The sequence below is a fragment of the Azohydromonas aeria genome (assembly GCF_009760915.1).
GTDB lineage: Bacteria > Pseudomonadota > Gammaproteobacteria > Burkholderiales > Burkholderiaceae_C > Azohydromonas > Azohydromonas aeria.
In genome coordinates, this window is sequence record NZ_VIDQ01000064.1 from 1 (window position 1) to 44,202 (window position 44,202).

Genomic DNA, 44,202 nt, shown 5'->3' on the forward strand with positions numbered 1-44,202 from the left:
CCAGGAAGGTCAGCCACACGAACAGCCAGCGCGAGACCTCCTCGGACACCGTGATGCCGGAGTTGAAGGCGTAGCGCAGCACCACGTTGCCGAACACCAGCACCACCATGACGGCCAGCGCCAGGGCGATGAGGGCGTCAAGCACCCGGCAATAACCGTCTATCAGTCGCTTCATGGACCGTCTCCATTCATGGGCCCGGGCCGACGGCGGCGATGCGCGCCGGCCGGGCGGGCTTTCTCGTGATCGAGCCGCGCAAGGATGCGGCTTACTTCCTGGCGCGGATCTGGTCCAGCGCGGTGGACATCTCCTTGGCGGTGGCCTCGCCGAATTCCTTGCTGAACTTGGCCACCACCGGCTGCAGCTTCTCCTTCATGCGCGCCTGCTCGGCGGCCGGCAGCTCCGTCACCTGCATGCCCTGCTTCTTCAGCTCGGCCAGGGCGTTCTCGCTGAAGGCGCGGATGGTCTTGCGCTCGAAGACGGTGGCCTCGCGTGCGGCCTCCTGTACGGCCTTCTTCTCTTCAGCGCTGAAGCCGTCCCAGGTCTTCTTGGACAGCAGCAGCACCCAGGCGCTGTAGATGTGGCGCGACAGCACCGTGTGCTTCTGCACCTCGTAGAATTTGCTGGCCAGGATGGTGGCCAGCGGGTTCTCCTGGCCGTCCACGGCCTTCTGCTCCATGGCCGAGTACAGCTCGGTGAAGGGCATCGGCGTGGCGTTGGCGCCCAGGGTGTTGAAGGTGTCGATGAACAGCGGGTTCTGGATCACGCGCAGCTTCAGCCCGGCGAAGTCGTCGGCCTTGGTGATGGGCTTGCGGCTGTTGGTGACGTGGCGGAAGCCGTTCTCCCAGAACGCCAGGCCGATCAGGCCCTTCTCGGGCAGCTTGTCCAGCAGCTTCTGGCCGAAGGGGCCGTCGAGCAGCGCGTCGGCTTCCTGCTCGTTCTGGATCACCAGCGGCAGGTTGATGACGCCGAAGTCCTTGACCAGGCTCACCAGCGTGGAGCTGTCAGGCACCACCATCTCCTGCGTGCCACCGCGCAGCGCGGAGATCATGGTCACGTCGTTGCCCAGGGAGCCGCCGGCAAACAGCTTGGCGGTGATCTTGCCGCCGGTCTTCTGCGACAGCAGCTCGCCGAACTTCTTGACCGCCACGCCTTGCGGGTGGTCGTCGCTCAGGCCGATGCCGACCTTGAGAACTTTCTGCGCCAGGGCCGGGCCGGCCAGCGCGGACATCAGGGCGGCGGCGACGAGGAGGGAACGGGTCTTCATGGTGGATTCCTGCGAAGGGTGAAAGGAGGAGGGCGGGTCCCGTGGGTCCTGCGGGTTCTTGAAGGCGGGCAATGGGCGGGCTCAGGCCGCCGCGTCGCCGTGCAGCCATTGGCTGATGTGCCGCTGCGACTGCGACAGCGGCCATTGCGCGTCCACGCGCAGCACACCCGGCTCGCCCACCGGGGATTCGAGGGTGGCGAACTGGCTGTCCACCAGGTTGGCCGGGAAGAAGTGGCCGGTGCCGCGGCCGGCCACGCGGGCCAGGGCGTCGTCGCGGCCGATGTCGATGAAGACGAAGCGCAAGCCCGGCACGGCTGCGCGCAGCCGCTCGCGGTAGCGGCGCTTCAGCGCCGAGCAGGTCAGCACCGCGCCGGCAGGGCGCGCCTGCAGCTGGCGGCCGAGCTCGGTGAGCCAGCCGTCGCGGTCCTCGTCGGTGAGCGCGATGCCCTGGGCCATCTTCTGGCGGCTCGTGTCGCTGTGGAAGTCGTCGCCCTCGATCAACGGCAGGCCCTCGGCCTCGGCCACGGCCGCGCCCAGGCTTGACTTGCCGCAGCCGGCCACACCCATCACGACGATTGTTGCGGTCATTGGATAGCGCTGTCCGAGTGATCCAAAAAATTGAAGCGCCGAAGCGCTTCGCGGGATTGTCCAGAGATGCCGACCCCACTGCAAAAGTGCCGACCGGCTCTCGGATAGCGCTATCCTACGGGAAACGAAGCCTCTTTCCTGATCCGTACTAACCCGTAGCGATGGTGCAACCTCCTTCCCGCAAGAGAGCCACCGGCCGCGTGACGCTGGCCGATGTGGCGCGCCTGGCCGGTGTCAGTCCGATCACGGTGTCGCGGGCCCTGAGGGGCGAGCGGGCGGTGGACCCGGCGCTGGCGGCGCGTGCGCAGGACGCGGCGCGCGAGCTGGGCTACGTGCCCGACCTGGCGGCGCGCACGCTGGCCTCGCGCCACGGCACGCACGTGGCGGTGCTGATCCCGATGCTGTCCAACGCGCTGTTCGTGGACATGCTCGAAGCGCTGCAGGCCGTGCTGCGGCGCGCCGGCTACCAGACGCTGATAGGCATCACGCACTACGACGCCGAGGAGGAGGAGCAGCTGTTGCGCGAGCAACTGGCGCACCGGCCGGCGGGGCTGATGGTGACGGGGCTGGACCACAGCGCGGCCACGCTGGAGATGATGGCCCACAGCGGCGTGCCCTGCGTGCACCTGATGGAGACCAGCGACGGCGCGGGCGTGTACAGCGTGGGGCTGTCGCAGGCCGAGGCCGGCGCGGCGATGACGCGCCACCTGCTGGAGCGCGGGCGCCGGCGCATTGCCTTCGCCGCGGCGCAGCTCGACCCGCGCACGCTGCAGCGGCTCGACGGCTGGCGGCGCGAGCTGCGCGCCGCGGGGCTGCACGACGCGGCGCTGGAGTGGTGCGATCCGGCGCCGTCGTCGCTGGCACTGGGCGGGCGCATGTTCGAGGACATCCTGCGCCGCGACCCGGCGGTGGACGCCGTGTTCTTCTGCAACGACGACCTGGCGCAGGGCGCGCTGCTGGCGGCGCAACGCCTGGGCGTGGCGGTGCCGGGCCGCATCGCGGTGGCCGGCTTCAACGACCTGGTCGGCAGCGAGCTGATGGTGCCGGCGCTCACGACGGTGCGCACGCCGCGGCGCGAGATCGGCGAAGTCGGGGCCAGGCTGCTGCTGCAGCTCATCCGGCAAGAGCCGCCGGCGCAGGCCTCGATCGACCTGGGTTTCACGTTGGTGGTGCGGGAGAGCACCTGAGGTGCGATCCGCCTGGCGAAGACTCCGCGTGATTCAGGACTGTGTCAGCCGGGTCCGCAAAACTGTATGGGAGTGCAAGCGGCCCTCGCGCCAACGGCGCCAACGGCGCCAACGGCGTCCCGGGCGAAAGGGCACGGCAGTGGGTGTCCTGAGCCCGGCCTGCACATCTGCGTTGCGCTGCCTGCGCTGCAGCCCCGGCATGGGGCCGTGACCAGTCCTGTGAAGATGTGGGCCGACCTGGTTGATGACCGCGCTGCTTGAGGGCGGTGGAGCAGCGGCGAGGTTGGACGAGATGACGTGCGGATGTTCTTGCCCTCATGAGAACCATTGCCCCGCGCCGCCTGGCGCCCTGGCTGCTGTGGCCGTTTTCAGGTCTGGCGGCGGGTCTGGCCCTGGCCGGACTCCTGGCTTCGCACCAGCACCGTGCCAACGAGACCCTGGCCCAGGAGCGGCTGCAGGCACTGGCCGTGCGGGCCGGAGACCGGGTGCTGCGCCGCCTGCGCGTGTACGAGTACGGTCTGCTGGGTGCCCGCAGCGCCGTCGTCGCGGCCGGCAGCCAGGCCGACGAGATCTCGGTCGAGCAATTCCGGCGCTTCGGTGCGGCGCAGGACTTCCCGCGCCAGTACCCTGGCTTGACGGGCTTCTCGTTCGTGCGGCGTGTGCCCCCAGGTCAGGAGAACGCCTTTCTGGCCCAGATGCAACGGGACGGCTGGCCGCAGGTGCAGATCCACAGTACCGAGCCCCATGCCGGCGACCGCTTCGTGGTCCAGTACATCGAGCCCATCGAGGGCAATGCCAAGGCGCTCGGGTATGACGTCATGTCCGAGCCCAAGCGGCGCGAGGCGGCCCGGGCGGCCATTCGCGACGGCACGCTGACCGTTTCCGCCCCGATCCAGCTGGTGCAGAGCCCGACGCAGACCAACCGCTCCGTGGTGCTGTACCTGCCGGTCTACCGCGGGATCAGGACGCCGGAGCCGCCGCTGCGCGACGCCCAGGCTTTCGGGCTGGTGACGGCACCGCTGGCACTGCAGGACGTGCTCTTCGATTTCGACGACGAGGACGACGCGTACGCCCTGGCCTTGACGGACGTTACGCGGGCCCAGGCGCCGGAGCGCATCTATGTCGCGACACAGTGGCAACGCGACCCTTCGGCGCGGGTCGAGCAGGTCGTGCTGCCCGTCTACGGCCGCCGCTGGCAGCTGGAGGTGCAGGCCAGCCCGGCGTTCGTGCAGCGCCTGAACCTGCGCAGCCCGCTGGCCGTTGCCTTGCCCGCCACCGCCGCGTGCGTGCTGCTGGCCTCGCTGCTGGGTGCCGGGCTGCGTGCCCGGCAGCGCGAGCGCTTGATCGTTCAGGAGCGGGCCCAGACCGCCGCCGTGGTGGACGGCTCGCACGACGCGATCATCCGGCACACCCCGGCGGGCGAGATCCTGGCGTGGAACGCCGCGGCCGAGCGGCTGCTGGGCTGGCCGGCCGCCGAAGCGCTGGGCCGCGGGCTGTTGGCACTGATCGTGCCGGCCGATCAGCAGGACCACGCCCGCCAGGTGCTGGCGCGGGTACAGCGGGGCGAGGACGTGCCGCCGTTCGACACCGAGTGCGTGGGCCGTGACGGGCAGCTCGTGCCGGTGTCGCTGTCGGTGTCGCCGATCCGCAGCGAGGAGGGCGGCGTCATCGGCGTGGCCACCACGATTCGCGACATGCGCCTGCAGCGCGCGGCACAGGCGCAGTTGCGCCGCAGCGAGATGCAGGCCCGGCACACCGCCGAGCTGTTCGAGCAGCTCATCGAAAGCTCACCCGACCCGATCTGGACCATGGACCGGGAAGGCCGCTGGGCCATCGTGAACTCCGCCATGGCAGCCCTGCTGGGCCGTCCCCGTGAGTCCCTGGTGGGCCTGCGCAGCAGCGACGTGCTGCCCGCTGCGTTTGCCGCGCAGGCGGACCCGGAGGACCGGCGTGTCCTGCGGGACGGCCTCACCCTCAGGGTGGAGCAGACGCTGTTCGATCTCAGCCGGGGCGAGCCGCGATTCTTCCTCACGATCAAGGCCCCGCTGCGCGCGCCGGACGGGCGGATCACGGGCCTCGTGGGCCTGGCGCGGGACATCACCGAGCGCAGGGCCGCCGAGGAGCGCCTGGCCGAGTTCAACGCCACGCTGGAGCGGCGGGTGCGCGAGCGCACCACGGAGCTGGCGGCCGCGCGCGATGCCGCGGATGCGGCCAGCCGGGCCAAGAGCGCCTTCCTCGCCCACATGAGCCACGAGTTCCGCACGCCGCTCAATGCCGTCATCGGGTTGAGCCAGCTGTTGCTGCAGCGCCAGCTGCCCGAGGACGTGGTGCGCTTCGTGGGCCCCATCCACCAAGCCGGCGAGCAGCTGCTGGCGCTGACCAACGACGTGCTGGACCTCTCGCGCATCGAAGCGGGCGAGATGGCTCTGGAGTCCGTCGCCTTCGATCTGCCGGCCCTGCTCGACGCGGCGTGTGCCCTGGTGCGGCCGCAAGCCAACCAGAAGCGGCTGGCCTTGACGCTCGATGCCGCGGCGGGGCTGCCGGCCCGGCTGGTCGGCGACCCGCTGCGGCTCAAGCAAATCCTCATCAACCTGCTGAGCAACGCCGTGAAGTTCACGCCCGCGGGCAGCGTCACGCTGAGCGCCCGACCCCTGGCGAGCCAGGGAGCCCGGGTGCTGCTGCGCCTGGACGTGGCCGACACCGGCATCGGCATCGCACCCGAGGCGCAGGAGCGCATCTTCGAGGCCTTCGCGCAGGCCGACGCCTCGATCACACGGCGCTTCGGCGGCTCGGGGCTGGGCCTGTCCATCGTGCAGCGGCTGGTGGGCATGATGGATGGGGAGCTGACGCTGCAGAGCATGCCCGGCAAGGGCAGCATTTTCAGTGTCACGGTTGCGCTGGAACTGCCCGTGGCCGCCGAGCAGCACTGATACGGCCCAGCGAGCACCAAAGCAAAAGGGCCTGGAGCTGATGCCCGAGGCCCTGGGTGCTTGTTTTCCTGCGGTTCGATTCCCTTGAGGGAATTGGCGGAGGGAGCGGGATTCGAACCCGCGGTGGGCTATTAACCCACACACGCTTTCCAGGCGTGCGACTTAAACCACTCATCCATCCCTCCGCAGAAGATGGTTCGGTGCGTCGAACACCGAAGCCTCGGATTCTAGCCCATGAATCAGGGCCTTCCCGCCAACGGGGGACGACAACCGCAAAAAAAGTTGCGCGTGCGCCTCGGGTCGGATTCAGGGCGGCGGTTCAGCGCGGAGGCGGCACCTTGGCCGTCTGCGTCAGCGCCATGGCGCTGGCGATGAGGCCGCCGACCTCGCCCAGGCTGGCCGGCACGATCATGGTGTTGTTCTTCTGCGCCAGCTGCGCGAAGGCCTCCACACCCTTTTCGGCCACGCGCAGCTGCACGGCCTGCTCGCCGCCGGGCTGGCGGATGGCCTCGGCCACGCGCCGGATGGCGTCGGCGGTAGCCTCGGCCACGGCCAGGATCGCCGCGGCTTCGCCCTGCGCCTGGTTGATGTCGGCCTGCTTCTGGCCTTCGGAGCGGGCGATGAAGGCCTCGCGCTCGCCGGTGGCGATGTTGATCTGCTCCTGGCGCCGCCCTTCGGAGGCGGCGATGAGCGCGCGCTTCTCGCGCTCGGCGGTGATCTGCGCCTGCATCGCGCGCAGGATCTCCGCCGGCGGCGTGAGGTCCTTGATCTCGTAGCGCAGCACCTTCACGCCCCAGTTGAGCGCGGCCTCGTCGAGCGCGGCCACGACCTGCGCGTTGATCGCGTCGCGCTCCTCGAAGGTGCGGTCGAGCTCCATGCGGCCGATGATGCTGCGCAGCGTGGTCTGCGCCAGCTGCGTCACGGCCAGGATGTAGTTGGAGGAGCCGTAGCTCGCGCGCATCGGGTCCGTGACCTGGAAGTACAGGATGCCGTCCACGGTGAGCTGCGTGTTGTCGCGGGTGATGCAGACCTGGCTGGGCACGTCCAGCGGGATCTCTTTCAGCGAGTGCTTGTAGGCGACGCGGTCCACGAAGGGCACCAGCAGGCTCAGGCCCGGCGTGAGCGTCGTCTGGTACTTGCCCAGCCGCTCCACGACCCAGGCGTTCTGCTGCGGCACGACCTTGACCGAGCGCGCGATGAAGACGGCTGCGGCGGCCAGCAGCAGCAGGGCCAGGATGTCCATGGGTCAGCTTTCCTTGTCGTGAAGTTGAAATGCGGTGAGCTGTTCGCAGCGTCAGGCGGCGATGCGTTCGAGCAGCAGCCGGTTGCCCTCGACGGCGCGGATCAGGTGTTCGCCCGGCGTGGGCACGCCCGGGCCGACGTGGCGCGCCTGCCAGGACGCGCCCCGGTAGCGCACCAGCGCCTGGCCGTCGGCGTCCCAGTGCTCGACGCGCACGCGCTCGCCCACGTCCAGGTGCAGGTTGCGGTCGCGCGAAAGCGCCGTGCCGCGGCGGCGGCGCTGGTGCCACAGCGCCACCGTGGCCGCGCTGCCCAGCAGCGCGGCCACCACGAGCTGTGCCGTGAAGCCCAGCCCGGCATGAGCGGCCAGGGCGCCGGCCATCGTTCCCAGCGCCAGCATCAGCAAATAGAAGGTGCCGCTGGCCAGCTCAGCCAGCACCAGCGCGGCGGTGGCCAGCCACCACAGGGTTGCATCGTCCAGGTCCATGAGTTGCTCCCGTTGGCGGCAGGGGATCTCGCAAGGCCGCACTGTCGTCATATCCAGCGCCTACACTTCGCGGTTTTCCAGAAGGACCACTGCCTGCAAGGGCTGCCCGCAATGCTGCGTTACCGTTTCCCCATTTTCATCATCGACGAGGACTTCCGCTCGGAGAACACGTCGGGCCTCGGCATCCGGGCGCTGGCGCAGGCCATCGAGAAGGAAGGCTTCGAGGTGCTGGGCGTCACCAGCTATGGTGACCTGAGCCAGTTCGCGCAGCAGCAAAGCCGCGCCAGCGCGTTCATCCTGTCCATCGACGACGAGGAGTTCACCGCCGCCGAGGACGAGGAAGACACCGCGGTGCGCAACCTGCGCAAGTTCATCACCGAGATCCGCTTCCGCAACAGCGACATCCCGATCTACCTGTACGGCGAGACGCGCACCTCGCAGCACATTCCCAACGACATCCTGCGCGAGCTGCACGGCTTCATCCACATGTTCGAGGACACGCCGGAGTTCGTGGCGCGCCACATCATCCGCGAGGCCAAGAGCTACCTCGACGGGCTGGCGCCGCCCTTCTTCCGCGCGCTGGTGGACTACGCGCAGGATGGCTCCTACTCCTGGCACTGCCCCGGGCACTCCGGCGGCGTGGCCTTCCTGAAGAGCCCGGTGGGGCAGATGTTCCACCAGTTCTTCGGCGAGAACATGCTGCGCGCGGACGTGTGCAACGCGGTGGACGAGCTCGGCCAGCTGCTCGACCACACCGGCCCGGTGGCCGCGAGCGAGCGCAACGCGGCGCGCATCTTCAACGCCGACCACTGCTTCTTCGTCACCAACGGCACCAGCACCTCGAACAAGATGGTGTGGCACCACACGGTGGCGCCGGGCGACGTGGTGGTGGTGGACCGCAACTGCCACAAGAGCATCCTGCACTCGATCATCATGACCGGGGCGGTGCCGGTGTTCCTCACGCCCACGCGCAACCACTACGGCATCATCGGCCCGATCCCGCAAAGCGAGTTCAGCCGCGAGTCGATCCAGAAGAAGATCGCCGCCAACCCGCTGCTCGAAGGCGTCGATCCGGCCACGGTGCGCCCGCGCATCCTGACGCTGACGCAGAGCACCTACGACGGCGTGCTCTACAACACCGAGACCATCAAGGGCATGCTCGACGGCTGGATCGACACGATCCACTTCGACGAGGCCTGGCTGCCGCACGCCGCGTTCCACGGCTTCTACGGCTCCTACCACGCCATGGGCAAGAAGCGCGCTCGGCCCAAGCAGTCGATGGTCTACGCCACGCAAAGCACGCACAAGCTGCTCGCCGGCCTGTCGCAGGCCTCGCAGGTGCTGGTGCAGGACTCGCAGACGCAACAGCTCAACCGGCACCTCTTCAACGAGGCGTACCTGATGCACACGTCCACGTCGCCGCAGTACGCGATCATCGCGTCGTGCGACGTGGCCGCGGCCATGATGGAGCCGCCCGGCGGCACCGCGCTGGTGGAGGAAAGCCTGCGCGAGGCGCTGGACTTCCGCCGCGCCATGCTCAAGGTGGACAAGGACTTCGGCCACGACTGGTGGTTCAAGGTCTGGGGGCCGGAGCGGCCGCTCGCGGCCGAGGGCGTGGGGCAGGCCGACGACTGGATGCTGGGTGCCAACGAGGCCTGGCATGGCTTCGGCAACCTGGCGCCGGGTTTCAACATGCTCGACCCGATCAAGAGCACGATCATCACGCCGGGCCTGGACGTGGGCGGCGAGTTCGGCGAGACCGGCATCCCGGCCTCGATCGTCACCAAGTTCCTGGCCGAGCACGGCGTGGTGGTGGAGAAGACGGGGCTGTACTCGTTCTTCATCATGTTCACCATCGGCATCACCAAGGGCCGCTGGAACACGCTGCTGACGGCGCTGCAGCAGTTCAAGGACGATTACGACCGCAACCAGCCGATGTGGCGGATCCTGCCCGAGTTCTGCGCCGCGCATCCGCGCTACGAGCGCATGGGGCTGCGCGACCTGTGCCAGGCGATCCACAAGGAGTACAAGGCGTACGACGTGGCGCGGCTGACCACGGAGATGTACCTCTCCGACCTGCAGCCGGCCATGAAGCCCGCCGACGCCTTTGCCCGCATCGCGCACCGCGACACCGAGCGCGTGGAAGTCGACGAGCTCGAAGGGCGCATCACCACCTCGCTGGTGACGCCGTACCCGCCGGGCATCCCGCTGCTGATCCCGGGCGAGCGCTTCAACCGCAAGATCGTGGACTACCTGCGCTTCGTGCGCGCCTTCAACGAGAAATTCCCCGGCTTCGCCACCGACGTGCACGGCCTGGTGGAAGAAGAGGTGGATGGCGTGCGGCGCTATTACGTGGACTGCGTGCGCGCCTGAAGAGGCGTGCATGGCCCCTGGGCGGCGCACGCCGCCTCGGGGTCATCCGGAAATGAAAAACAGCGCCCGCGGGCGCTGTTTTTCATGGGGGGGAGGGCCGGCGGGGGTCAGCCGCGGTCGCCGCCCATGACCTGGCTGAAGCCGCCGTCGACGTAGGTGATCTCGGCGCTGATGCCCGAGGCCAGGTCCGACATCAGGAACGCGGCGGCGTTGCCGACGTCGTCGATGGTGACGTTGCGGCGCAGCGGGGCGTTGGTCTCGACGATGTCGAGGATCTTGCCGAAGCCCTTGATGCCCGAGGCGGCGAGCGTCTTGATCGGGCCGGCGGAGATGCCGTTGACGCGGATGCCGCGCGGGCCCAGGCTGGCGGCGAGGTAGCGCACGCTGGCTTCGAGCGCGGCCTTGGCCAGGCCCATGGTGTTGTAGGACGGCACGTAGCGCACGGCGCCCAGGTAGCTCAGTGTCAGCAGCGCGGCGTTGTCGCGCAGCATCGGCGCGGCGGCCTTGGCCATGGCGGGGAAGCTGTAGGCGGAGATGTCCTGCGCGATGCGAAAGCCCTCGCGTGAGAAGCCCTCCAGGAAGTCCCCGGCGATGGCCTCGCGCGGCGCGAAGCCGATGGAGTGCACGAAGCCGTCAAACTGCGGCCAGTGCTGCGACAGGTCCGCGAACAGCTTGGCGATTTGCGCGTCGTCGGCCACGTCGCAATCGAAGATCAGCTCCGAGTCGAACTCGTGCGCGAATTCGGTGATCCGCTCCTTGAAACGCTCGCCGACGTAGCTGAAGGCGAGCTCCGCGCCTTCGCGCTTGCAGGCGCGGGCGATGCCGTAGGCAATCGAGCGGTTGGACAGCAATCCCGTGATCAACAGCCGCTTGCCGGCAAGAAATCCCATGGTGGCTCCGAGAGGTCAAAATTAGCGGGCGGGATTCTCGCACGCGGCTTGCTGCTCATTGGCGGGGGCGAGTCGGTCACTTGCCGGTACAGCTCTTGCATAGTACAATCCGCATCTCGCTGAATAACCTGAATGGGCGGATCTTCCAGCCCTTTTTTTTTGCTTGATCGAATTTCGCATTTCACACCACTGCAACCGGAGACCGCGGGCGGCGCAAGCCGCGGGCGGGCAGGCATGAACTGGCAGGCAGCCATCGAGCGCACCGTCACGGGGCTGGGCTACGAGCTCGTCGAGGTCGAGCGGGCCGTGCGCGGCCTGCTGCGCGTGACCATCGACCGCATTCCTGGCCAGGCGTACCCGGGCGAGCCGTCCGACATGGTGACGGTGGACGACTGCGAAGCCGTGACGCGGCAGTTGCAGTACGTGCTGGAAGTCGAGAACGCCGACTACGCGCGGCTGGAAGTGTCCTCGCCGGGGCTGGATCGTCCGCTCAAGCGCGAGGCCGACTACGCGCGCTTTGCCGGCGAGTTGGTCGAGATCACGCTGAAGTTGCCGTTCCAGGGTCGCAAGAAGTACCGCGGCGTACTGCAGCCGCGCCCGGCGCAGGCGTCGGGCGATGTCGGCGCCGCGGGCGGCGAGGCGGCGGGCACGCTGGTGGCTGGCGGCGATCAGGCTCAGGTCGGCGGTTGGCGCCTGGTGCTGCAGGACGAGGCGGCAGCGGCGCGCAAGGGTGGCGGCAAGGGCGGACGCTCCAATGCCAAGGCGCGCGCCAAGCCCAGCGACGAGGAGGCGCCGGTGCAGGTGCTGGACTTCGCTTTCGATGAAGTGCGCGAGGCCCGGCTTGTACCGGTGGTGGATTTCAAGGGCCGGCGGGCCCGCGCTGCGCAGCCGCAAGAGCCGCAGCAGGACGGAGGAAGCACGGAATGAACCGCGAAATGTTGATGCTGGTGGATGCCATCTCGCGCGAGAAGAGCGTCGAGCGCGACGTGGTGTTTGGCGCCGTGGAGGCCGCGCTGGCCTCGGCGACCAAGAAGCTGCACGGCGGCGAGGTCGACATTCGCGTGCACATGGACCGCGACACCGGCGAATACGAGACCTTCCGCCGCTGGCTGGTGGTGCCTGACAGCGCCGGGCTGCAGAACCCCGACGCCGAGGAGCTGCTCTCCGACGCCAGGGACCGCATCGCCGACATCGAGGAAGGCGACTACATCGAGGAGCCGATCGAGTCCGTGACCATCGGGCGCATCGGCGCGCAGGCCGCCAAGCAGGTGATCCTGCAGAAGATCCGCGACGCCGAGCGCGAGCAGTTGCTCAACGACTTCCTCGCCCGCGGCGAGAAGATCATGGTCGGTACCGTCAAGCGCCTCGACAAGGGCGACCTGATCGTCGAGAGCGGGCGCGTCGAGGGCCGGCTCAAGCGTGGCGAGATGATCCCGAAGGAAAACCTGCGCACGGGCGACCGTGTGCGCGCCTTCATCGCCGGCATCGACCCGACCGTGCGCGGGCCGCAGATCATGCTCTCGCGCGCGGCGCCGGGCTTCATGATCGAGCTGTTCGCGCAGGAAGTGCCCGAGATCGAGCAGGGCCTGCTGGAGATCAAGAGCTGCGCCCGCGACCCGGGCAGCCGCGCCAAGATCGCCGTGCTGTCGCACGACAAGCGCGTGGACCCGATCGGCACCTGCGTGGGCGTGCGCGGCTCGCGCGTGAACGCGGTGACGAACGAGCTCGCCGGCGAGCGCGTGGACATCGTCTTGTGGTCCGAGGATCCGGCCCAATTTGTGATCGGTGCGCTGGCCCCGGCCAACGTGCAGTCGATCGTGGTGGACGAGGAGCGCCACGCCATGGACGTGGTGGTGGACGAGGAAAACCTAGCCATCGCCATCGGCCGCGGCGGCCAGAACGTGCGCCTGGCCTCCGACCTCACCGGCTGGCGCATCAACATCATGACGGCCGAGGAATCGCAGGCCAAGCAGGCTACCGAGACCGAGAAGCTGCGCCGTCTGTTCGTGGAGAAGCTCGACGTGGACGAGGAGGTCGCCGACATCCTCATCGCCGAGGGCTTTGCCAGCCTCGAAGAGGTGGCCTACGTTCCCATGCAGGAAATGCTGGAGATCGAGGCCTTCGACGAGGACACCGTGGGCGAGCTGCGCAAGCGCGCCAAGGATGCGCTGCTGACCCTGGAGATTGCGCGTGAGGAAGCCGTGGAAGAGGTGTCGCAGGACCTGCGCGACCTCGACGGCCTCACGCCCGAAGTGATTGCCAAGCTGGCCGATGGCGGGGTGCATACCCGCGACGACCTGGCCGACCTGGCCGTCGATGAACTGACTGAAATGACCGGCCTGGACGACGTGGCGGCCAAGGCTCTGATCATGAAGGCGCGTGAACATTGGTTCACCACCTGAGCATCATCCTGAGACCACGCCCGCAAGACCGCATCGCCCAGCAAGCAAGGATTCCCACAATGGCCGTGACCACCGTCGCACAGTTTGCCGCCCAGCTCAATCGCCCGGCGACGACTTTGCTCGAGCAACTGCAGTCTGCCGGTGTGAGCAAGCGCTCCACCGACGACGCGCTCACCGACGCCGACAAGGAGCGGCTGCTGGCGCACCTGCGCAGCAGCCATGGCACCGGCGCGGGCGCTGATCGCAAGAAGATCACGCTCACCAGCCGCAGCACCAGCGAGATCAAGCAGGCCGATGCCTCGGGCAAGGCGCGCACGATCCAGGTTGAAGTGCGCAAGAAGCGCACCTTCGTCAAGCCCGACGAATCACCGGCCGCGCCGGAGATCTCCGCCGAGGAACTGCAGCGCCGCGAGGAAGAAGCGCGGGCGCAGGCCGAGGCCCTGCGTCGCCAGGAAGAGGAACTGGCCGAGCGCCAGCGCCAGCGCGAGGCCGAGGAAAAGCGCCAGCGCGAGGAGGCCGAGGCCGCCCGCCGCGCCCGCGAAGCCGAGGAAGCGGCCGCCCGCGAGCGCGAGGCCGCTGCCGCGGCGCAAGCAGCGCAGGCCCAGCAGGCGGCTTCCGCCGCCACTGCCGCCACTGCAGCCAAGACTGCCCGCGAGCCGGCCGCCGCGCGCGCCGCCGCCGACGCCGCCGCGCTGCAGGCCGCCTCGCGCCGCCAGCAGGCCGCGCGCCACGCGCCGCGCAATGCCCCGCGCAATGCCGCCGCCGCGCCTGCGCCGGCTGCTGCCGCTCCGGCGCCCGTGGCCGCGCCGGCTCCCGCCGCTCCCGCCCCCGTGGCCGCCGCGCCGGCGCCCGCGCCGGCTCCCGAAGTGCCGGCCAAGCCCGCGCTGCGCGTGGTGAAGGCCGCCGAGGTGGCCGACGCCGAGAAGCAGCGCCTGGCCGACCTGGAGCGCCGCCGCAAGGCCGCCGAGGCCGAGGCCGCCGCCATCCGCGCCATGATGAATGCGCCCAAGAAGGTGCTCGTGGCCAAGAAGGAGGAGCCCAAGCCGGCGCCCGCGCCGATCAAGGGCACCATCCACAAGCCCGCCGTGGCCGCCAAGCCGGGCGGCGCGGGCGCGACCACCCAGGCCACCGCCGCGCCCGGCGCGGCCAAGCCGGGCGACAAGAAGTCCGTCAAGTCCGAGAAGCTGTCTTCGAGCTGGGCCGACGACGCCGCCAAGAAGCGCGCCGCGCTCAAGGGCCGCGGCGGCGACGCCGGGGCCGCGGGCGGCGCCCGCGCCGGCTGGCGCTCGCCGCGCGGCGGCCGCCGTGGCGGCGACCGTGACGAGCGCGCAGGCTCCGGCTTCGTGGCGCCCAACGAGCCGCAAGTGCAGGAAGTGCACGTGCCCGAGACCATCAGCGTGGCCGACCTGGCGCACAAGATGAGCGTCAAGGCCTCCGAGGTCATCAAGCAGCTGATGAAGCTGGGCCAGATGGTCACCATCAACCAGCAGCTCGACCAGGAGACCGCGATGATCGTGGTCGAGGAAATGGGCCACAAGGCGCTGGCCGCCAAGCTCGACGATCCGGAAGCCTTCCTGGAGGAAGACGCCGCCACCAGCAGCGCGGAGCAGAAGCCGCGCGCCCCGGTGGTCACGGTCATGGGCCACGTCGACCACGGCAAGACCTCGCTGCTGGACTACATCCGCCGTGCCCGCGTGGCCGCCGGTGAAGCGGGCGGCATCACGCAGCACATCGGCGCCTACCACGTCGAGACGCCGCGCGGCATCATCACCTTCCTCGACACCCCGGGCCACGAGGCGTTCACCGCCATGCGTGCCCGCGGCGCCAAGGCCACCGACATCGTGATCCTGGTGGTGGCCGCCGACGACGGCGTGATGCCCCAGACCAAGGAAGCCATCCACCACGCCAAGGCGGCCGGCGTGCCGCTGGTGGTGGCGATCAACAAGATCGACAAGCCCGACTCCAACCTGGAGCGCGTGCGCAGCGAACTGGTGGCCGAGCAGGTCGTGCCGGAAGAGTTCGGCGGCGACTCGCCCTTCGTGCCCGTGTCCGCGCGCACCGGCCAGGGCATCGACGACCTGCTGGAGCAGGTGCTGCTGCAGGCCGAGGTGCTGGAGCTCAAGGCGGCCGAAGACGCGCTGGCCAAGGGCCTGGTGATCGAAGCGCGCCTGGACAAGGGCCGCGGTCCCGTGGCCACGGTGCTGGTGCAAAGCGGCACCCTCAAGAAGGGCGACGTGGTGCTGGCGGGTTCGAGCTACGGCCGCGTGCGCGCCATGCTCGACGAGGACGGCAAGGCCACCGAGGCCGCCGGTCCGTCGATCCCCGTGGAGATCCAGGGCCTGACCGAGGTGCCGCAGGCCGGCGACGAGTTCATGGTGCTGGCCGACGAGCGCCGCGCCCGCGAGATCGCCACCTTCCGCCAGGGCAAGTACCGCGACGTCAAGCTGGCCAAGCAGCAGGCCGCCAAGCTGGAGAACATGTTCGACCAGATGGGCGCCGGCGACGTGCAGACGCTGCCGCTGATCATCAAGGCCGACGTGCAGGGCTCGCAGGAAGCGCTGGCGTCCTCGCTGCTCAAGCTCTCGACCGAAGAGGTCAAGGTGCAGATCGTGCACGCGGCCGTGGGCGGCATCAGCGAGAGCGACGTCAACCTGGCCATCGCCTCCAAGGCGGTGATCGTGGGCTTCAACGTGCGTGCCGATGCCGGCGCGCGCAAGCTCGCCGAGAACAACGGCGTGGACCTGCGCTACTACAACATCATCTACGACGCCGTCGACGAGATCCGCTCGGCGATGTCGGGGATGCTGGCGCCGGAGCAGAAGGAAGAGGCCCTGGGCACGGCGGAGATCCGCACCGTGTTCGTCGCCTCCAAGATCGGCACCGTGGCGGGCTGCATGGTCACCTCGGGCCTGGTGCGCCGCAACGCGCGCTTCCGCCTGCTGCGCGAGAACGTGGTCATCTACACCGGCGAGATCGAGTCGGTGCGCCGCTTGAAGGACGACGTGCGCGAGGTCAAGGAAGGCTTCGAGTGCGGCATCAAGCTCAAGAACTACAACGACATCGCCGAAGGCGACCAGATCGAGGTGTTCGAGATCAAGGAGGTGGCGCGCACGCTGTAATCCGCAGCCTGTACGCCCCTTCCTGACGCAGCCCCGCCCACCAGGGCGGGGTTTGTACTTCAGGAGCGCCGCATGCGACACAAGAGAAGCATTCCCAACCGCAGTTTCCGCATCGCCGACCAGATCCAGCGCGACGTGGCCGAGCTCGTGCGCGAGCTCAAGGACCCGCGCGTCGGCATGGTCACGATCAATGCCGTCGAGGTCACCCCCGACTACGCCCACGCCAAGGTGTTCTTCTCGCTGCTGGTGGGCGACCCGCAGGAGACGCAGCAGGCCCTGAACGAGGCCGCCGGTTTCCTGCGCAACGGCCTGTTCAAGCGCCTGCAGATCCACACCGTGCCGACGCTGCACTTCCAGTTCGACCGCACCACCGAGCGCGCGGCCGAGCTCGGCGCCCTCATCTCGCAGGCCAACGCCACGCGGGCCAAGGACGACTGAGACCATGAGCCGCGCCGCGCGCCCCGCGCGCCCCCGCACCATCCGCCGCGCGCTGCACGGCGTGCTGCTGCTGGACAAGCCGCTGGGCTGGTCCAGCAACGACGCGCTGCAGAAGGTCAAGTGGCTGCTGCGCGCCGAGAAGGCCGGCCACACCGGCACGCTCGACCCGCTGGCCACGGGCCTGCTGCCGCTGTGCTTCGGCGCGGCGACCAAGTTCTCCCAGGTCAGCCTGGAGGCCGACAAGCGCTACACCGCCACCCTCAAGCTCGGCCAGGTCACGTCCACCGGCGATGCCGAGGGCGAGGTGCTGAGCGAGCGGCCGGTGGCCGTGGACCGTGCCGCGATCGAGGCCGCCTGCGCGCGGCTGACCGGCGAGATCGAGCAGCTGCCGCCGATGCACTCCGCGCTCAAGAAGGACGGCAAGGCGCTGTACGAGTACGCGCGCGCCGGAATCGAGGTGGAACGCACGCCGCGCCGCATCACGATTCACGCCATTGACATCCTGCAATGGCACGATGACGCGCTGGTGCTGGACGTGCGCTGCAGCAAGGGCACCTACGTGCGCACGCTGGCGCAGGACTTGGGCGAGCTGCTGGGCTGCGGCGCGCACCTGTCGGCGCTGCGCCGCACCGGCAGCGGGGCGCTGACGGTGTCGCGAGCCATCACGCTCGAAGCGCTGGAGGCGCTCGACGAGGCCGCGCGCGTGGCACTGCTGCAGCCGCCCGACGCGCTGGTGCTGGACTGGCCGGAAATCCGGCTGCCGGCCGAGGAGGCCGGCCGCTTCCTGTCGGGCCTGCGCCGGCGCGTGCCGCTGGCCGACATGCCGGCCGTGCGCGTCTACGGCCCGGAGCCGCTGGCCTTCCTGGGCACGGCCCAGGTGCGCGGCGGCGACCTCATTGCGCAGCGCCTGCTCAGCCCACCCGAGGTGCAGGCGCTGCTCCAACCTGTTGTCAACGTTTCACAAGGCGCCGCGGCGCAGCCGGCCATCGCAGCCGCACTGAATCCCTGAAAGACCCGTTCCCATGAGCAAGCAGATTCGCAACATCGCCATCATCGCGCACGTCGACCATGGCAAGACCACGATGGTGGACCAGCTCCTGCGCCAGTCCGGCACCTTCGCCGAGCACGAGAAGGTCGTCGATACCGTGATGGACTCCAACGCCATCGAGCGCGAGCGTGGCATCACCATCCTGGCCAAGAACTGCGCCGTGAGCTGGCAGGGCACGCACATCAACATCGTGGACACCCCGGGCCACGCCGACTTCGGCGGCGAGGTCGAGCGCGCGCTGTCGATGGTGGACGGCGTGGTGCTGCTCATCGACGCGCAGGAAGGCCCGATGCCGCAGACGCGCTTCGTGACCAAGAAGGCGCTGGCGCTGGGCCTCAAGCCCATCGTCGTCGTCAACAAGGTCGACAAGCCCGGCGCCAACTGCGACAAGGTCATCAACGCCGCCTTCGACCTCTTCGACAAGCTCGGCGCCAACGACGAGCAGCTCGACTTCCCCGTGGTCTACGCCTCGGGCATCAACGGCTGGACCTCGCTGGAAGAGGGCGCCCCGGGCGAGCAGTGGGGCCCCGACATGTCGGCCCTGTTCGACACCATCCTCAAGCACGTGCCGGCGCATCAGGGCGACCCGGAAGCGCCGCTGCAGCTGCAGATCTCGGCGCTGGACTACAACAACTTCGTCGGCCGCATCGGCGTGGGCCGCGTCAACGCCGGCAAGATCAAGCCGGCCATGAACGTGCTGGTGATGGAAGGCCCGGACGGCAAGTCCTTCACCGGCCGCGTCAACCAGGTGCTGACCTTCCAGGGCCTGGACCGCATCCAGGTCACCGAGGCCGGCCCGGGCGACATCGTGCTGATCAACGGCATCGAGGACATCGGCATCGGCGTCACCGTGACCGACCCGGCCGACCCGCAGCCGCTGCCGATGCTCAAGATCGACGAGCCGACGCTGACCATGAACTTCTGCGTCAACAACTCGCCGCTGGCCGGCCGCGAGGGCAAGTTCGTCACCAGCCGCCAGATCTGGGACCGGCTGCAGAAGGAGCTGCAGAGCAACGTCGCGCTGCGTGTGAAGGAAACCGACGAGGACGGCATCTTTGAAGTCGCCGGCCGCGGCGAGCTGCACCTGACCATCCTGCTGGAGAACATGCGCCGCGAGGGCTACGAGCTGGCCGTCTCCAAGCCGCGCGTGGTGTTCCGCGAGATCGACGGCGTGAAGATGGAGCCGATCGAGCTGGTCACGGCCGACATCGAGGAAGGCCACCAGGGCGGCGTGATGCAGGCGCTGGGCGAGCGCAAGGGCGAGCTGGTCAACATGGAGCCGGACGGCCGCGGCCGTGTGCGCCTGGAGTACCGCATCCCGGCGCGCGGCCTGATCGGCTTCTCCAACGAGTTCCTGAACCTCACCCGCGGCTCGGGCCTGATCTCCAGCCTCTTCGACGGCTACGAGCCCTTCAAGGGCGACGTGGGCGGCCGCAAGAACGGCGTGCTGATCTCCATGGACGACGGCGAGATCTTCACCTACGCCCTGGGCAAGCTCGACGACCGCGGCCGCATGTTCGTCAAGGCCGGCGACCCGGTGTACGAGGGCATGATCGTCGGCGTGCACAACCGCGACAACGACCTGGTCGTCAACGCCACGCGCACCAAGCAGCTCACGAACTTCCGCGTCAGCGGCAAGGAAGACGCCATCAAGATCACGCCGCCGATCGAGTGCACGCTGGAATACGGCGTGGAGTTCATCGAGGACGACGAGCTGGTCGAGATCACGCCGAAGTCGGTGCGGCTGCGCAAGCGCTTCCTGAAGGAACACGAGCGCAAGCGTGCTTCGCGTGAGGGTGCATAAGCACCCTCACGCTGCGCACGCGGCGCGCAGGATGGGGCACCCCCCAGCCCCCCGCCGAGCGGGGGTTCCAGCTTGACTGACGCCCGGGCCGCATTCGCGGCCCTCTTTCATTGGGGCGGCCGATCTGCTGCGGCGAGGTGCCTGCTCTCTGTCGTGCTTCTGCCTGAATACCTTTCATCGCCTCGTACCCTGGAGTTGCCATTGCCATGACCCACCGCCAAGGCATTGCCGCCATGCTGCTCGTGACCCTGCTGTGGAGCATCGCGGGGGTGGTGACGCGGCACCTGGACAGCGCGGCCAGCTTCGAGGTGACGTTCTGGCGCAGTGCCTTCAACGCGCTGGCGCTGGGCGCCTTGCTGGCCTTCATCCGCGGGCCGCGCGCGGTGTGGGCCACGCTGCGCACGGGCGGGCGCACGCTGTGGCTGTCGGGCCTGTGCTGGAGCGTGATGTTCACCGCCTTCATGGTGGCGCTCACGCTCACGACCGTGGCCAACGTGCTGGTGACGATGGCGCTGGGCCCGCTGTTCACGGCGCTGCTGTCGCGCTTCGTGCTCAAGCACCGGCTGGCAGCGCGCACCTGGTTCGCCATCGTGCTGGCGGGCGTGGGCATCGGCTGGATGTACGGGAATGAACTGCTGCACAGCGACGCGCGGGCGCTGGTGGGCATCGGCGTGGCGCTGGCCGTGCCGCTGGCCGCGGCCACCAACTGGACGGTGCTGCAGTACAGCCGCCGCCGCGGCGCCGCGCAGGGCGACGGCGGCGGCGACATGCTGCCGGCGGTGCTGATCGGCGCGCTGCTGTCGGCCGCCGCGACGCTGCCGCTGGCCGCTCCGTTCCGCGCCACGGCCATGGACCTCGGCCTGCTGGCGATGCTCGGCGCGCTGCAGCTGGCCGTGCCCTGCCTGCTGTGCGTGGCGGTGTCGCGCGTGCTGCACGCGCCGGAGATGGCGCTGCTGGGGCTGCTGGAAGTGCTGTTCGGCGTGCTGTGGGCCTGGCTGGGGGCCGGGGAGACGCCGTCGTCCTCCGTGCTGGCCGGCGGCACGCTGGTGCTGGGAGCGCTGGCGCTGGATGCGGCGTTGGGGTTGAGGCAGGGCGGGGCTGCCGCAGCAGCCTCGAAAACGTCACAACCCCAGGCCGGCGGCCGGCAGCGCGCCTGAGGACAATCCCGCCCGTGATGAATCCCGCCACCCCCGCTTCCCCCGCCGTGTCCCCCTGGCGCCTGTCCGTCGCGCCGATGCTCGACTGGACCGACCGCCACTGCCGCTACTTCCACCGCCTCATCACGCGCCACGCCCGGCTCTACACCGAGATGGTGACCACCGGCGCGCTGCTGCACGGCGACAGGCCCCGCCACCTCGACTTCAACCCCGAGGAGCACCCGCTGGCGCTGCAGCTCGGCGGCAGCGAGCCGGCCGACCTGGCCGCTTGCGCCAGGCTGGCGCAGGACTGGGGCTACGACGAGGTCAACCTCAACTGCGGCTGCCCCAGCGAGCGCGTGCAGCGCGGCGCCTTCGGCGCCTGCCTCATGGCCGAATCCGCGCTGGTGGCCGAGGGCGTCAAGGCCATGCGCGACGCGGTCAGCATCGACGTGACGGTGAAGCACCGCATCGGCATCGACGGCATCGAGTCCTACGACTTCGTGCGCGACTTCGTCGGCACCGTGGCCGAGGCCGGCTGCGAGGTCTTCATCGTCCACGCCCGCAATGCCTGGCTCCAGGGCCTGAGCCCCAAGGAGAACCGCGAGGTGCCGCCGCTGCGCTACGGCTTCGTGCATCAGCTCAAGCGCGACTTCCCGCACCTCACCATTGTGCTCAACGGCGGCGTCAAGGGCGACGACGAGATCGCCGAGCACCTGCGTCACGTGGACGGCGTGATGGTGGGCCGGCAGGCCTACCACGAGCCCTGGAGCATGGCGGCGTGGGACGAGCGCTTCTTCGGCGACGCGCCCCAGCCGCACGACCGCGCCCAGGTCGAGGCGCTGATGGTCGAGTACATGGCGCGCCAGGCGGGCCGCGGCGTGGCCTGGTCGCACGTCGCGCGCCACATGCTCGGCCTGTGGAACGGCATGCCCGGCGCGCGGCGCTGGCGCCAGGTCTGGAGCGACCACCGCCTCAAGGGCGAGGCGCCGCAGGCGGTGTGGCGCCTGGCGCAGCGCCCGGCGACGGCCGCGTCCACCACGCCGGTCCCGGCCTGAAGCGCTCTTGACGCGGCGCGCCACGCGGCGTGCCGCACCCTCCGCATGGGGCGGCCTGCATGGCCGGCGCCGCCTTGCGCTGCCACACTCCCCGGCGCAATCCCGCTGAGGGGCGGGGCACTTGAAGTCGGAGGAGGCGCAATGAGTAGTTGGGTAGCGGCGCGGCATTCCTGCATCCCGTCCCCGTAAGGCGGCACGCCATGTGGATCGCAATCCTGAGCGTGCTGGGGACGCTGGTCGTGGCTTTCGTGGCCATGAACCTGATGTCGGGTGAGAAGAAGATCCAGGAGCAGCTCGACCGGCTCTACGACACCGGCGACCCCCAGTTCCGCCGCTCCATGAGCGTGCTGCTGGGCCCGCCCTTCGTCGAGGGCAACCGCGTGCAGGAGCTGGTCAACGGCGACCAGATCTTCCCGGCCATGCTGCAGGGCATCCGCGGCGCGCGGCACAGCATCACGTTTGAAACCTTCATCTACTGGTCGGGCGCCATCGGCGACAGCTTCGCCCAGGCGCTGGCCGAGCGCGCCCAGGCCGGCGTGCAGGTGCACGTGCTGCTCGACTGGGTCGGCACCATGAAGATGGAGTCGCGCTACCTGGAGGAGATGAAGGCCGCCGGCGTCCAGGTCGAGCGCTACCACCAGCCGCACTGGTCACACCTGGCGCGGCTGAACCAGCGCACGCACCGCAAGGTGCTGGTCATCGACGGCAAGCTGGGCTTCACCGGCGGCGTGGGCATCGCCGACGAGTGGTCGGGCCAGGCGCAGGACGACAAGCACTGGCGCGACACGCATTTCCGCGTCGAGGGCCCGGTGGTGGCGCAGATGCAGGCCGTGTTCATGGACAACTGGATCAAGGCCACCGGCCGCGTGCTGCACGGCGAGACCTACTTCCCGGCGCTGGCGCCGGCCGGCGAGGTGCCGGCGCAAATGTTCAGCAGCTCGCCCACCGGCGGCAGCGAGAGCATGCACCTGATGTACCTGATGGCCATCACGGCGGCGAAGGAAAGCATCGTGCTCTCCAGCAGCTACTTCGTGCCCGACAGCCTGGCGGTGCAGGCGCTGGCCGACGCGCGCCGGCGCGGCGTGCGGGTGCGCATCATCACGCCGGGGCCGCACATCGACGAGGCCACCGTGCGCCGCGCCTCGCGCGCGCGCTGGGGCCCGCTGCTGGAGGCGGGCGTGGAGATGGCCGAGTTCCAGCCCACCATGTTCCATTGCAAGGTGCTGGTGGTGGACGGGCTGCTGGTGTCGGTGGGCTCGACCAACTTCGACAACCGCAGTTTCCGGCTCAACGACGAGGCCAACCTCAACGTGCTGGACCACGACTTCGCGCGGCGCCAGGTCGAGCTCTTCGAGCTGGACTGGCAGCGCAGCCGTCCGACCACGCTGGAAGCCTGGCGCCGGCGGCCGCTGCGGGAAAAGATCATCGAGCACGCGGCCGCGCTGTTGCGGACGCAGCTGTAGGCACCCGGCGCGACGGCCAGGTCGCCAGCAGCAGCCCGGCCAGCGCCAGCGCGCAGGCCAGCGCGTGCAGGGCGGTGACGTGCTCGCCCAGCAGCCCCACGCCGATGGCCGCGGCGGACAGCGGCAGCATCACCGTGAACACGCCGGCCTGCTGCGCCGGCACGCCCTTGAGGCCCTGCATCCACAGCCAGACGCTGACCATGCTGGCCGCCAGCGCGTAGAACACCAGCAGCCCCCAGTCGGCCACGGCCACACCGGTGAAGTCGAAGGACAGCGCCTGCCACAGCCCCAGCGGCGTGACGAGAAGCAGGCCCCAGGCATTGATCAGCGCGCTGATGCGCCGCGGCGTGAGGCTGGCCGTGAGGCGCTTGCCGATGACGACGTAGCTGGCCTCGCACAACACCGCCGCCAGCAGCAGCGCGTAGCCCCACCAGGGCGCGGCGGCCGTGCCGGGCGCGCTGCGCGCGAAGGCCAGCAGCGCGATGCCGGAGACGGCGCAGGCGATGCCCGCGGCCGAGCGCGGCGTGATGCGCTCCTTGAGCAGCGCCCACGACAGCAGCGCCACCGCCGCCGGGATGCCGGCCATGGTCACGCCCGCGGCCAGCGCAGAGGTCGCCTGCACGCCGAAGAGCATGCAGATCGAGAACAGGAAATTGCCGAAGAAGCTCTGCAAGAACAGCCAGCGCTTCTCGCTCGCCCCCAGCACCGGCTCGTCGGCCGGGCGCCGCATCCAGGACGCCATGGCCACGGCCGCGATGCCGAAGCGCAGCCAGGCCAGCAGGAACACCGGGAACACCGCCACCAGCAGCTTCGACAGGCCCACGTAGCTGCCCACCAGCGCCATGCTGGCGGCCAGGTACAGGCAGGAGGACAGGGGTAAATGGGCGGCGCCGGGGCGGACGGGAGCAGACGGGGAAGGCAAGGCGGAAAACGAAGCAACAAACAGGCGTCGCAGTGTGCCTCAGCCACTGAGGGAGGGCGGCGACCCGGCCACGCCGCCCTGCGCTCAGGATTGACGAGCCGCCGTCAGGTGCCGGTCTTGCCCAGCTCCCAGCCCGCCGGCTTGGCCTGCACGCCGGAGCGCTTGCGCTCGGCCGGGTCGGCGCTGATGTAGCGGTAGAGCAGGGCGTCGATCACGCCGCCGACCAGCGGGCCGATCCAGAACAGCCACAGCTGCTCCAGCGCCCAGCCGCCGACGAAGAGGCTCACGCCGGTGCTGCGCGCCGGGTTCACGGAGGTGTTGGTCACGGGGATGCTGATCAGGTGGATCAGCGTCAGGCAGAAGCCGATGGCCAGCGGCGCGAAGCCCGCCGGCGCGCGCTTGTCGGTGGCGCCCATGATCACCAGCAGGAACATCATGGTCAGCACCACCTCCGTGACCGCCGCGGTCATGAGCGTGTAGCCGCCGGGCGAGTGCGAGGCGTAGCCATTGGAGGCCAGCCCGCCGGACAGGCTGAAACCCTCCTTGCCGCTGGCGATGAAATACAGCACCGCGCCGGCCAGGATGGCGCCGATGACCTGGGCCACGATATAGGGCGGCACCTCTTTGCCGGGAAAGCGCCCGCCGGCCCACAAACCCACGGATACCGCGGGATTCAAATGGCAGCCCGAGATGTGGCCGATGGCGTAGGCCATCGTCAGCACGGTGAGGCCGAAGGCCAGCGACACGCCCACCAGCCCGATGCCCAGTTTCCAGCGGCCCCGCGCCCCGCCTCGGGGCACGCAGGCCGGCCGCGGCCGGCATTTCAAATGGCTCGCCCGTCGAATATCAGGCAGGCAGGAGAGTGCCGGCCCCATGACAAGACGCGGCATTGAAACTGCGAAAGCGGCGGGAGAGAAAATCAATAATCGGCGACGAATCTGTCAGGGCGCATTACCGACTATTTCCGCGGTTGCGTTTTGAAAAACCATCTCCCGTCAGGGTTCGGAACGTAATTTTGTCATTCGAATGTCGCATACCATCGCGGTCAATCCGATTCAAATCTGTTTCGAATAAGGGTGCCGAATCGGGCAGGGTCGGGAGCCTTCAATGGAAAGCCGATATTCAGGACGCTGAATCACCAGGCTTTGCCGCACCGGAGCCGGCGGCCGGGGTTTTCGTTGGCAAGGGCGGGGGCTTGGTGCACCGTGCGGGTCGCGGCTGCCTTCGCGGCGGATGAGGAGCTTGTCTCATGCAGAACCCCAGCCCCGTGCCCGTCCTGGCCAAGCTGTGCCGGCCCCAGGGCGACGCGCCACTGCCGCGCCCGCGGCTGTTCGCGCGGCTGGACGCCTGCGCCACGCACCGCATGGCCTGGGTCGCCGGCCCGCCCGGCGCGGGCAAGACCCTGCTGGTCAGCAGCTGGCTGGCGGCGCGGGCGCTGCGCAGCCTGTGGCTGCAGCTCGATGCGGACGATGCCGAGCCGGCCACCTTCTTCCATTACCTGGGGCTGGCAGTGCGGCAGGCCGGCACCGACGCCGCCCTGGACTGGCCCGTGCTGACGCCGGCCTACCTGCCGGGGCTGGCCGGCTTCACGCGGCGCTGCGCGCAGCGCCTGGCCGCGGCCCTGCCGCCGCCGGCCGTGCTGGTGCTGGACAACCACGAGCAACTGCCCGCGGAGGGCGCGCTGCAGGGCGTGCTGCGCGAGCTGGCCCAGGCCCTGCCGCCGGGGCTGTGCCTGCTGGTGCTCAGCCGCGGCGAACCGCCCGAAGCCCTGGCGCGGCTGCGGGTCCACGGCGAGCTGGCGCAGCTGCCGGCCGCGGAGCTGGCGCTGAGCGAGGACGAGGCCGAAGCCCTGGTTCGTGCGCAGGGCGGCGCCCGCGCCGGCGAGGCGCCGGCGCTGGCCCGGGCGCTGCGCGAGCGCACGCAGGGCTGGCTCGCGGGCTTCTCCGTGCTGTTGTCCGAGGCGTGCGGGTCGCAGGGTGAGGCCGCGCCGGAGCGGTCGCGCGAGCTGCTGGCCGGCTACTTCAGCAGCGAGGTGCTCGGCCGCTTCGGGGCGCCGCTGCAGCAGGCGCTGTTGCGCACCGCCTTGCTGCCGTCGATGGGCGCCGACGCGGCGGTGTGCCTCGGCGGCGATCCCGCCGTGGCCCAGGCGCTGGCGGAGCTGCACCGCCAGAACTGCTTCGTGCTGCGCCGCGGCGCCGCGGACCAGCCGGTGTACGAATACCACGCGCTGTTCCGCGGCTTCCTGCTGGAGCGGGCGGCGGCGTGTTTCGGCGCCGCCGAGTGGGCGCGATGCCGGGCCGCCGCCGCGGCGCTGCTGGAAGAGGCCGGACAGTCCGAGGCCGCGGCGGCGCTGTACCGCGACGCGGGCGATGCGGCCGCGCTGGCGGCGCTGGCGCGGCGCGAGGCGCCGGCGCTGCTGGCGGCCGGGCGGCACCGCACGCTGGAGAGCTGGCTCGGCGCGCTGCCGCCGGACGCGTTCGAGCTCGACCCGTGGCTGGGCTGCGCCCGCGCCGCGGCGCGGCTACCCTTCGACCCCGCGGCGGCGCGCGCGCTCTACGCGCAGGCCTGGGCCGCCTTCGACGCGCGCGACGACGCCACCGGCCTCTACACCGCCTGGGCCGGCGTGATGGAGAGCTTCTTCTACGAGTGGCGCGACTTCCGCGGCGCGGATGGCTGGATCGACGCCTACGACCGGCTGCGCGCGCGCCATCCCGACTTCCCGTCGGCCGCGGTCGAGCTGAGGACGTACCTGGCGATGGGCACGCTGCTGCACCGCCGGCCGCAGCACCCGCTGCTGCCGGCCTGGTCGCGGCGCGCGCTGGCGCTGCTGGACAGCGGCGCGCGCGACGCGGCGGTGGTGCTGGGCGGCTACCTGGTGATCTGGACGCTGTGGCGCGGGCGCACGACCGAGGCGCAGGACATCGTCGCGCGTGTCGAGGCCCGGGCGCGCGAGGGTTTGATGCCGCTGGGCGCCATCCTGTGGAGCTGCGCCGTGGCGCTGCTGCACTCGGTGCGCGGCGAGCTCGACGCCTGCCGCGCGCGCGTGGCGCAGGCCCAGGCCGTGGCGCGCCACAACGATCTGCATGCCTTCGACTTCCTGCTGGCGGCGCAGGTGGCGCGCTGCGCCGTCATTGCCGGGGCGCCGGACGAGGCCCGGCAGGCGCTGGCCGACATGGCCCGCACCGTGCGCGACAGCCCCATCAACACCGCCTTCCTGCGCCACCTGCAAAGCGGCGCCGCGGCGCTGCAGGGCGACGCGCCGCGCGCGCTGGCGCTCTCGGAGGCCGCGCTGGAGCAGGCGGTGGAGGGCGGCGTGCCCTTCCTGGAGGCGCATTGCCACCTGGACCGTGCGCGGCTGCGGCTGTCCGCGGGAGAGGCCGACTGGACCGGCTCGCTCACGGCGGCGCGCGCCATCTGCCGGGACATCGGCAGCCCGGTGCTGCTGAACCTGTGCTGCGAGCTGGAGGCGCACGCCGCCCTGGCGCGCGGCAACGCTGCAGCGGCGCGCGCGGCGCTGGAGCAGGCGCTCGGCTTCAGCCAGGCCATGCACGGCGCCACCTGGCTGATGGCCGGCCCCGCGGCCAGCGCCCGGCTCTACGACGCGGCGCTGGCGCAGGGGCTGGCGGTAGAGCACGTGCGCCGGCTCGTCCGCCGCCGTGGCCTGCGCCCGCCCGAAGGCGCCGTGGCGGCCGAGGCCTGGCCGTGGCCGGTGCGCGTCGCGCTGCTGGGCCGCTTCGAGCTGCTGCTCGACGGCGCGCCGCTGAGGGCTTCCGGCAAGCCGCAGCACAAGCCGCTGGAACTGCTGCAGTGCCTGTGCGCCGGCGGCGGGCGCATGGACACCGCGCGCCTGGGCGACGCGCTGTGGCCCGACGCCGAAGGGGATGCCGCCGACCAGGCGCTGCGCACCACGCTGCACCGGCTGCGCAAGCTGCTGGGCGTCGAGGCGGCGCTGCACCTGGAGGGTGGGCAGCTGTGGCTGGACGGGGGCCTGGTGTGGGTGGACGCGCTCGCCTTCGAGCACGAGGCGCGGCAGGCGTTGGCCCCGGCCTCGAACTCGGACGTCGCCTCGCTGCGCCGCGCCCTGGGGCGCTACGCGGGGCCGCTGTTGCCGGGCGTGTCGGCGCCCTGGGCGCTGGCCGGACGCGAGCGGCTGCGTGCCACCTTCCTGCGGCTGGCCGAACGGCTCGTCGCCGCTCTGGAAGCCGCCGGCGACTGGGCTGGCGTGGCCGAGGCCTGCGAGCGGGTGCTGGCGCTGGAGCCGCTGGCCGAGGCGTTCCATTGCCGGCTGATGCAGGCGCATGCGCAGCAAGGGCGGCGTGCCGAGGCGCTGGCTGCGTACAGGCATTGCCGGGCGCTGCTGCTGGCGCAGCTGGGCGTCAGCCCGGCCGAGGCGACGCAGTCGCTGTACCGGCGGCTGGCGCAGGAGTGAAACGCCCCGTCAAAGCCTGTAGCGCAGAATCACCAGCACCGTCAGCAGGCACATCGCGGCATTGGCGATGCTCAGCGCGGCGGCCGGATCGACGCGCCGTCCGTTCTGCTCGTACAGCCACAGCGCCATGGTGACGTTGGCGCCGAGCCAGGTGAGCCAGGTCAGCAGCGAGTGCTGCCCGGACTGGCCGCTGCTCTCGATGGCCCAGATCTGCGGCAGGTACGTCAGCACCCGCGCGCCGTTGAAGAAGGCGAACAGCGCCTGCAGCACCAGCAGCCAGCGCCGCCCGGCGCGGGGTTCAACCGAGGCGGCGTCCATGGCTCAGGCGCCGGACGGCTCGCCGCCGCCGCGCTCGCCGTCGCCGGCGCGCAGCGGGTAGAGCACGAAGCAGCCGCCGGTGCCGTCGGGCTGGCCGCCCAGGTCACCGCGGGTGCAGACGATGGAGCCGACCACGTGGTCGCTGCCCGGGATGAAATAGCCCTTGAGCTCGTTGACCGAGCCCAGGCCCGCGCCGGTCAGCTCCACCGCGGCGGGGCGCTCGGTCGTGGCGGGCAGCAGCCGCCCGGTCACGCGCAGTGCGATCTGCGGCGAGAAGCGCAGCGTGCCCTCAATCTGGCCGGAAGGGCTGGTGAACGCTTCCAGCGTGCCGGGCGGCGACCAGGGCAGCAGCTCCGGCCCGCCCTGCGGCACCGTGGGCGGGGCCTGGCGGAAGCTGCGGTAGTACCAGCGGGTCTCGAAGGTGGCGGATTCCATCGTGTCGTCTCCTTCCTACCGGGGCAGGACGAAAGCTCAACGGCCAGCGCGGCGGGCGCCGGGGCGGTCGATGCGGGCATCGATGGACGGGAGGGTGCGCGGGGGGGTGTTACGGATGGGGTACGGATCTCGAACCCGGACTGGAATCCGGACGGCCCGCAGGCTGCGGCACGGCTGCCCCAAACAAGATTCGTCACCCCGGCGCAGGCCGGGGTCCAGGCGGACCCCAGGCAGGCCGCAAGCCATGCCGATGGAGCGTTGATGCCGCTCCGCAATGGGCAGTCCGAATGCGCATCGATTGATGCGTCAAATTTTTGACAAGTTCAATGCAACAAAACCACTTCGATGATCGGAAACTATTTTGTTTGATCAACGATCGGCATCATTCAAATTTGGCGCGTCCGGACCAATTAATTGGATGCCTTCGGGCGTCCATTGAGCGTAATACTGGCCCAGCCGGCGCTTGCGGTCCAGGGCTTCGGATACTGCTTCGCGCAGGCAGTCAAGTATTGCTAATGATTCGGCGTCGGGCTGATTGGGGATGTAGATGCTGTCAGTGAATTTTTGCTCATGGATCAGCCTTTTCCGTCAAATGCGTGAGCCATTGCGGGTGATAAATGGTTCGGAGATCGCCATTTTGCTGGAATACCAGCTCAGGCGCTTGGCCTTCATTCATGTAGCAGCGGGCGTGATCCACCCGCGCAGCAAACACCTCCAGCAGATTGTGCAGGCTACGCGGGAAGCGCCGTTCGATATCAGCGGCCGGAATGTCATGTCCGCCATGCGTCACGCGCTCCGCAACGCGCTGGCGCGACAGTTCGGCGGTCGGCAGCGCAAGGTAAATCAGTTCGACACGCCAGCCCTCAGCCCTCAGCCGGTCCACCAGCCGCAAATACGTTCGACCGGTCAGCGTGGTTTCCATTTCAGGTCGCTCTGGCAGTGAAGTATTCCGTTCGTCCTGAGGTATCGAAGGATGAATGGCCCCTGCTGAAAAGCCGCCATCCGAGCCTGTCGGATTCGCCCTTCGATACCTCAGGGCGAACGGGTTATTTGCGGACAAGCCATAACCGATGCCTGCAGCAAAATCCGTTCACCCCGCCAACTGCTCCAACTGCTCCCCCAACTCCAGCCACTTCATTTCGAGTTCCTCGATTTCCTCGTCCAGCGCCTTCATTCTCTTGCCCGCCTCCGCCCGCTGCTGCGGCGACAGATCCGGCGCTCCTAAAGCGGCCAGCGCCGCATCGCGCTCCTCGGTGGCGGAGGCCAGCCGCGTCTCCACCTTCTTCAATTCGCTCTTGATCGGCTTGGCCTGCTCATTCAATTTCTGCCGCTGCGCCGCCGCGAGTTTCCTTTCCTCCTTGCGGTTCACCGGTGCCTCGCCCGCGGCGGCTGCCATGGAAACGGCTTCTGCGGCCGCCGCGTCCTTCAGCGCCCGCGCCGCCTCCTTGGCTTGCTCCAGCAGCCAGCGCTGGTAGTCGTCCAGGTCGCCGTCAAACGGCTCCACGCCGCCACGGCTCACCAGCCAGAACTCGTCGCACACCTCACGCAGCAGGGCCCGGTCGTGGCTCACGAGCATGACGGTGCCCTCGAACTCGTTGAGCGCCATCGACAGCGCCTCGCGCGTGGTCAGATCCAGGTGGTTCGTGGGTTCGTCCAGCAGCAGCAGGTTGGGCTTCTGCCAGACCAGGCTGGCCAGCACCAGCCGCGCCTTTTCGCCGCCGGAGAGCGTGCCGATGACCTGCGCCGCCATCTCACCGCCGAAACGGAATTGCCCGAGGAAGTCGCGCAGCTCCTGCTCGCGCGCCTGCGGGCTCACCACCTTGGCCAGGCGGATCATGTGGGAGAGGGGCGTGTCGTCCGCGTGCAGCAGATCCATCTCCTGCTGCGCGAAGTAGCCGATGGTCAGCCCCTTGCCCTCGGTCAGCGTGCCGGCGATCGGCGCCAGCTCGCGCGCGATCGTCTTCACCAGCGTGGACTTGCCTTGCCCGTTGGCGCCCAGGATGCCGATGCGCTGCCCCGCCAGCACCGTGCGGTTGACGTTGCGCACGATCGTCACCGCGCCGCCGTCCGGCTGCGCATAGCCGCATTCCATGGCGCGCAGGCTCAGCATCGGGTTCGGCAGGTTCGCCGGCTCGCGGAACTGGAAACTGAAATCGCTGGCCGTGAGCACCGGCGCCAGCTTCTCCATCCGGTCCAGCGCCTTGACGCGGCTCTGGGCTTGCTTTGCCTTTGTAGCTTTCGCCTTGAAGCGATCGATGAAGCGCTGCAGCTGCGCGATCTTGTCCTGCTGCCGCTCGTAGGCCGAAGCCTGCTGGCTCAGCCGCTCGGCGCGCATGCCCTCGAAGGCGCTGTAGTTGCCGCCGTAGCGGTCCAGCTTGGCGTCCTCCAGGTGCAGCGTCACGCCGGTGATGGCGTCCAGGAACTCGCGGTCGTGCGAGATCACCAGCAGCGTGCCCTTGAAGCGCTGCAGCCAGCCTTCCAGCCACACCAGCGCGTCCAGGTCCAGGTGGTTCGTGGGTTCGTCCAGCAGCAGCAGGTCGGCCGGGCACATCAGCGCCCGCGCCAGCTGCAGCCGCATGCGCCAGCCGCCTGAAAAACTGTTCACCGGGGCGTCGAGCTGGCGCAGGTTGAAGCCCAGGCCCAGCAGCAGCGCCTGCGCGCGCGAGCGCGCGTCGAAGGCGCCGGCTTCCTCCAGCTTGACGTGCGCCTCGGCAATGGCGTGGCCGTCGTTGGCGGATTCGGCGGCGGACAGGGCGTCGCGCGCCTCCACCAGCGGGATGTCGCCCTCCAGCACGAAGTCGGTGGCCGGCTGCTCGGTCTCGGGCATGGCCTGCGCCACCTCGCCCAGGCGCCAGGTCGGCGGGATCTCGAAGTCGCCGGCGTCGGCATGCAGCCGCCCGGCCATCAGCGCGAAGAGGCTCGACTTGCCCGCGCCGTTGCGCCCGACCAGGCCCGCCTTCTCGCCGGGATTGAGCACGACGTTGGCGCCCTCCAGCACCAACTTGGCGCCGCGGCGCAGCGTGACGTTGCGCAGCGTGATCACGGCTTCGCCTCCGGCACGAACGTGGTGAGCATCTCGCGCGTCAGCAGCAGCACCTGGTCGTCGCCGGCGCTCGTGGGCAGCCAGGCCGGGCCCAGGTGCGGGAAGGCGTCCTCGAAATGTTCACGCTCGTGGCCGATCTCCAGCACCAGCACGCCGTGCTCGGTGAGGTGTGCCGGCACGTCGCGCAGCAGCCGGCGCACGAAGTCCATGCCGTCCGTGCCGCCGGCCAGCGCCAGCTCGGGCTCGGCCCGGTACTCGGCCGGCAGCGCCGCCATGCTCTCGGAGTTGACGTAAGGCGGATTGCACAGGATCAGGTCGTAGGCGCCGTCCGCGGCCTGCAGGCCGTCACCCTGGCGCAGCCGGATGCGCTCGGCCAGCTCGTGCTTGTCCACGTTGATGCGCGCCACCTCCAGCGCCTCGGCGCTGAGGTCGGCGGCATCGACCTCTACTTCAGGCCAGGCCAGGGCGGCCAGCACCGCCAGGCTGCCGTTGCCGGTGCACAGGTCGAGCACGCGGCGCGTGTCGGCGCTCAGCCACGCGTCGAGCGTGCCGTCGGCCAGCGGCTCGGCAATGAGCGAGCGCGGCACGATGGTCCGTTCATCGACGTAGAAGGGCACGCCCTGCAGCCAGGCCTCCTTGGTGAGGTAGGCGGCGGGCTTGCGCGTGGCGATGCGCTCGTCCACCAGCGCCTCCACGGCGGCGATCTCACCGGGCGACAGCTCGCGCTCGGCCACGCCGTCCAGGTCGTCCAGCGGCAGGCCCAGCTTCCACAGCGTCAGCCACGCGGCCTCGTCGAAGGCGTTGGTGGTGCCGTGGCCGAAGCTGACGCCGGCGTCTTCCAGGCGCTGGGCGCAGCGCTCCAGCAGGGTGATGAGGTTCATGACGTTCAGGCCTCGGCCTTGGTCACCAGCAGCCGCTCCAGCGTGCGCCGGTAGATGTTCTTGAGCCCTTCGACGCTGGCCGCGTCCACGTGCTCGTCGATCTTGTGGATGGTCGCGTTCACCGGCCCGAACTCCACCACCTGCGGGCAGACCCTGGCGATGAAGCGGCCGTCCGAGGTGCCGCCGGTGGTGGACAGCTCGGTCCGGAGGCCGGTCTCGTCGGCAATCGCGCCGGCCAGCGCCGTGCACAGGCTGCCCTCGCGCGTGAGGAAGGGCTGGCCGCTCAGCGCCCAGCTCAGCTCGTACTGCAGGCCGTGCTTCTCCAGCACGTTCACGACCCGCTGCTTGAGCCCCTCGGCCGTGCTCTCTGTGCTGAAGCGGAAGTTGAAGTCCACCACCGCCTCGCCCGGAATCACGTTGCCCGCGCCAGTGCCGGCGTGCAGGTTGGAGATCTGGAAGCTCGTGGGCGGGAAGTGCTCGTTGCCGCGGTCCCACTCGATGCGCACCAGCTCGGCCAGGGCCGGCGCCAGCTCGTGCAGCGGGTTGCGCGCCAGCTGCGGGTAGGCGATGTGGCCCTGCACGCCGATGACGCGCAGCTTGCCCGACAGCGACCCGCGCCGCCCGTTCTTGATCATGTCGCCCAGCTGGTTGACCGAGGTCGGCTCGCCCACGATGCAGGCATCGAGCCGCTCGTTGCGCTGCTGCAGCAGCTCCACCAGCCGGACGGTCCCGTCGGTGCCCGGACCTTCCTCGTCGCTGGTGACCATGAAGGCGATCGAGCCGGCATGGTCCGGATGCGCGGCCACGAATTCCTCCACCGCCACGACCATGGCGGCGATCGAAGTCTTCATGTCCGCCGCGCCGCGCCCGTATAGCTTCCCGCCCCGGTGCGTGGGCACGAAGGGGTCGGAAGTCCACTGCGCCAGCGGCCCCGTCGGCACCACGTCGGTGTGGCCGGCAAAGGCGAAGGCGCAGCCGGGCTGCGTGCCGCGGCGGATGGCCCAGAGGTTGGCGACGCGGAAGGTGTCCGGGCCGTGCTGCAGCAGCTCGCACTCGAAGCCCAGCGGCCGCAGGCGCTGCGCGAGGAGTTCCTGGCAGCCGGCGTCCTCGGGCGTGACGGAGCGGCGCGCGATCAGCGCCTCGGCGAGTTCTAGGGTGGTGGTCATGGCGACACGCAGCAGGGACGGGACTTCAGGGGGCGCTTCAAGGAAAGCCCATGGTGGCCGGACGAAACGCGGGCCGCAGCCCACCCAGTCGTCATGCCCGCGCACGCGGGCATCCATGTTGGGCCGTCCGCCAGGACGGCGGCTTTGCGTCACGCCTTGTTGAACGCCGGCCTTTCGGCCGGCAAAAAAATGGATGCCCGCTTTCGCGGGCATGACGACTTCTTTTCCTTGGCTTGCGCCTCGGCAGGATCAATCGCGCAGCAGGTCGTTCAGGCTGGTCTTGGCGCGGGTCTGCGCATCGACCTTCTTCACGATCACGGCGCAGTACAGGCTGTACTTGCCGTCGGCGCTGGGCAGGTTGCCGCTGACCACGACCGAGCCCGCGGGAATGCGGCCGTACGTGATCTCGCCGGTGGCACGGTCATAGATCTTGGTGCTCTGGCCGATGTACACGCCCATGCTGATCACGGAGTTCTCTTCCACGATCACGCCTTCGACCACTTCCGAGCGCGCGCCGATGAAGCAGTTGTCCTCGATGATGGTCGGGTTCGCCTGCAGCGGCTCCAGCACGCCGCCGATGCCCACGCCGCCGGACAGGTGCACGTTCTTGCCGATCTGCGCGCACGAGCCCACGGTGGCCCAGGTGTCCACCATGGTGTTCTCATCGACGTAGGCGCCGATGTTCACGTAGGAGGGCATCAGGATCGCGCCGCGCGCGATGAAGCTGCCGCGCCGCGCCACGGCCGGGGGCACCACGCGCACGCCGCTGGCGCGCATCTCTTCTTCCGGCGCGGTGCCGAACTTGGTGTCCACCTTGTCGTAGAAGCCCAGGTCGCCGCTGCGGATGATCTGGTTGTCCTTGAGGCGGAAGCTCAGCAGCACCGCTTTCTTGATCCACTGGTGCACCGTCCACTGGCCCACGCCCTCGCGCGTGGCCACGCGCAGGCGGCCGGCGTTGAGGTCGGCGATCACCGTTTCCACGGCCTCGCGCACTTCGGCCGGGGCGCTCGTGGGCGAGAGGTTGGCGCGGTTGTCCCACGCGGCGTCGATGACGGCTTGCAGTTGCTGGCTCATGGCAGTCCTTGGTTTGAATTGGTGGGTGATGCCCGGGCGTGCGGCTCAGGCGTGCGCCCGGGTGTAGGCGACGATGCGTTGCGCGGCTTCCAGGCATTCCTCGACGCCGGCCACCAGGGCCATGCGGATGCGGCCCCGGCCGGGGTTGACGCCGTGCGCGTCGCGGGCCAGCAGGCTGCCCGGCAGCACCGCGACATTGTATTGAGCGAGCAGCCCCAGGCTGAACGCGATGTCGTCCCCGCCCGGCACGCCGGCCCAGAGATAGAAGCTCGCGTCCGGCAGCTTCACGTCCAGCACCTCGGCCAGGATCGGCGTGACCAGCTCGAACTTCCTGCGGTACAGCGCGCGGTTCTCGATCACGTGCGCCTCGTCGTTCCAGGCCGCGATGCTCGCCGCCTGCACCACGCCGCTCATGGCGCTGCCGTGGTACGTCCGGTACAGCAGGAAGCTCTTGAGGATCGAAGCGTCGCCGGCGACGAAGCCCGAGCGCATGCCGGGCACGTTGGAGCGCTTCGAGAGGCTGGTCAGCACGATGAGGCGCCGGAAGTCGTCACGGCCCAGCAGCTTCGCGGCCTGCAGCGCGCCCAGCGGCGCGTCGTCGCGGAAATAGATCTCCGAGTAGCACTCGTCGCTGGCGATCACGAAGCCGTGCCGGTCGCTGAGCTCGAACAGCATCTTCCACTCGTCCAGCGGCGCCACCGCGCCGGTCGGGTTGCCGGGCGAGCAGACGTAGAGCAGTTGCGTGCGCGACCAGGTCGCGTCGTCGATGGCCGACCAGTCGGGCGCGAAGTTGCGCGCCGGGTCGCTGTTGGCGAACACCACGTCGGCCCCGGCCAGCAGCGCCGCGCCCTCGTAGATTTGATAGAACGGATTCGGGCAGACCACCGTGGCGCCGGCCTTCGTCGGGTCGATCACGGTCTGCGCCAGCGCGAACAGCGCCTCGCGCGAGCCGTTGACCGGCAGCACCTGCGTGGCGGCGTCGAGCGCCACGCCGTAGCGGCGCTGCACCCAGCCCGCGCAGGCCTCGCGCAGCGCGGCGCTGCCGGCCGTGGGCGGGTAGCCGGAGAGCTCCTGCAGGTTGCCGCACAGCGCCTGCTCCACCAGCGCGGGCGTGGCGTGCTTGGGCTCGCCGATGCCCAGGCTGATCGGCCGCAGCGCCGGGTTCGGAACGATGTCCTTGGTGAGCGCGCGCAGCCGCTCGAAGGGATAGGGGTTGAGTCGTTGCAGCAGGGGATTCATGGCCGGAGGGCTTCGCGCCTGAAGTGATGCGGGCGGGTGGCGGTCGGGTGGCGGGCGCTGGCGGCGGGACGGCGCGCGCGGCCTCCACGGGAACGGCGGTGGCGCGCAGCCGGCGCGGTGGGTGACCGGGTCCGCGTCCGCGAAAAAGGCGCCAGTTTACCCAGCACCCCCCGCCACGCCGGGCCCGGGGCGCGCCGGCGACCGGTGGCGGCGCCAAAGGTTCCCGCGCGCGGCGCGATTCCGCACGGATGCGGGGGAATGCGGCCCGGGGCGCATCCGCGCCGAGGCGGGCGGCGTAACGGTCCTCAGCAGGCTCGACGCCGCCGCGAAACAGGCGGCGCGGGCGCTGCGCTTCGTTACCCACCCGACAACTCGGAGTCGCTCCCATGCTGTTCCACAAGAAGACCCTCACCGCCGCGGCCGCCGCCGCGCTCGTCCTGTCGCTGGCCGCCTGCGGCGGCAGCGGCGATGACGACGACGATGCCCCCCCGCCGCCGGTGGCCGTGGGCGACACGGTGCTGCTGACCGCCTCCGGGCGGCTGCTGTCCTTCGACCGCGCCACGCCCGGCACGCAGGTCGGCAGCGTGGCCGTCACCGGGCTGGCCGCCGGCGAGACGCTGCTGGGCATCGACGTGCGCCCGGCCGACGGGCAGCTCTACGCGCTGTCCAGTGCCGGGCGGCTCTACACGCTCGATCCCGCCACCGGCGCGGCAACGCTCAAGTCCACGCTCGTGGCCGACGCCGCCGACACGAGCGCGCCCTTCACCGCGCTGGCCGGCACGCGCTTCGGCGTGGACTTCAACCCGGTGGCCGACCGGCTGCGCGTGGTCGGCGACACCGGCCAGAACCTGCGCATCAACGTGGACAGCGGCGCCACCATCACCGACGGCGCCATCGCCGCGCCGGCCGGCACCACGGCCAGCGTCACGGCCGCGGCCTACACCAACAGCTTCGCCGGCACCGCCACCACGCTGCTCTACGACATCGACGCCGCCACCGGCCGGCTGCACGTGCAGAACCCGCCCAACGACGGCGTGCTCGACGCCGGCGTGGCGCTGGGCGTGACGGGCACGGCCGTCAACGGCTTCGACATCGATGCCGCCAACAACCAGGGCTACGTGGTGCTGGAGTCCGGCGGCGCGCGCACGCTGCACCGCATCGACCTGGCCGCGGCCACGCCCACGGTCACGGCGCTGGGCGCGGTGGGCGGGGGCGAGGCGGTCGTGGGCCTGGCGCTGCGCCAGGCCGCGCGCGCCACCGCCTGGGGCCTGACCACCGACAACCGGCTCGTGAGCTTCGACCCGCGCGCGCCCGGCACGCTCACCGGCAACGTCGCCATCACCGGGCTGGCCGCGGGCGAGACGGTGGCGGGCATCGACTTCCGGCCCGCCGACGGCCGGCTCTACGCGCTGGCGCGGCTGGGCACGGGCGGGCGGCTCTACACCATCGACCCGGCCACCGGCGCGGCCACGGCCGGGCCGGCGCTGGTCAACAGCCCGGCCAACGCCGTGCCCTTCGCCGGCCTGGCCGGCACGGCCTTCAGCGTGGACTTCAACCCCGCGGCCGACCGGCTGCGCGTGATCGGCGACGGCGGCCAGAGCCTGCGCATCAACGTGGCCGACGGCGGGGTGCTGGTGGACGGCAGCGTCAACCGCGCCGGCACGCCCACGCCGGTGGCGGCCGCGGCCTACACCAACAACTTCGCCATGACGGTGCCCGCGACCACGCTGTTCGACCTGGACGCCGCCGCCGACGTGCTGGCGCGGCAGGACCCGCCCAACGCCGGCACGCTGGTGGACGTGGGCGCGCTGGGGCTGGACATCGGCGCGGCGGCCTTCGACATCGCCGGCGGCGGCAACGCCGCCTACGCGGCCTTCGGCACGGCGGGCACGGGGCCGTTCTCGCTGTACGCGGTGTCGCTGGCCACCGGCGCGGCCACGCCGCTGCCCGCCGCGGGCGGGGCCGCCTCGCAGATCGGCGGCCCCACGGGGCCGGCGCTGCTGGACATCGCCGTGCGGGTGCAATGAGGGAGTGAGAGGTCCAGACGGTTCAATGCGTCTGGGAGCTTGCCGGCGGGTCGGTCATGCCCGCCGGCTTTTTTTGTCTTGACCGGCGCCGGCGGCCGGGTCAGAGCTTTCCGACGCAGTTGGGCGCGCCGCACTGGCAGCGCAGCTTGCCCTCGTGGTGCGTCTCGCCGTAGTTCACCGTGATCTCCTCGCCGGGCACGATGGCGCGCAGCGCGTAGAACTCGACGCGCCCCTGGCGGATGCACAGCCGCGCGTTGGGCGAGCAGGAGTGGTTGGTGAATCGCATCGGGTCGGTGGAGCGGTGGAAGTCGATGGCCTTCTTCTCCGACACCTCCACGATCATCACGCGCTCGTGGCGCGTGGCGCGGATGCGCGCGGCCTCGACGCTGATCGACTCGCCGCGGATCTCGCCGATCTTGACCCGCGGCGGGATCGGCTCCTTCGCGAACACGCCATGCCCGTCGATGAGGCTGCGCTGCACCAGCACGTCGAATTTCTGCCAGGGCGGCCGCACCACCGGCGGCGCGGCCGCGGGCTCATTGCCTGAGCCTGCGGCGGCAGGTGCGGACGCGGCGTCGTCGTGCGGCTGGGCCATGGCGGGGCTTACAGCAGGCCGCGCTCTTCGGCGTGCGCGGGCAGGTCCACGCGCGGCTGCGGCTTCCAGCCGCGCTTGCGGTGCTCGGCCACGACGTTGGTGTAGATGCCGCCGCGCACGTACCACTTGGCGGTGATGCGCGCGTAGCGCGGCTTCGTCGCCTTCACGATGTCGTCGAGGATGGTGTTGGTCACCTTCTCGTGGAACGCGCCTTCGTTGCGGTAGCTCCAGAAGTACATCTTCAGGCTCTTGAGCTCCACGCACAGCTCGTCCGCGATCATGTCGATCGTGAAGTGCGCGAAGTCGGGCTGGCCGGTGAGCGGGCAGTGGCAGGTGAACTCGGGCACCTGGAACTGGATCACGTAGTCGCGGTCCGGCGCCGGGTTGGGGAACACGTGCAGCTCCTTGCTCGGGGCGCTAGGCGGGTTCGGCGGCATCTGGCGCTGGCGGCTGGCGGGCAGCTTCCCGGCGGCGGTCTTCTTGCGGGATGCGGCGGGGGCGGCGGTCTTGGCGGCTGTGCGGGCGGCGGCCTTCTTGGCGGCGGGTGCCGCGGTCTTGCTGGGCATTTGAAAGAACTTCGAAAGGATTCGTGACCGCCGGGGCGGCGAGGGGCGCGATGGTATCATCCGGCCCGCTTCAGCCTGGCGCGCCCGCGCTAATTTCCCTTAGGAATCAACTACTTGGCATGCGGCGGTGAATATCCGCCAAGGCCACGGCGCTTTTGCATGCGGCTCAACCAGATCAAGCTCTCCGGTTTCAAGTCTTTCGCCGAACCGACCACCTTCCAGTTGCCCGGGCAGCTCGTGGGCGTGGTCGGCCCCAATGGCTGCGGCAAGTCCAACATCATGGACGCGGTGCGCTGGGTGCTGGGCGAATCGAAGGCCAGCGAGCTGCGCGGCGAGTCGATGCAGGACGTGATCTTCAACGGCTCGGGCAACCGCAAGCCCGCCAGCCGCGCCAGCGTCGAGCTGGTCTTCGACAACGCCAGCGCGCGTGCCGGCGGCCCGTGGAGCCGCTATGGCGAGATCGCCGTCAAGCGCGTGCTCACGCGTGACGGCACCAGCAGCTACTACATCAACAACCAGCCCGTGCGCCGGCGCGACGTGCAGGACGTGTTCCTCGGCACCGGCCTCGGGCCCCGTGCCTACGCCATCATCGGCCAGGGCACCATCAGCCGGATCATCGAGAGCAAGCCCGAGGAGCTGCGCCTCTTCCTCGAAGAGGCCGCCGGCGTGTCGAAGTACAAGGAGCGCCGCCGCGAGACCGAAGCCCGGCTGCGCGACACGCGCGAGAACCTGCTGCGCGTCGAGGACATCCTGCGCGAGCTCAACAGCAACCTCGCCAAGCTGGAGAAGCAGGCCGAGGTCGCCGAGCGCTACACGAAGCTGCAGGAGCAGGGCACGCTCAAGCTGCACCAGCTCTGGTTCCTCAAGCACCGCGACGCGAGCATCGAGGAAGAGCGCGTCAAGGCCGCCATCGTCGAGGCGCAGGCCGTGCTGGCGCAGCGCATGGAAGAGCTGGCCCAGGTCGAGGCCGAGCTGGAGGAGGTCAAGGGCGCGCACCTGGCCGCCAGCGACGCGCTGCACGTCGAGCAGGGGCGGCTGTCCGAAGCGGCGCTGGAGGTGAGCCGGCTGGAGGAGCGCATCCGCTACGTGGCCGAGGGCCGCGAGCGGGCGCAGCAGCGCCTGGATGAGTTGCGCGCGCAGGACGCGCAATGGAGCGCGCGGCGCGAGCAGGCCGCCGAGGAGCTGGAGCTCATCGCGGAAAGGATCGCCGTGGCCGAGGAGCAGGCCGAGGTGCTGGCGGCGCAGGCCGAGGAGCAGGCCGAGCGTCTGCCCGAGGCCGAGGAGGCGCAGCGCGAAGCCGCCGCCCGCGTCGCGGCGAAGCACCAGCGCGTGGTGCTGGTGCAGCAGCAGCTGCAACTGCTGGCCGCCGACGGCCGCCACATGCAGGAGCAGCAGCGCCAGATCAACAGTCGGCGCGAGCGCTTGCACGGCGAAGGCAAGGCGCTGCAGGTGCCCGACGCCGACGAGCTGGCCGAGCTGCAGCAGCGCAGCGAGGACGCCGCCGCGACGCAGGCGCAGATCGAGGAGCAGCTGCACGCCCTCGGCGAGGACGTGCCGCAGCTCGACGCCGCGCGGCGCGAGGCGCAGCAGGCGCTCAATGCCGAGAGCGCGCGCCAGGCCCAGGTCACCGCGCGGCTGCAGGCGCTGCGCGCGCTGCAGGAGAAGGTACAGACCGAGGGCAAGCTCAAGCCCTGGCTGGCCAAGCACGGCCTGGACAGCCTGCAGGGGCTGTGGAAGCAGCTGCACATCGAGCCGGGCTGGGAGACGGCGCTGGAGTCGGCGCTGCGCGAGCGGCTCTCCGCGCTGCCCGTGGGGCGGCTCGACACCGTGCGCGCCTTCGAACGCGACGCGCCGCCGGCGAAGCTGGCCTTCTATCACGCGCCCGACGCGGCGCTGGCCAGCACGCACCGCACGCTGCCGCGGCTGTCCGAGCTGCTGCGGCTCACCGACAAGGGGCTGCAGGCGCTGCTGGCCGACTGGCTCGAAGGCATCTACACCGCGCCGAACCTGGAAGAGGCGCTCAGGAGCCGCGAGGCGCTGACGCACGGCGAGTGGATCGTCACCCGCGACGGCCATGCCGTGTCGCAGTACGCCGTGAGCTTCTATGCCCCGGACAGCGAGCAGGCCGGGCTGCTGCAGCGCGCGCAGGAGATCGAGCAGTTGCAGGCGCAACAGGCCGAGGCCGCGCGCGCCGTGGAGGAGGCCCAGGCGCGCCAGCGCCGCGCCGAGAGCGCCTACGGCGAGGCCGCGCAGCAGCTGGGCACGCTGCGGCGCAGCGCGGCCGAGGCGCAGACTCAGGCGCACAAGCTGCACGTCGAGTGGTTCAAGCTGCACCAGCAGGCGCAGGCCGCGGCCGGGCGCAAGGCGCAGCTGCAGGACGAAGTCGCGGAGCTGGACGCGCAGCTCGAAGCGCTGGCCGCGCGCCAGGCCGAGGACGAGGCGAAGTTCGAAGAGCTGGACCTGCAGCTGGCGCAGGTGCAGGAAGACGAGGCCGCCGCGCAGGAGCATGCCGCGCAGGCGGAAGGCCGCGTGGCGCAGGCCCGCGAGCAGCTGCGCGCGCTGGAGCGGCGCGCGCAGGAAGCGCAGTTCGAGACCCGATCCCTGGCCGCGCGCCGCGGCGAGCTGCAGCGTGCGCTGGAGACGGCCGCGCGCCAGCTGCAGGACAACGCGCAGGCCGCGTCGCAGGTGGCCATCGAGCTGGCGGCGTTCGATGACGCCGCCGCGCAGGAAGGGCTGACGCAGGCGCTGGCCTTGCGGCGCGAGCGCGAGCAGGCGCTGGCCGCGCAGCGCCGCGGCTACGACGAGCTCAGCCTGCGGCTGCGCCAGTGCGACGAGCGCCGGCTGATGGTCGAGCGCGGGCTGCAGCCGCTGCGCGACCAGATCACGCGGCTGCAGCTGGAGCAGCAGGCCGCCACCCTCGGCGGCGCCCAGTACCTGGAGCAGCTGACCCACGCGCATGCCGACCTGGCCGCGATCCAGCGCTCGGTCGAAGCCGGGCAAGTGAAATTGTGGGGACTGCAGGGCGAGATCGACCGCATCCAGCGCGAGATCACCGGCCTGGGCGCGGTGAACCTGGCCGCGCTGGAGGAGCTGGGCGCGGCGCGCGAGCGCAAGGAGTTCCTCGACAAGCAGTACGCCGACCTGACGGATGCGATCGGCACGCTGGAGGACGCGATCCGGCGCATCGACCTGGAGACGCGCGAGCTGCTGTCGAGCACGTTCGACCGTGTCAACGAGGGTTTCGGGACCATGTTCCCGAGCCTGTTCGGCGGCGGGCAGGCGCGGCTGGTGATGACGGGCTCGGAGATCCTGGACGCCGGCGTGCAGGTGATGGCGCAACCGCCGGGCAAGAAGAACAGCACCATCCACCTGCTTTCCGGCGGGGAGAAGGCGCTCACCGCCATCGCGCTGGTGTTCGCCATCTTCCAGCTGAACCCGGCGCCGTTCTGCCTGCTCGACGAAGTCGATGCGCCGCTGGACGATGCCAACACCGAGCGCTATGCGCGCCTGGTGACGAAGATGAGCCAGGCCACGCAGTTCCTGTTCATCAGCCATAACAAGATCGCCATGGAAATGGCGCAGCAGCTCGTGGGCGTGACCATGCAGGAGCAGGGTGTGTCACGCATCGTTGCCGTGGACATGGAGGCGGCGCTCGGCATGGCCGAATCCGCCTGACACTGATCCCCGCCTGAAACCGATTCGAAGAAAACGCCAAGGGACCCCTGATGCCTTCGATGAGCCTGACCCTCGCCCTGTCCATCCTTGCCGGCGTGGTGCTGTTGCTGCTGGTGGTGCAAAGCATCTGGAGCGCGCGCAAGAACGCGCCGCGCCGGGCCGATCCCGCCGCGGCCACGCCCGCGGCGCCGCGCGTGGAGCCGCCGCTGGGCGGAGACATGGTGGCCGCGCCGGCGCCCGTGCCGGCGGGCGCGCAGGGCGCGGAGCTGGTGGACGCACGCCACGGCGGCGACGCCGCGACGGCCGCCGCCGGCGTGGCCGTGGGCCTGGCGGCCGAGGCCGTGGCCCCGGGCGGGGACCCGGCCGCGGAGCCGTCCGCGCCCGGGGCCGGCGGCATGGCGGGCG

33 protein-coding genes, 1 tRNA gene and 1 pseudogene are annotated in these 44,202 nt (G+C 70.3%); 16 read left to right on the forward strand and 19 right to left on the reverse strand.

The features are described from left to right. The 3 genes from FJ694_RS27085 to FJ694_RS27095 form a co-directional block, all read right to left on the reverse strand. A partial coding sequence (locus FJ694_RS27085) for a TRAP transporter small permease (RefSeq protein ID WP_157270664.1) occupies positions 1-175 on the reverse strand: 175 nt, incomplete at its 3' end. A 91-nt stretch (positions 176-266) separates the two neighbouring features. Next, complete coding sequence (locus FJ694_RS27090; RefSeq protein WP_157270665.1) at positions 267-1,265, reverse strand: TRAP transporter substrate-binding protein; 999 nt, start codon at positions 1,263-1,265, stop codon at positions 267-269. Positions 1,266-1,346: 81 nt separating this feature from the next. Further along, positions 1,347-1,853 carry a gluconokinase gene (locus tag FJ694_RS27095; RefSeq protein ID WP_232540241.1) on the reverse strand — a complete coding sequence of 169 codons (507 nt, stop codon included), beginning with the start codon at positions 1,851-1,853 and terminating at the stop codon, positions 1,347-1,349. A 161-nt stretch (positions 1,854-2,014) separates the two neighbouring features. On the opposite strand from FJ694_RS27095, the gene gntR reads away from it, so the two are divergent. Both gntR and FJ694_RS27105 read left to right on the forward strand, forming a co-directional pair. Further along, complete coding sequence (gene gntR / locus FJ694_RS27100; protein ID WP_157270666.1) at positions 2,015-3,040, forward strand: HTH-type transcriptional regulator GntR; 1,026 nt, start codon at positions 2,015-2,017, stop codon at positions 3,038-3,040. 317 nt (positions 3,041-3,357) lie between these two features. Then, the gene (locus tag FJ694_RS27105; protein WP_157270667.1) at positions 3,358-5,970 is read left to right on the forward strand and encodes a CHASE domain-containing protein; all 2,613 of its coding nucleotides are present in this window, start codon (positions 3,358-3,360) and stop codon (positions 5,968-5,970) included. A gap of 94 nt (positions 5,971-6,064) precedes the next feature. Here the strand turns inward: FJ694_RS27105 and FJ694_RS27110 are convergent. The 3 genes from FJ694_RS27110 to FJ694_RS27120 all read right to left on the reverse strand — a co-directional run bounded on the left by FJ694_RS27110 (position 6,065) and on the right by FJ694_RS27120 (position 7,696). Then, positions 6,065-6,155: transfer RNA gene (locus FJ694_RS27110), tRNA-Ser, on the reverse strand. Positions 6,156-6,289: 134 nt separating this feature from the next. Next, entirely contained in the window at positions 6,290-7,213 is a 924-nt protein-coding gene (locus tag FJ694_RS27115) for an SPFH domain-containing protein (RefSeq protein ID WP_157270668.1), read from the reverse strand. Positions 7,214-7,264: 51 nt separating this feature from the next. After that, entirely contained in the window at positions 7,265-7,696 is a 432-nt protein-coding gene (locus FJ694_RS27120) for an NfeD family protein (RefSeq protein WP_310735069.1), read from the reverse strand. Positions 7,697-7,807: 111 nt separating this feature from the next. On the opposite strand from FJ694_RS27120, the gene FJ694_RS27125 reads away from it, so the two are divergent. Next, positions 7,808-10,069, forward strand: a complete 2,262-nt coding sequence (locus tag FJ694_RS27125; RefSeq protein ID WP_198321017.1) for an arginine/lysine/ornithine decarboxylase — start codon at positions 7,808-7,810, stop codon at positions 10,067-10,069. Between the two features lie 107 nt (positions 10,070-10,176). On the opposite strand, the gene fabI is transcribed toward FJ694_RS27125, so the two are convergent. Then, entirely contained in the window at positions 10,177-10,959 is a 783-nt protein-coding gene (fabI, locus tag FJ694_RS27130; protein WP_157270669.1) for an enoyl-ACP reductase FabI, read from the reverse strand. A gap of 234 nt (positions 10,960-11,193) precedes the next feature. Between fabI and rimP the strand changes: the two genes are divergently transcribed. The 9 genes from rimP (at position 11,194) to FJ694_RS27175 (ending at position 23,427) form a co-directional block, all read left to right on the forward strand. Then, the gene (rimP, locus tag FJ694_RS27135) at positions 11,194-11,886 is read left to right on the forward strand and encodes a ribosome maturation factor RimP (RefSeq protein ID WP_157270670.1); all 693 of its coding nucleotides are present in this window, start codon (positions 11,194-11,196) and stop codon (positions 11,884-11,886) included. After that, entirely contained in the window at positions 11,883-13,361 is a 1,479-nt protein-coding gene (gene nusA / locus FJ694_RS27140) for a transcription termination factor NusA (RefSeq protein ID WP_157270671.1), read from the forward strand. The genes rimP and nusA overlap by 4 nt, the downstream gene beginning before the upstream one ends. Before the next feature lie 59 nt (positions 13,362-13,420). Continuing rightward, positions 13,421-16,480 carry a translation initiation factor IF-2 gene (gene infB / locus FJ694_RS27145; protein WP_157270672.1) on the forward strand — a complete coding sequence of 1,020 codons (3,060 nt, stop codon included), beginning with the start codon at positions 13,421-13,423 and terminating at the stop codon, positions 16,478-16,480. Positions 16,481-16,552: 72 nt separating this feature from the next. Further along, a complete protein-coding gene (rbfA, locus tag FJ694_RS27150) occupies positions 16,553-16,918 on the forward strand; it encodes a 30S ribosome-binding factor RbfA (RefSeq protein ID WP_157270673.1) in 366 nt (121 codons plus the stop codon). A gap of 4 nt (positions 16,919-16,922) precedes the next feature. Continuing rightward, entirely contained in the window at positions 16,923-17,927 is a 1,005-nt protein-coding gene (gene truB / locus FJ694_RS27155) for a tRNA pseudouridine(55) synthase TruB (protein WP_157270674.1), read from the forward strand. Between the two features lie 13 nt (positions 17,928-17,940). Continuing rightward, entirely contained in the window at positions 17,941-19,770 is a 1,830-nt protein-coding gene (gene typA / locus FJ694_RS27160; protein WP_157270675.1) for a translational GTPase TypA, read from the forward strand. A gap of 206 nt (positions 19,771-19,976) precedes the next feature. After that, positions 19,977-20,927: a DMT family transporter gene (locus tag FJ694_RS27165; RefSeq protein WP_157270676.1), complete on the forward strand. Its 951-nt coding sequence runs from the start codon at positions 19,977-19,979 to the stop codon at positions 20,925-20,927. A 17-nt stretch (positions 20,928-20,944) separates the two neighbouring features. Next, positions 20,945-21,964 (forward strand): tRNA dihydrouridine(20/20a) synthase DusA, encoded by a 1,020-nt coding sequence (gene dusA / locus FJ694_RS27170; RefSeq protein ID WP_157270677.1) that lies wholly within the window; start codon positions 20,945-20,947, stop codon positions 21,962-21,964. Positions 21,965-22,164: 200 nt separating this feature from the next. Next, positions 22,165-23,427: a phospholipase D-like domain-containing protein gene (locus tag FJ694_RS27175; protein WP_157270678.1), complete on the forward strand. Its 1,263-nt coding sequence runs from the start codon at positions 22,165-22,167 to the stop codon at positions 23,425-23,427. Here FJ694_RS27175 and FJ694_RS27180 read toward each other — a convergent pair. Together FJ694_RS27180 and aqpZ are read right to left on the reverse strand one after the other, a co-directional pair. Beyond that, on the reverse strand, positions 23,387-24,271 hold the full coding sequence (locus FJ694_RS27180) for a DMT family transporter (RefSeq protein ID WP_232540242.1): 885 nt from the start codon (positions 24,269-24,271) through the stop codon (positions 23,387-23,389). The genes FJ694_RS27175 and FJ694_RS27180 overlap by 41 nt on opposite strands. Positions 24,272-24,453: 182 nt before the next feature. Beyond that, entirely contained in the window at positions 24,454-25,149 is a 696-nt protein-coding gene (aqpZ, locus tag FJ694_RS27185; RefSeq protein WP_232540243.1) for an aquaporin Z, read from the reverse strand. Positions 25,150-25,598: 449 nt separating this feature from the next. On the opposite strand from aqpZ, the gene FJ694_RS27190 reads away from it, so the two are divergent. Next, on the forward strand, positions 25,599-28,778 hold the full coding sequence (locus FJ694_RS27190; RefSeq protein ID WP_157270680.1) for an AfsR/SARP family transcriptional regulator: 3,180 nt from the start codon (positions 25,599-25,601) through the stop codon (positions 28,776-28,778). A gap of 9 nt (positions 28,779-28,787) precedes the next feature. On the opposite strand, the gene FJ694_RS27195 is transcribed toward FJ694_RS27190, so the two are convergent. The 8 genes from FJ694_RS27195 to dapC all read right to left on the reverse strand — a co-directional run bounded on the left by FJ694_RS27195 (position 28,788) and on the right by dapC (position 36,934). Continuing rightward, a complete protein-coding gene (locus FJ694_RS27195) occupies positions 28,788-29,096 on the reverse strand; it encodes a hypothetical protein (protein ID WP_157270681.1) in 309 nt (102 codons plus the stop codon). A 3-nt stretch (positions 29,097-29,099) separates the two neighbouring features. Beyond that, positions 29,100-29,531: a hypothetical protein gene (locus FJ694_RS27200; RefSeq protein ID WP_157270682.1), complete on the reverse strand. Its 432-nt coding sequence runs from the start codon at positions 29,529-29,531 to the stop codon at positions 29,100-29,102. 568 nt (positions 29,532-30,099) lie between these two features. Further along, positions 30,100-30,453: a hypothetical protein gene (locus tag FJ694_RS27205; RefSeq protein ID WP_198321018.1), complete on the reverse strand. Its 354-nt coding sequence runs from the start codon at positions 30,451-30,453 to the stop codon at positions 30,100-30,102. Between the two features lie 168 nt (positions 30,454-30,621). Further along, positions 30,622-32,574: an ABC-F family ATP-binding cassette domain-containing protein gene (locus FJ694_RS27210; RefSeq protein ID WP_157270683.1), complete on the reverse strand. Its 1,953-nt coding sequence runs from the start codon at positions 32,572-32,574 to the stop codon at positions 30,622-30,624. Continuing rightward, positions 32,571-33,455: a 50S ribosomal protein L3 N(5)-glutamine methyltransferase gene (prmB, locus tag FJ694_RS27215; RefSeq protein WP_157270684.1), complete on the reverse strand. Its 885-nt coding sequence runs from the start codon at positions 33,453-33,455 to the stop codon at positions 32,571-32,573. The genes FJ694_RS27210 and prmB overlap by 4 nt, the downstream gene beginning before the upstream one ends. 5 nt (positions 33,456-33,460) lie before the next feature. After that, positions 33,461-34,621 carry a succinyl-diaminopimelate desuccinylase gene (dapE, locus tag FJ694_RS27220; protein WP_157270685.1) on the reverse strand — a complete coding sequence of 387 codons (1,161 nt, stop codon included), beginning with the start codon at positions 34,619-34,621 and terminating at the stop codon, positions 33,461-33,463. Positions 34,622-34,870: 249 nt separating this feature from the next. Next, positions 34,871-35,695, reverse strand: a complete 825-nt coding sequence (dapD, locus tag FJ694_RS27225) for a 2,3,4,5-tetrahydropyridine-2,6-dicarboxylate N-succinyltransferase (protein WP_157270686.1) — start codon at positions 35,693-35,695, stop codon at positions 34,871-34,873. Between the two features lie 45 nt (positions 35,696-35,740). Then, on the reverse strand, positions 35,741-36,934 hold the full coding sequence (gene dapC, locus FJ694_RS27230) for a succinyldiaminopimelate transaminase (protein WP_157270687.1): 1,194 nt from the start codon (positions 36,932-36,934) through the stop codon (positions 35,741-35,743). Between the two features lie 386 nt (positions 36,935-37,320). Here dapC and FJ694_RS27235 point away from each other — a divergent pair, with 386 nt between their 5' ends. Then, the gene (locus tag FJ694_RS27235) at positions 37,321-38,961 is read left to right on the forward strand and encodes a DUF4394 domain-containing protein (protein ID WP_157270688.1); all 1,641 of its coding nucleotides are present in this window, start codon (positions 37,321-37,323) and stop codon (positions 38,959-38,961) included. A gap of 100 nt (positions 38,962-39,061) precedes the next feature. On the opposite strand, the gene FJ694_RS27240 is transcribed toward FJ694_RS27235, so the two are convergent. Then, on the reverse strand, positions 39,062-39,556 hold the full coding sequence (locus FJ694_RS27240; protein WP_157270689.1) for an SET domain-containing protein: 495 nt from the start codon (positions 39,554-39,556) through the stop codon (positions 39,062-39,064). Positions 39,557-39,564: 8 nt separating this feature from the next. Further along, a complete protein-coding gene (gene queF, locus FJ694_RS27245; RefSeq protein ID WP_157270695.1) occupies positions 39,565-39,993 on the reverse strand; it encodes a preQ(1) synthase in 429 nt (142 codons plus the stop codon). A 288-nt stretch (positions 39,994-40,281) separates the two neighbouring features. Here queF and smc point away from each other — a divergent pair, with 288 nt between their 5' ends. After that, a complete protein-coding gene (smc, locus tag FJ694_RS27250; protein WP_157270690.1) occupies positions 40,282-43,797 on the forward strand; it encodes a chromosome segregation protein SMC in 3,516 nt (1,171 codons plus the stop codon). A gap of 59 nt (positions 43,798-43,856) precedes the next feature. After that, a pseudogene (locus FJ694_RS27255) lies at positions 43,857-44,202 on the forward strand (hypothetical protein); the annotation flags it as partial.

Coding starts and splice junctions, on each gene's coding strand:
- FJ694_RS27090 (WP_157270665.1), bottom strand. CDS start 1,265: ATGAAGACCCGTTCCCTCCTCGTCGCCGCCGCCCTGATGTCCGCGCTG.
- FJ694_RS27095 (WP_232540241.1), bottom strand. CDS start 1,853: ATGACCGCAACAATCGTCGTGATGGGTGTGGCCGGCTGCGGCAAGTCA.
- gntR (WP_157270666.1), top strand. CDS start 2,015: ATGGTGCAACCTCCTTCCCGCAAGAGAGCCACCGGCCGCGTGACGCTG.
- FJ694_RS27105 (WP_157270667.1), top strand. CDS start 3,358: ATGAGAACCATTGCCCCGCGCCGCCTGGCGCCCTGGCTGCTGTGGCCG.
- FJ694_RS27115 (WP_157270668.1), bottom strand. CDS start 7,213: ATGGACATCCTGGCCCTGCTGCTGCTGGCCGCCGCAGCCGTCTTCATC.
- FJ694_RS27120 (WP_310735069.1), bottom strand. CDS start 7,696: ATGGACCTGGACGATGCAACCCTGTGGTGGCTGGCCACCGCCGCGCTG.
- FJ694_RS27125 (WP_198321017.1), top strand. CDS start 7,808: ATGCTGCGTTACCGTTTCCCCATTTTCATCATCGACGAGGACTTCCGC.
- fabI (WP_157270669.1), bottom strand. CDS start 10,959: ATGGGATTTCTTGCCGGCAAGCGGCTGTTGATCACGGGATTGCTGTCC.
- rimP (WP_157270670.1), top strand. CDS start 11,194: ATGAACTGGCAGGCAGCCATCGAGCGCACCGTCACGGGGCTGGGCTAC.
- nusA (WP_157270671.1), top strand. CDS start 11,883: ATGAACCGCGAAATGTTGATGCTGGTGGATGCCATCTCGCGCGAGAAG.
- infB (WP_157270672.1), top strand. CDS start 13,421: ATGGCCGTGACCACCGTCGCACAGTTTGCCGCCCAGCTCAATCGCCCG.
- rbfA (WP_157270673.1), top strand. CDS start 16,553: ATGCGACACAAGAGAAGCATTCCCAACCGCAGTTTCCGCATCGCCGAC.
- truB (WP_157270674.1), top strand. CDS start 16,923: ATGAGCCGCGCCGCGCGCCCCGCGCGCCCCCGCACCATCCGCCGCGCG.
- typA (WP_157270675.1), top strand. CDS start 17,941: ATGAGCAAGCAGATTCGCAACATCGCCATCATCGCGCACGTCGACCAT.
- FJ694_RS27165 (WP_157270676.1), top strand. CDS start 19,977: ATGACCCACCGCCAAGGCATTGCCGCCATGCTGCTCGTGACCCTGCTG.
- dusA (WP_157270677.1), top strand. CDS start 20,945: ATGAATCCCGCCACCCCCGCTTCCCCCGCCGTGTCCCCCTGGCGCCTG.
- FJ694_RS27175 (WP_157270678.1), top strand. CDS start 22,165: ATGTGGATCGCAATCCTGAGCGTGCTGGGGACGCTGGTCGTGGCTTTC.
- FJ694_RS27180 (WP_232540242.1), bottom strand. CDS start 24,271: ATGGCGCTGGTGGGCAGCTACGTGGGCCTGTCGAAGCTGCTGGTGGCG.
- FJ694_RS27190 (WP_157270680.1), top strand. CDS start 25,599: ATGCAGAACCCCAGCCCCGTGCCCGTCCTGGCCAAGCTGTGCCGGCCC.
- FJ694_RS27195 (WP_157270681.1), bottom strand. CDS start 29,096: ATGGACGCCGCCTCGGTTGAACCCCGCGCCGGGCGGCGCTGGCTGCTG.
- FJ694_RS27200 (WP_157270682.1), bottom strand. CDS start 29,531: ATGGAATCCGCCACCTTCGAGACCCGCTGGTACTACCGCAGCTTCCGC.
- FJ694_RS27205 (WP_198321018.1), bottom strand. CDS start 30,453: ATGGAAACCACGCTGACCGGTCGAACGTATTTGCGGCTGGTGGACCGG.
- prmB (WP_157270684.1), bottom strand. CDS start 33,455: ATGAACCTCATCACCCTGCTGGAGCGCTGCGCCCAGCGCCTGGAAGAC.
- dapE (WP_157270685.1), bottom strand. CDS start 34,621: ATGACCACCACCCTAGAACTCGCCGAGGCGCTGATCGCGCGCCGCTCC.
- dapD (WP_157270686.1), bottom strand. CDS start 35,695: ATGAGCCAGCAACTGCAAGCCGTCATCGACGCCGCGTGGGACAACCGC.
- dapC (WP_157270687.1), bottom strand. CDS start 36,934: ATGAATCCCCTGCTGCAACGACTCAACCCCTATCCCTTCGAGCGGCTG.
- FJ694_RS27235 (WP_157270688.1), top strand. CDS start 37,321: ATGCTGTTCCACAAGAAGACCCTCACCGCCGCGGCCGCCGCCGCGCTC.
- FJ694_RS27240 (WP_157270689.1), bottom strand. CDS start 39,556: ATGGCCCAGCCGCACGACGACGCCGCGTCCGCACCTGCCGCCGCAGGC.
- queF (WP_157270695.1), bottom strand. CDS start 39,993: ATGCCGCCGAACCCGCCTAGCGCCCCGAGCAAGGAGCTGCACGTGTTC.
- smc (WP_157270690.1), top strand. CDS start 40,282: ATGCGGCTCAACCAGATCAAGCTCTCCGGTTTCAAGTCTTTCGCCGAA.